54 protein-coding genes and 1 pseudogene (2 of these 55 only partly in view) are annotated in these 56851 nt (G+C 61.2%); 31 read left to right on the top strand and 24 right to left on the bottom strand.

The genetic code is table 11. From position 1 onward, the window contains the following. The 3 genes and pseudogenes from SG26_RS18770 to SG26_RS18760 form a co-directional block, all read right to left on the bottom strand. A protein-coding gene (locus SG26_RS18770; RefSeq protein WP_050038452.1) for an MFS transporter crosses the window boundary here: on the bottom strand, positions 1–446 show its beginning. The gene continues 793 nt to the left of window position 1, outside the view; only the first 446 of its 1239 coding nucleotides appear in the window; its start codon is at positions 444–446; its stop codon lies off the left edge, out of view. Positions 447–1076: 630 nt separating this feature from the next. After that, positions 1077–1316 (bottom strand): annotated as a pseudogene (locus SG26_RS20850) (aldehyde dehydrogenase family protein); the annotation flags it as partial. 136 nt (positions 1317–1452) lie between these two features. After that, the gene (locus tag SG26_RS18760) at positions 1453–2235 is read right to left on the bottom strand and encodes an IclR family transcriptional regulator (protein ID WP_014031198.1); all 783 of its coding nucleotides are present in this window, start codon (positions 2233–2235) and stop codon (positions 1453–1455) included. A gap of 529 nt (positions 2236–2764) precedes the next feature. Here SG26_RS18760 and SG26_RS18755 point away from each other — a divergent pair. The 12 genes from SG26_RS18755 to SG26_RS18700 all read left to right on the top strand — a co-directional run bounded on the left by SG26_RS18755 (position 2765) and on the right by SG26_RS18700 (position 15083). Next, on the top strand, positions 2765–3862 hold the full coding sequence (locus SG26_RS18755; RefSeq protein ID WP_044952877.1) for an ABC transporter ATP-binding protein: 1098 nt from the start codon (positions 2765–2767) through the stop codon (positions 3860–3862). 1 nt (position 3863) lies between these two features. Continuing rightward, a complete protein-coding gene (locus tag SG26_RS18750; protein ID WP_050038451.1) occupies positions 3864–4664 on the top strand; it encodes a creatininase family protein in 801 nt (266 codons plus the stop codon). Positions 4665–4719: 55 nt separating this feature from the next. Further along, positions 4720–6078: a sugar ABC transporter substrate-binding protein gene (locus tag SG26_RS18745; protein WP_050038450.1), complete on the top strand. Its 1359-nt coding sequence runs from the start codon at positions 4720–4722 to the stop codon at positions 6076–6078. A 9-nt stretch (positions 6079–6087) separates the two neighbouring features. Next, on the top strand, positions 6088–7026 hold the full coding sequence (locus tag SG26_RS18740) for a carbohydrate ABC transporter permease (RefSeq protein WP_050038449.1): 939 nt from the start codon (positions 6088–6090) through the stop codon (positions 7024–7026). Beyond that, a complete protein-coding gene (locus SG26_RS18735) occupies positions 7023–7868 on the top strand; it encodes a carbohydrate ABC transporter permease (RefSeq protein WP_008312256.1) in 846 nt (281 codons plus the stop codon). The genes SG26_RS18740 and SG26_RS18735 overlap by 4 nt, the downstream gene beginning before the upstream one ends. 40 nt (positions 7869–7908) lie before the next feature. Beyond that, the gene (locus tag SG26_RS18730) at positions 7909–9060 is read left to right on the top strand and encodes a hypothetical protein (protein WP_050038448.1); all 1152 of its coding nucleotides are present in this window, start codon (positions 7909–7911) and stop codon (positions 9058–9060) included. 44 nt (positions 9061–9104) lie between these two features. After that, positions 9105–10274: a mandelate racemase/muconate lactonizing enzyme family protein gene (locus SG26_RS18725; protein WP_050038447.1), complete on the top strand. Its 1170-nt coding sequence runs from the start codon at positions 9105–9107 to the stop codon at positions 10272–10274. 49 nt (positions 10275–10323) lie between these two features. Continuing rightward, positions 10324–11166 carry an SDR family NAD(P)-dependent oxidoreductase gene (locus tag SG26_RS18720; RefSeq protein WP_050038446.1) on the top strand — a complete coding sequence of 281 codons (843 nt, stop codon included), beginning with the start codon at positions 10324–10326 and terminating at the stop codon, positions 11164–11166. A 10-nt stretch (positions 11167–11176) separates the two neighbouring features. Next, the gene (locus SG26_RS18715; RefSeq protein ID WP_014031207.1) at positions 11177–11551 is read left to right on the top strand and encodes a Rid family detoxifying hydrolase; all 375 of its coding nucleotides are present in this window, start codon (positions 11177–11179) and stop codon (positions 11549–11551) included. Position 11552: 1 nt separating this feature from the next. Further along, positions 11553–12191, top strand: coding sequence for an HAD family phosphatase (locus SG26_RS18710; RefSeq protein WP_044952822.1), 639 nt, complete (start codon positions 11553–11555; stop codon positions 12189–12191). A 322-nt stretch (positions 12192–12513) separates the two neighbouring features. Then, a complete protein-coding gene (locus SG26_RS18705) occupies positions 12514–13446 on the top strand; it encodes a DMT family transporter (protein WP_014031209.1) in 933 nt (310 codons plus the stop codon). Positions 13447–13778: 332 nt separating this feature from the next. Then, the gene (locus SG26_RS18700) at positions 13779–15083 is read left to right on the top strand and encodes a dicarboxylate/amino acid:cation symporter (protein ID WP_014031210.1); all 1305 of its coding nucleotides are present in this window, start codon (positions 13779–13781) and stop codon (positions 15081–15083) included. Positions 15084–15285: 202 nt separating this feature from the next. On the opposite strand, the gene epsC is transcribed toward SG26_RS18700, so the two are convergent. After that, positions 15286–16149 (bottom strand): serine O-acetyltransferase EpsC, encoded by an 864-nt coding sequence (gene epsC, locus SG26_RS18695; protein WP_050038445.1) that lies wholly within the window; start codon positions 16147–16149, stop codon positions 15286–15288. Between the two features lie 151 nt (positions 16150–16300). Here epsC and SG26_RS18690 point away from each other — a divergent pair, with 151 nt between their 5' ends. Continuing rightward, positions 16301–16501 (top strand): hypothetical protein, encoded by a 201-nt coding sequence (locus SG26_RS18690; RefSeq protein ID WP_050006944.1) that lies wholly within the window; start codon positions 16301–16303, stop codon positions 16499–16501. Between the two features lie 42 nt (positions 16502–16543). On the opposite strand, the gene SG26_RS18685 is transcribed toward SG26_RS18690, so the two are convergent. Continuing rightward, positions 16544–17437 (bottom strand): bifunctional methylenetetrahydrofolate dehydrogenase/methenyltetrahydrofolate cyclohydrolase, encoded by an 894-nt coding sequence (locus SG26_RS18685; protein WP_050038444.1) that lies wholly within the window; start codon positions 17435–17437, stop codon positions 16544–16546. 317 nt (positions 17438–17754) lie between these two features. On the opposite strand from SG26_RS18685, the gene SG26_RS18680 reads away from it, so the two are divergent. Together SG26_RS18680 and SG26_RS18675 are read left to right on the top strand one after the other, a co-directional pair. Next, a complete protein-coding gene (locus SG26_RS18680; RefSeq protein ID WP_050038469.1) occupies positions 17755–19266 on the top strand; it encodes an anthranilate synthase component I family protein in 1512 nt (503 codons plus the stop codon). Then, positions 19263–19835: an aminodeoxychorismate/anthranilate synthase component II gene (locus tag SG26_RS18675; RefSeq protein ID WP_014031214.1), complete on the top strand. Its 573-nt coding sequence runs from the start codon at positions 19263–19265 to the stop codon at positions 19833–19835. The genes SG26_RS18680 and SG26_RS18675 overlap by 4 nt, the downstream gene beginning before the upstream one ends. An 18-nt stretch (positions 19836–19853) precedes the next feature. Here the strand turns inward: SG26_RS18675 and SG26_RS18670 are convergent, their stop codons facing one another. Then, positions 19854–21710 carry a BCCT family transporter gene (locus SG26_RS18670; protein ID WP_050038443.1) on the bottom strand — a complete coding sequence of 619 codons (1857 nt, stop codon included), beginning with the start codon at positions 21708–21710 and terminating at the stop codon, positions 19854–19856. 102 nt (positions 21711–21812) lie between these two features. Beyond that, positions 21813–23063, bottom strand: a complete 1251-nt coding sequence (locus SG26_RS18665; protein WP_050038442.1) for an NAD-binding protein — start codon at positions 23061–23063, stop codon at positions 21813–21815. 172 nt (positions 23064–23235) lie between these two features. On the opposite strand from SG26_RS18665, the gene SG26_RS18660 reads away from it, so the two are divergent. Beyond that, complete coding sequence (locus SG26_RS18660; RefSeq protein WP_004966000.1) at positions 23236–23646, top strand: EamA family transporter; 411 nt, start codon at positions 23236–23238, stop codon at positions 23644–23646. Positions 23647–23736: 90 nt separating this feature from the next. Beyond that, the gene (locus tag SG26_RS18655) at positions 23737–24117 is read left to right on the top strand and encodes a Rid family detoxifying hydrolase (RefSeq protein ID WP_007190568.1); all 381 of its coding nucleotides are present in this window, start codon (positions 23737–23739) and stop codon (positions 24115–24117) included. 21 nt (positions 24118–24138) lie between these two features. Here the strand turns inward: SG26_RS18655 and SG26_RS18650 are convergent, their stop codons facing one another. Then, complete coding sequence (locus SG26_RS18650) at positions 24139–24408, bottom strand: hypothetical protein (RefSeq protein ID WP_011222717.1); 270 nt, start codon at positions 24406–24408, stop codon at positions 24139–24141. 178 nt (positions 24409–24586) lie between these two features. On the opposite strand from SG26_RS18650, the gene SG26_RS18645 reads away from it, so the two are divergent. Together SG26_RS18645 and fdhF are read left to right on the top strand one after the other, a co-directional pair. Then, positions 24587–26110, top strand: coding sequence for an NADH-ubiquinone oxidoreductase-F iron-sulfur binding region domain-containing protein (locus SG26_RS18645; protein WP_050038441.1), 1524 nt, complete (start codon positions 24587–24589; stop codon positions 26108–26110). Continuing rightward, a complete protein-coding gene (gene fdhF, locus SG26_RS18640) occupies positions 26107–29418 on the top strand; it encodes a formate dehydrogenase subunit alpha (RefSeq protein WP_050038440.1) in 3312 nt (1103 codons plus the stop codon). Before SG26_RS18645 ends, fdhF begins: the two co-directional genes overlap by 4 nt. A 239-nt stretch (positions 29419–29657) precedes the next feature. Here fdhF and SG26_RS18635 read toward each other — a convergent pair whose 3' ends face one another. Together SG26_RS18635 and SG26_RS18630 are read right to left on the bottom strand one after the other, a co-directional pair. After that, positions 29658–30389: a creatininase family protein gene (locus tag SG26_RS18635; protein ID WP_050038439.1), complete on the bottom strand. Its 732-nt coding sequence runs from the start codon at positions 30387–30389 to the stop codon at positions 29658–29660. A gap of 204 nt (positions 30390–30593) precedes the next feature. Continuing rightward, complete coding sequence (locus tag SG26_RS18630; protein ID WP_050038438.1) at positions 30594–31445, bottom strand: type II CAAX prenyl endopeptidase Rce1 family protein; 852 nt, start codon at positions 31443–31445, stop codon at positions 30594–30596. Between the two features lie 561 nt (positions 31446–32006). Between SG26_RS18630 and SG26_RS18625 the strand changes: the two genes are divergently transcribed. Together SG26_RS18625 and SG26_RS18620 are read left to right on the top strand one after the other, a co-directional pair. Further along, positions 32007–33308, top strand: a complete 1302-nt coding sequence (locus SG26_RS18625; RefSeq protein WP_050038437.1) for a S8 family serine peptidase — start codon at positions 32007–32009, stop codon at positions 33306–33308. A 63-nt stretch (positions 33309–33371) separates the two neighbouring features. Next, on the top strand, positions 33372–33989 hold the full coding sequence (locus SG26_RS18620) for a helix-turn-helix domain-containing protein (protein ID WP_014031224.1): 618 nt from the start codon (positions 33372–33374) through the stop codon (positions 33987–33989). Positions 33990–34176: 187 nt separating this feature from the next. Here SG26_RS18620 and SG26_RS18615 read toward each other — a convergent pair whose 3' ends face one another. Further along, positions 34177–35532, bottom strand: coding sequence for a BGTF surface domain-containing protein (locus SG26_RS18615; protein ID WP_228841600.1), 1356 nt, complete (start codon positions 35530–35532; stop codon positions 34177–34179). Between the two features lie 348 nt (positions 35533–35880). Between SG26_RS18615 and SG26_RS18610 the strand changes: the two genes are divergently transcribed. Beyond that, a complete protein-coding gene (locus SG26_RS18610; RefSeq protein WP_050006946.1) occupies positions 35881–36159 on the top strand; it encodes a PRC-barrel domain-containing protein in 279 nt (92 codons plus the stop codon). 593 nt (positions 36160–36752) lie between these two features. Here the strand turns inward: SG26_RS18610 and SG26_RS18600 are convergent. Then, positions 36753–37247: a hypothetical protein gene (locus SG26_RS18600; protein ID WP_079980861.1), complete on the bottom strand. Its 495-nt coding sequence runs from the start codon at positions 37245–37247 to the stop codon at positions 36753–36755. A 128-nt stretch (positions 37248–37375) separates the two neighbouring features. Here SG26_RS18600 and SG26_RS18595 point away from each other — a divergent pair, with 128 nt between their 5' ends. The 4 genes from SG26_RS18595 (at position 37376) to SG26_RS20845 (ending at position 40426) form a co-directional block, all read left to right on the top strand. Further along, complete coding sequence (locus SG26_RS18595; RefSeq protein WP_014031227.1) at positions 37376–37843, top strand: metal-dependent transcriptional regulator; 468 nt, start codon at positions 37376–37378, stop codon at positions 37841–37843. Positions 37844–38106: 263 nt separating this feature from the next. Further along, the gene (locus tag SG26_RS18590) at positions 38107–39171 is read left to right on the top strand and encodes a DUF2249 domain-containing protein (protein WP_050038435.1); all 1065 of its coding nucleotides are present in this window, start codon (positions 38107–38109) and stop codon (positions 39169–39171) included. Between the two features lie 76 nt (positions 39172–39247). Continuing rightward, positions 39248–39958 carry an iron-sulfur cluster repair di-iron protein gene (gene ric, locus SG26_RS18585; RefSeq protein ID WP_014031229.1) on the top strand — a complete coding sequence of 237 codons (711 nt, stop codon included), beginning with the start codon at positions 39248–39250 and terminating at the stop codon, positions 39956–39958. 213 nt (positions 39959–40171) lie between these two features. After that, a complete protein-coding gene (locus SG26_RS20845) occupies positions 40172–40426 on the top strand; it encodes a hypothetical protein (protein WP_225306823.1) in 255 nt (84 codons plus the stop codon). Positions 40427–40499: 73 nt separating this feature from the next. On the opposite strand, the gene SG26_RS18580 is transcribed toward SG26_RS20845, so the two are convergent. After that, complete coding sequence (locus SG26_RS18580) at positions 40500–41090, bottom strand: TetR/AcrR family transcriptional regulator (RefSeq protein WP_008312200.1); 591 nt, start codon at positions 41088–41090, stop codon at positions 40500–40502. A 178-nt stretch (positions 41091–41268) separates the two neighbouring features. Between SG26_RS18580 and SG26_RS18575 the strand changes: the two genes are divergently transcribed. The 3 genes from SG26_RS18575 (at position 41269) to SG26_RS18565 (ending at position 44079) form a co-directional block, all read left to right on the top strand. Further along, positions 41269–41868: a TetR/AcrR family transcriptional regulator gene (locus SG26_RS18575; protein WP_014031231.1), complete on the top strand. Its 600-nt coding sequence runs from the start codon at positions 41269–41271 to the stop codon at positions 41866–41868. Then, positions 41868–43337 (top strand): MATE family efflux transporter, encoded by a 1470-nt coding sequence (locus SG26_RS18570; protein WP_014031232.1) that lies wholly within the window; start codon positions 41868–41870, stop codon positions 43335–43337. The genes SG26_RS18575 and SG26_RS18570 overlap by 1 nt, the downstream gene beginning before the upstream one ends. A gap of 73 nt (positions 43338–43410) precedes the next feature. Next, entirely contained in the window at positions 43411–44079 is a 669-nt protein-coding gene (locus tag SG26_RS18565) for a class I SAM-dependent methyltransferase (RefSeq protein ID WP_175055175.1), read from the top strand. Positions 44080–44090: 11 nt separating this feature from the next. On the opposite strand, the gene SG26_RS18560 is transcribed toward SG26_RS18565, so the two are convergent. From SG26_RS18560 to SG26_RS18540, 5 genes are all read right to left on the bottom strand, one after another. After that, positions 44091–44762 carry an AIM24 family protein gene (locus tag SG26_RS18560; RefSeq protein ID WP_050038434.1) on the bottom strand — a complete coding sequence of 224 codons (672 nt, stop codon included), beginning with the start codon at positions 44760–44762 and terminating at the stop codon, positions 44091–44093. A 140-nt stretch (positions 44763–44902) separates the two neighbouring features. Continuing rightward, entirely contained in the window at positions 44903–47416 is a 2514-nt protein-coding gene (ppk1, locus tag SG26_RS18555; RefSeq protein WP_050038433.1) for a polyphosphate kinase 1, read from the bottom strand. Positions 47417–47420: 4 nt separating this feature from the next. Further along, positions 47421–48131 carry a metallophosphoesterase family protein gene (locus SG26_RS18550; protein WP_050038432.1) on the bottom strand — a complete coding sequence of 237 codons (711 nt, stop codon included), beginning with the start codon at positions 48129–48131 and terminating at the stop codon, positions 47421–47423. Positions 48132–48799: 668 nt separating this feature from the next. Next, positions 48800–49045: a hypothetical protein gene (locus SG26_RS18545; protein ID WP_050038431.1), complete on the bottom strand. Its 246-nt coding sequence runs from the start codon at positions 49043–49045 to the stop codon at positions 48800–48802. A gap of 106 nt (positions 49046–49151) precedes the next feature. Beyond that, a complete protein-coding gene (locus tag SG26_RS18540) occupies positions 49152–49997 on the bottom strand; it encodes a DUF726 domain-containing protein (protein WP_014031239.1) in 846 nt (281 codons plus the stop codon). A gap of 134 nt (positions 49998–50131) precedes the next feature. Here SG26_RS18540 and SG26_RS18535 point away from each other — a divergent pair, with 134 nt between their 5' ends. Further along, positions 50132–50734, top strand: a complete 603-nt coding sequence (locus tag SG26_RS18535) for a bifunctional 2-polyprenyl-6-hydroxyphenol methylase/3-demethylubiquinol 3-O-methyltransferase UbiG (RefSeq protein ID WP_014031240.1) — start codon at positions 50132–50134, stop codon at positions 50732–50734. Positions 50735–50837: 103 nt separating this feature from the next. On the opposite strand, the gene SG26_RS18530 is transcribed toward SG26_RS18535, so the two are convergent. From SG26_RS18530 to SG26_RS18520, 3 genes are all read right to left on the bottom strand, one after another. Then, positions 50838–51239, bottom strand: coding sequence for a PIN domain-containing protein (locus SG26_RS18530; protein ID WP_008312181.1), 402 nt, complete (start codon positions 51237–51239; stop codon positions 50838–50840). Positions 51240–51242: 3 nt separating this feature from the next. Next, positions 51243–51509 carry a hypothetical protein gene (locus tag SG26_RS18525; RefSeq protein ID WP_014031241.1) on the bottom strand — a complete coding sequence of 89 codons (267 nt, stop codon included), beginning with the start codon at positions 51507–51509 and terminating at the stop codon, positions 51243–51245. A gap of 227 nt (positions 51510–51736) precedes the next feature. Then, positions 51737–53443 (bottom strand): cbb3-type cytochrome c oxidase subunit I, encoded by a 1707-nt coding sequence (locus tag SG26_RS18520; protein ID WP_174878676.1) that lies wholly within the window; start codon positions 53441–53443, stop codon positions 51737–51739. A 315-nt stretch (positions 53444–53758) separates the two neighbouring features. Between SG26_RS18520 and SG26_RS18515 the strand changes: the two genes are divergently transcribed. After that, positions 53759–54130, top strand: a complete 372-nt coding sequence (locus SG26_RS18515; protein WP_014031243.1) for a cupin domain-containing protein — start codon at positions 53759–53761, stop codon at positions 54128–54130. A gap of 117 nt (positions 54131–54247) precedes the next feature. On the opposite strand, the gene SG26_RS18510 is transcribed toward SG26_RS18515, so the two are convergent. The 3 genes from SG26_RS18510 to SG26_RS18500 form a co-directional block, all read right to left on the bottom strand. Further along, the gene (locus tag SG26_RS18510) at positions 54248–55171 is read right to left on the bottom strand and encodes an LLM class oxidoreductase (RefSeq protein ID WP_014031244.1); all 924 of its coding nucleotides are present in this window, start codon (positions 55169–55171) and stop codon (positions 54248–54250) included. A 49-nt stretch (positions 55172–55220) separates the two neighbouring features. Beyond that, positions 55221–55967 carry an NAD(P)-binding oxidoreductase gene (locus SG26_RS18505; protein ID WP_050038430.1) on the bottom strand — a complete coding sequence of 249 codons (747 nt, stop codon included), beginning with the start codon at positions 55965–55967 and terminating at the stop codon, positions 55221–55223. Positions 55968–56053: 86 nt separating this feature from the next. Continuing rightward, on the bottom strand, positions 56054–56851 hold the 3' portion of the coding sequence (locus SG26_RS18500; protein WP_050006949.1) for a DMT family transporter. 201 nt of this gene lie beyond the right edge of the window; 798 of the gene's 999 nt are visible here — the last part of the coding sequence; its start codon lies off the right edge, out of view; it ends in the stop codon at positions 56054–56056.

Raw genomic sequence — 56851 nt, 5'->3', positions numbered from 1 at the left:
CCGTCGACGGCCCGGCTCACCATGTCGATGCCGGCGTTCCAGACGATGACATACGCAGCTCCTCCCAGTGCACGCGACGCGAGGATTGATTGGTACTGGCCACGCCGACCGGCTAGCCAGCCCCACGTCCCGGCGATGACTAACGTGCCCACCGCAAGTGCCATCGCGGTCCTCGAATCGGTCCGGTCCAGCACAGCCCCGACAGGGAGACTGACGACGACAGCGGTGCCGAACATGACCCCGACCAGGAGGCCGGCGGCTGTCGGCCCGACCTGTAGTGACTCCTGAATGAGTGGTGTCACGCTTGCAGGGACGATCTCGTAGGCAGCCAGTCCCAACGAGATGAGGCTTGCACCCGCTACAAGCCACCACGTCGAGTCGGCTGTTTGAACAGGTGTCTCAGCAGCGGTGTCCGAAATATCGGAATCAGTAGCCTGTGGTGTCATTCTGGCGGGGATGAGCGTTCGGTCATCGTACTGTCGTAGTCGGCACCGGAGCTATAGTAGCCATTGAAAATCAATGCACACCTGATCGCACGGCGGCAGTGCGATCAGTGTGTACATCGTTTCAATTGTTACTATAGAAGTGAGAAGCTCAGTCAGTTCGAGTGGCGAGCGTCTGGCGAGCAGTTCCCGAACAACACCGAAAAAACTGCTTGGTGAGGTGCGGTGGCGACTGAGAGTCACTGTTTCCGAATGAGATAACAGAGCGTATTGAAACCATGGGGCCTGAAGCGGATGATACAACAGAGTGGTTGCCGAGTGCGGCGTAGCACGAGCGTGGAACCCGTGGCACGACACCCAAACAGAAGCAGGAAAGCAATCGGATATATAGACACTCACCCATAGTATAGGTACAAGCATAGAGGTATGGTCTGGTATTTCCCAATTTTCGTTCTATCTTTTCGGTTATACAAACTACCAGTCTGAACTCAGTATTCGTTCGGGGCATATTCAGAAGAACTGTGCTGGATATGTTTATACTCGCAAGAGGTGATACGTAATTCAGTATTTGTATTGAGCCTCCAGGATTGGCTATCAAATCAGAACAGTGTGTTTCATCGGGCAAGTCAAGGCGGGGTCACCAAGCGTGAACGATTCAGCCCGGGTCATCAGTCGGTCGACGAACTCGTCGTGGATGTCTTCGTGGACGATGGCCCGCGACAATGCGTCACAGGTCTCACCGGTGCTGTAGTAGACGCCTGCCGTGGCCGCGTCGACTGCCGTTTCCACGTCCGCATCGGGAAAGACAACGAGCGGCGACTTCCCGCCCAGTTCGAGAGTAACGGGAGCGATGCGGGCGGCAGTGGTCTGTATATGTAGTCGAACCAGTCCCAGTTACCGACCCAGCCCTGCCAGTCGCTCCGGCAGACTCCGCAGGAATTGACCTGAGCGACGACGCCATCCGGGTCCGGCTCCGGGCGGTCGACGTCTTTCAACGTCGGCCACCCGTCTATCCGTCTATAGTACTGTATTCGTAGTACTGACTTCGAACTTCGATTTCGTTTTTCGTATATCGAAGTATCTCTAACAGATTTGCCATATACCTAGAGGTGAATCTATCTCTGGGCCCAGTGATACCGAGGGAGACCATGACCTCCTGTTCGTCGTTGAATATCGGCACGGCGACACCGCGAACGCCCCTGAGATGCTCCTCGTCGTCTATCGCGTAGCCCTGGTCACGGACTCGCTTGAGGGCCGCTTCGAGATCGGACCGGGATGACAGCGTGTTATCAGTCCCTTTCGGAAGTCCATGGTCGGCAACGATTTCGTTTCGTTTTTCGACCGGAAGATGCGCCAGAATAACTTTGCCCAGCGATGTCCAGTGCATCTCGGTGTGATTCCCGATAGGGATTTCGTCGCCCGCAGCCTTTCCGCCTGAACTCCTGTAGAGGATGACCCGCTGGCCGTTCTCTTCGATGCCGGCACCAGCAATCTCACCGGTCTCTCTGCTGAGTTCCTCAACTTTATTGCGAAGCAGTCGACCGATGTCTAGTCTCTGCCGAACGCTGCCTCCCAGCTCCAGAAAGCGGAAAGACCGGCGATACTGCCCGGATTCCTTGACGACGTAGTCACGCTGGACGAGTGTGTTGAGGTGAATAAACACAGTGCTTGTGGGGATATCCAGATGAGACGCGAGATCGGAGAGACCGACCGGTTCACGTTTTTCGAGCGCGGCGAGAATATCCAGCGTTGTCTCAACCGCACTGATCGTTTTGTTGTTTTGCGAGGCCATGGATGCGCTTTTTTTTGCAGAGTGAAATAGATTCCGCCGAGAGCCAAAATGTTTCCAATCACGTTGGAAAGTGGTACTATCCACCGATGTTGTCTATTCTAACATGAGTACGGATGTTATTTTCCTCGGCCTTGTCACTCGCGAAGGGTGACAACATACCACACGAGCATGTGGGACGTAAGATCCAGTCCCTAATTCAGCAGTTACAGTTACTCTAACGTCGCTTTGTGACATTCGTCTGTTCCACACGAGCGCAACAAGTGGCTTTCAATCTGGTTGAAAGGAATTGGAACCGCTCTGAGATCCCATTTTCCGCGAAGTAGTAGTTCTCTGCTCCGTCTTCTGTATCACGGAATGAGGTCGTACGTACGGGTGTGACGTTTGGGCCTCGGTTCAGAACCGCCGGCTACGCAGTCATACCGGGCGTTGCTCCGCAAGGCGCTGCCGGTTTCGATGTGATCGGTCTGCCTGACTGTGCCGGTACTACCAACATTTATTAATGATGATTGCGATGCTTCTTCTACTCGGTATGAGCGAAGTTACACTATCAAATGTCAGCAAGGTATACGACGACAACGTCCTTGCAGTTGAGGACCTCTCTCTGGCCGTCGAGGATGGAGAGTTTGTCGTCGTTGTCGGACCATCCGGGTGTGGCAAGTCGACCACACTTCGGATGATCGCCGGCCTCGAAACAGTCACCGACGGTGAGATTGCTATCGGCGGGGACGTAGTCAACGACGTTCGTCCACAGGACCGGAACATTGCGATGGTGTTCCAGAGCTACGCGCTGTACCCACACATGACCGTGCGCGATAACATGTCCTTCGGGCTTCGGCTGTCAGGCGAGTACGATGATCAGATCGAGCAACGGGTAACCGAGGCCGCCGAGCTACTGGAGATTTCGGATCTCATGGACGACCTACCGAAGCAACTCTCGGGTGGCCAGCAACAGCGCGTCGCGCTTGGGCGGGCTATCGTCCGCGACCCAGAGGTGTTTCTGATGGACGAGCCGCTGTCGAATCTCGATGCGAAGCTTCGGACCCAGATGCGTACGGAGATCCAGCGGATTCAGGAAGAGCTTGACGTGACGACGATTTACGTCACGCACGATCAGACGGAAGCGATGACGATGGCGGACCGGATCGTGATTCTCAATCAGGGTGAGCTCCAACAGGTTGCGCCGCCGGAGCGCTGCTACGACGAGCCCAACAACAAATTTGTCGCGGGGTTCATCGGGTCACCATCGATGAACTTCTTCGAGGTGAGCGTGACAAATAGCGGTGGACGCACGGCGGTCCACTCAGCAGGTGTGGAGTTTACGCTCAACGTCGATATTCCGGATGGGGAGTACACGCTAGGCGTCCGTCCGGAGGATTTCGTCGCCGAGGACGCCGGGTCGTACATCGATACGGTCGTGGACGTCGTAGAACCCATGGGTTCGGACAATTTCCTCTATCTGGAGACAGCAGACGGGTCGAAAGAAGTCGTAGCCCGAGTCGATAGCGAGTACCGCCCGGAACGGGGCGACGAAATCGCGTTAGGATTTCATACGGAAGATATGCATCTGTTCGGTCCCGACGGCGAGCGAGTGGAACTGAACCAGCTACAGCGGACAGAATCAGCGTAACATGTTGTACGATACTATCGGTCGGAAAGAGAGCGAGTGGGCTGGAATGACGGCGAGTCAGATCCGAGGTGTCGGCGAACAGTCGGGCTCTGTTCTCGTTATTCCCGTCGGAAGCGTCGAACAGCACGGGAACCACCTCCCGGTCGTCACCGACACACTCCTGGTCGAGGCGATGGTCGACACTGCTGTCGAGCGTCTGGACGACGTGCCTGTCGTCGTGACGCCGCCGATATGGAGCGGGTTCTCGCCACACCATCTGTCGTTCGGTGGGACCCTGTCGCTCGAATTCGCACACTTACGAGCAACGCTTGAGGATATCGCACACGCTGGCATCCAGAACGGATTCGACGCGGTGCTGTTCGTCAATGGCCACGGCGGGAACAGTTCGCTCATCGACGCCGTCGTGAGTACAGTGGGCGTCGACACCGATGCGGAAGTACTCGGAACGACGTACTTCCACCTGGCGTCGGATCGAATCGAGGAACTCCGAACGACGGAGACGGGGGGGATGGCCCACGGCGGCGAGTTCGAGACGTCCCTCATGCTTGCGCTCCGACCGGACCTCGTGGGCGACCCGGAGGTCCGCGACGGGGAACCGATGGACGAACACTACAGATGGGGTGGACAGGACCTGCTCGACGGGGGCAACGTCGCCGTTTATCGTTCCTTCGACGAGTATTCCACGTCCGGTGCCATCGGAACGCCGAAGCAGGCGACTGCCGAGACAGGCGAACGAATCCGCTCGGTCATCGGCGACGAACTTGCGGCCCTCATGACCGCGATTCACGAGAGCAATTCCTGACCAATGAGCCACAGAACACAAAGAATTATGTACATGGAAGTAGGTGACATTAATGATGCAGCCCGATAACAACGACAGGTCTGTCGAGGACAGTATCGACCGCCGACAGCTTCTCCAAGCACTCGGCGCAGGCGGTGCCATCGCCATCGCCGGGTGTAGCGGCGACGGTGGGAGCGGTAGTGACGGTGGTGACGGCGACAGTGGGAGCGGCGGTGACGGGGGCGACGGCAGTACGCAGAGCGTGCAGTTCCTCACGATGGGCGTTGGAGACAACATCAAGCAGTTCTTCGAGGAGAACAACGCGGCCTTCGAGGACGAACACGACGTGGACGTGGAGTTTACAAGCGTCACGTGGGACAACGCGCGACAAACCGTGAACAACCGTGTCGACGGCGGCGAAGCGCCCGATGTCAGTCGGTGGCCGGCGCGCTGGATACCCCAGCTCGTGGGCAAGGACGCGCTCGAACCGCTCGACGACATGATGGACGGGGAGTTCGGTGAGCAGTTCTACGACGGCGTGGCCGAAGGAACGATGTACAACGGGTCCCACTACGGCGTGCCGTGGGCCGCCTCGAACAAGTGCCTCTACTACAACAAAGACGTCTTCGAGACGGCGGGGCTCGACCCCAAAGACCCGTCGCTCGATTCGTGGCAGGATATGCTGGATGCCGCTACGCAAATCCGCGACAGTGATGCGAGCGTGCCTGCACTGGGGCTTGCAGGGGCCGACGCAATCGAAACCGGGTCGCAGTACTACCACTACCACTGGTCACACGGCGCGGACCTCGTCGACGACGAAGGGATGCCAGTCGTAAACTCCAGTGGTGCTGTCGATGCCCTCTCGTTGTACACTGACCTCCACCTCGAACACAATGTCACACAGTCCTCGCCGCTCTCCTCGACTCGGCAGGACATCCGACAGCTATTCGAGAACGGTGACCTCGGGATGGTTATCGGGCACGTGTACACGGGTCTTAACATCACTTCCGCGAAGGAAAACGGTGATGTCGACTTCGACTACGGCATCGTTCAGGTACCGCGTGGCCCTGAAGGCCGGTACAGCCTGTTCACTATCGACACGCTCGCTATCTTGAGTCAGAGCGAACACAAGGACCTCGCCCGGGACCTGGTTCGGTTCTACTTCGACGAGGAGCGGCGGTTCCAGTACTCGAAGCAGAAAGGGTTCCTTCCTGTCGTCGAAGCCGTCGGTGAGCGCTCGTACTTCTCGGATTCAGACAACTGGGGACCGTTCGTCGAGGCGGGGCAATACGCTCGTGCCCGGCCAAAGCTCGGTAACTTCAGCGAGTTCAACGACCGGATGGTCCAGGCCATTCAGGAGGCACTGGCGGACCGGAAGTCACCGCAGAAAGCGCTCAACGATGCCCAGAGTGACCTCGAAGATGCTATGGAGTGACAGACAGGGATGAGTCTGGCAGAGGAATACACCGAGGCGTCCGACGACTCGCGTCTTGAACAAGGGTTGGCGTACGTCCAGCGCAACAGCCGGGCGTACCTTCTCATCGCCCCCGCGGCCGTGTTCCTGCTGGCCGTCGTCGGCTACCCTATCATCGAGACGTTTCGGCTGTCACTGTACCAGTCACCGGCCGACTCGAACATCGAGACGTTCGTCGGACTCCAGCACTACGTCGAGATATTCAACAGCGACATCTTCTACCGCCTGCTCTGGCAGACCGGTCGCTGGGTCGTCGTCGGTGTCCTGGGCAAGACACTGCTGGGACTGCTTATCGCCGTTCACCTCAAGGGTGATATTCGTGGTCGGAAGTTTTTCCGCACGGCGTTTCTCATTCCGTGGGGCATTCCCTACGCAATCTCCGCCGTGGTGTTCCGCTGGATAGAGCACCCGCAGTTCGGCTATCTTAACGCGATATTGCTGAAACTCGGCGTCATCGAGCAGGGTATTGGCATCCTCGGAAACCCGAGTCTGGCGTGGCTCGGCGTCGTCGTAGCCGATATCTGGATTGGGACACCGTTCATGGCGATTATCTTCCTCGCGGGCCTGCAGTCGATACCCCAGGAACTGTACGAGGCAGCCGCCATCGACGGTGCCGAGAAGTGGCATCAGTTCCGGTACATCACGCTCCCGCAACTGAAGAGCGTCGTCCTGATTGCCACGCTTCTGTCGACGATATGGACGTTCGTCAGTTTCGACGTCATCTGGACGATGACCGGTGGCGGGCCGATTAGCTCAACAGCAACGCTCGTTATCCACATCTATCAGGTGGGCCTCCAGAACGGGAACCTCGGACGCGGGGCCGCCTACAGCGTCATCGGGTTCCTGTTCCTGTTCGTCTTCGCTATCATCTACCTGCGCATCTACACGCGCGGAGGTGACGAGCTATGACGATGGCAGGCCACGACCGGAGCAATCTCCGCAAAGTCCGACTCTACGGCGTGCTAATCGGACTGCTCGGGCTCATGATGTTGCCGTTCTACGCGATGTTCTCGAGCACGCTCAAGCCGGAATCGGAGATTTTCGCTGCACCGGCAACGCTGGTTCCCAGCGACCCCAGCATACAGGCGTATCTGCAGGTCTGGACACAGACCGACGTGCTGCTCTGGGTCGGGAACAGCTTTATCATCTCGGTGGGGACGGTCGTGTTGACGCTTCTGTTGGCGATACCGGCCGCGTACTCGTGCGCCCGGAACGATTTCGTGGGGAAGCGAACCTTCCTTCTCTCTGTGCTGGTCGTGCAGATGTTCGCACCGGTCGTGTTAATCGTCGGTCTCTTCGACGTTATCACCCAGATGGGGCTGTTCAACACCTATCTGGCTGTAATCGTCCCGGCGGCGGCGTTCACGCTACCGTTCAACGTCTGGATGCTGTACGGGTATTTCAAGACGATACCCGTCGCGCTCGAAGAATCTGCGCGTATCGACGGCGCGAGTCAACTGCAAATCCTCACGAAAATCGTGCTCCCGCTCACGAAGCCAGCGCTGGTCGCCAGCGTCACCTACACCTTCCTCTATGCCTGGAACCGGCTGCTGTTCGTACTCACCTTCCTCACTGACAGTGCGAAGTACAACATCCCGCGCGGGGTCTTCTCCATGGTCGGGGCGCTGCAGACCGACTGGCGGATGATGCTCACTGTGTCTGTTATCGGCATTATCCCACTCTTGATTTTATTCGCCTTCCTGGAGGAGTATATCGTCGCAGGGATGACAGCTGGCGCGGTCAAGGAGTAGCTGCCTCTACTTTTATTATCGCCGCGATAGTTGGTCGCGTATGGAATTCGCGATGTGGGCGTACCCGTGGGACCTTCTGGACGAAGGGCCAGTGGAGGTGGAACGGCGACTGCGTGACATCGGCATCGACGAGCTGAACCTCGCGACGAACTATCACACTGTGCAGGCATTCACGCCGCACAGTCCGGAGCGACGGACGCTGTTTGCCCGCGCGAGTTCGTATTTCGAGCCCGGCCCGGAGTACGGGGACCTCGAACCGGTTCCGTACGAGGGAATGGACGGCGACTGGGTCGCAAACGCCGCCGCCGGTTTGTCTGACCTGACGCTCAATTCGTGGACAGTCGGCTGTCACAACTCTCGGCTCGGGATGGCCAATCCAGAGTACACGCTGGAATCTGCACACGGTGACGACCTGGTCTTCGGCCTGTGTCCCTCCCAGCCCGCGGTCCAGACGTATCTCTCGGCACTGGTTTCGGATTTGTCGTCCCGCGATGAGTTCGCTCGTATCGAACTGGAAACGTTCGATTACTTCTACGGGACGGGCTTTGGCTGGCACCACCAGAAGATTCACGCACGGTTGGGAGTCCTCGGAGAATTCTTGCTCGGGTTGTGTTTCTGTCCACACTGTCGCAAGAACGCAAAGGCCGCGGGTGTCGATGCTGAGCGGGTACGTTCGACTGTCGCCGATACGATAGACGATATCGTCGCCGGCGACGTGTCACACGAGCACCCACCGGAGGAGTGGCTCGCGGACCACAGCACCGTCGCCGCGTACGTCGATGTCCGCGAACGGACGCTGGCATCACTGTACGCCACGCTGGCTGACGCCGCTGGAACGACACCGCTTGGCTACTACGTCGGCGCACCGGAGCCCGGCCGCGAGTGGGTCGTCGGGGCCGACCTGCAGGCACTCTCGAACCACGTCGATTACTACTGCCTTCCGGCTTACGAGTCGACGAGCGAAGCGGTCATAGAGGCGTACAACGCCGTTGAGACAGTAATTGATGACGTGCCACTCCACGTCGGTCTCCTGCCGGGACATCCAGCCATCAACGACGAGGCGACCGTTGTCGATATCGTGCAGACCCTCAACGCGACAGGAGTGCCGCGGCTCTCGTTCTATAATTACGGACTGCTCCCGGAGCAGTCACTGGAGTGGGTCGGAACTGCCATCGATTCGGTGAACGGATAGGGGCAAGCGGTACTTTGATATCGGTTCCCGAACGACTGGGTTGCATGGAGATAACCGGCGTGTCAGCGGTCACTGTAGATGTACCGCTGGCCGACCTAGATGAACATCTCGGAATCGGGCCGTACGTGACAAATCACGGGAAGCTACACTCGATGGAACGCGTCCTCGTCCGTGTCGACACAGATGAGGGAATTAGCGGTTGGGGCGAGATGCGCGTCTTCCTGTCACCGGCGGCTACTGAATCCATTATCGAGGACGGCGTTGGCCCGATGATTGAGGGTCAGTCGCCGTTCGAAATCGAGCGACTCCGACGACAGGTGTTCGTCGAGTACACGAACGTCGATATGTTCTTTGCGGCTGTCGAGACAGCCTGCTGGGACATCGTCGGCAAAGCCCTCGACAGACCGGTGTACGAGCTGCTCGGCGGGTGGACCGCACCGACACAGGGCACTCAGCAACACCGGCAGAACGTCGATGGCAACAGTACTGCACCGACGGCTGTCCCCGTTGCGTTCTGCCTCGGCATCCTCTCGCCCGAAGAATCTCGCATCAAGGCCCGAGAAGCGCTCGAAGCTGGCTTCACTGTTCTCAAAACAAAAGCGGGTCGGGACTGGCGAGAAGACGTCGAGCGAATCAAAGCGATGCACGACGAGGTCGACGGGCAGCTTGAGTTCCGACTCGACCCAAATCAGGGCTGGACGCTCGACCAGGCAGTTCGGGTCGGCGCGATGCTCGAAGACGCTGGAATCTACCTGCAGTACATGGAGCAGCCGATTCGAGTCGACTCACACAGGTCGCTAGCTCGGCTTCGGCAACGACTCCAGCAGCCCATCGCGCCGAACGAGGATACGTACATCTCTCATAATCTGCAATCGCTGGTCGAAGCCGGCGCAATGGACGTCGGCGTTATCGATCTGACTCCTGCCGGCGGCATCAGTGGTATTCGACAGCAGGCCGCCATCCTCGAAGACGCCGGTGTTCCCTTTACGCACCACTGTGCGTTCGACCTGGGGATTCGGACTGCGGCTATCCTTCACGCGTTCACCGGTATCCCGGGCTTTTCGCTGCCCCCGGATTCGACGTACTACGGCTGGGAGGCAGACGTCATCGAGGCTCCGTTCGACGTCAGCGACGGCTGCCTCCCTGCCCCGGAGGGGCCCGGTCTGGGCATCAGTATCGACGTGGACGCCGTCGAGGAGTATCGAATCACATGAGCGGCGGAGAGCAACTTTCAAGAGGGCAGCTTACGTGGGTGTCGGTGTCATGGTAGAGCTATCATTAGCGGACCGGCCAGCCATAGTGACTGGCGCGTCGCGGGGTATCGGGCGCGAGATTGCGGCCCGATTCGCCGAAGCGGGTGGCGACGTCGTCGTTTGCTCGCGCACCTACGAGGACGTCGAAGCGGTTGCGACGGAGTTGACCGACACACACGATGGCCGCGTTGTTCCGGTCGAATGTGACGTCACAGACCGGGCGGCGGTACAGGACCTCGTCGACACGACCATCGAGGAGTTCGGGGACGTTCGGGTGCTCGTGAACAACGCTGGCGGCGCAGACGAGTCCGCCAATCTGTTGCACCGGTGTGACGAGGACACCTTCGAGTCGATGCTCGACCTGAACCTGAAAAGCCAGTTCCTCCTGAGCAAAGAGGTACTGCCAGCGATGGTCGCCGCTGGCGGTGGGTCGATAATCCATATGGGCTCAGTCAACGGCCTGTTCGGTATCGGGCTCTCCGGCTACTCCGAGGCGAAAAGTGGACTGCTGGCCCTCTCCCGGAACATTGCCGCCCACTACGGTCAGCACGGAATCCGCTCGAACGTTATTTCGGCGGCGACCATCGAAACAGCGAACAGGCGGGCAGAGATGGAAAACACGGAGGAACGGACCGGTGAGACGAGCGCACGGGAGCGCTGGCTCGACCAGTACCCACTCGGTCGGTTCGGCACACCGCGGGAAGTCGCAGATACGACCCTGTTCCTTGCCTCCGACCTGTCGAGTTTCGTTACCGGTGAGAATCTGGTGCTCGACGGCGGATTGACGACGAGCCTGCCGACATCGTTCATCAACGAAGTCTACGACGCAGACGACCAGCCGACAACCAATTGACTCACGACCCATGGAAGAACTAACAACTGACGACGCCCCCGATAGTATCGGCCCGTACTCGCAAGGAATCGCTAGCGGTGACCGCATTTACGTTTCCGGTCAGGGACCGGTCGACCCGGATACCGGCGAGGTAATCCAGGGCACGCCCGCCGAACAGACTCGGCGCACACTCCGGAACGTAGCTGCTGTTCTGGATGCCGGTGACGCTTCACTCGACGATGTGGTGAAAGCGACGGTTTTCGTGAAGGATATGCGGTACTACGACGAGGTGAACGAAGTGTACGGTGAGCTCATGTCACCCCCCTATCCCGCTCGCAGCGCTGTGGAGGTAGTTAAACTACCAGTGGACATCGACGTCGAGATAGAAGTTATCGCGGAACGGTAGTATGTCGCATCTAGTAGTGTTCGACCTCGATGGGACACTCACTCGACAGCGGGGTGGGTTCGAGCTGTTGCACACACTCTACGGAACGACACCCGCGGCCGATACACTGATGGAGCGGTTCGAGGCCGGTCAGATTACGTTCGCGGAGTGGTGTCGAGGCGCGGTCGACGTGTGGCGTGCGAACGATATCACCAGAGCAGATATCACCCGTGCGACCCGGGCCGTCAAGCCGAAAGCGGGTGCCGTCGACCTCCTCAACCACCTCCAGCATACGGATATCCGATTCGGCATTCTCAGCGCCGGCGTTGCAAACCTCGCGACGCAGTTCGAGCAGTACGAGCCAGCGTTCGTTCGCGGAAACTGGCTTCGGTTCGAAGATGGCCGGATTTCGGGTATCGATGTCGGTGTCGGGCCCGACCAGAAAGGAGAACTACTGAGAGAGATTCGAATCAAGCAGAACCCTTCGTCAATCACCTATATCGGCGATTCACACACTGATACGGAGGCGTTCGTCGAGGCAGATACCGCGGTGTTGTTCGACCCGGACGAACGCATTCCCGAGACAGCAATCGACGAAGCGGATACAATCGTAGAGAGTGCGGACATACGAGAGGTTCAAAACCTCATCCCGAGAATTTAGCCTCGTAATCTCCAAATGAGGGTGTATATTTCCAAGTGAGTATATTGTCCCAGTGTCTTTACAATATATGCTTTCAAAACCATCTTTTCCTCGTTCAGATAGTAGAGAGTATATCCAGACACCCGTCCTCAAAGAGACGTAGCGTTCGGTGTGAGAGTCGGCCCACTGTCGAAGTAACGTACTGACTCCGGCCGGTATTACCCAGCAGATCCGATGTAGCCGTCAGCTCTGCGTCAAGTGTTCGCTGGCGCAGTGGCAACATCTAGCAATTTGCAACGGGCTTCGACGGCCCTTTTACCGTCGGGAGGTGACCGACAACTGAATGAGTCGCTATCGAACGACCGGTTGCTTTCTCCTCCTGGCTGCAATCTGGGGTACTGCCTTCATGGCGACAGACGTCGGCCTCGCCGACCTGCCGCCGGTACCGTTCGCCGCCGCCCGCTTCGACATCGCCTCCGTCCTCCTGTTCGCCGCGTTAGCCGTTACAGGGTCGCTAGAACGACCGCAAACGCGCGATGACTACGTGTACGTCGTCGTCGGCGGTGCGCTTATGATCGGAGTCCACCACGTATTCTTGTTCACCGGGCAGCAGTACGTCACCGGGGCTGTCGCCGCCGTCCTGCTCGGTCTCGTCCCCGTCGTGACGCCCGCGCTGACGAAGCTCGCGTCCAGCGATGACACGTTCACCGCGAATACCGGTGTCGGCGTAGTACTCGGGTTCGTCGGCGTCATCGTCATCGCTGACCCCGACCCGGCGAATCTCCTCAGCAGCACTATCGGGATCGCGCTCGTGTTCGCGTCGGCGCTGGCGTTTGCTATCCCGGCCGTCGTCACGCACGATACCAGTCCGTCGATGTCGTTTCTGGCCACACAGGCGTGGTTGATGGCTATCGGGGCCGTTGTGCTCCATGTCACCGTGCTCGCGCTCCCCGGACAGTCGTTTGCAGACGCATCGTGGACGCTGTCCGCGTTTGCGGCGCTACTGTATTTGGCCGTCGTCGCCGGTATCGGCGGTTTCCTGCTGTACTTCCGGCTACTTGACCAGCTGGGTCCTATCGAGATGAGCTTCATCGAGTACGTGATTCCGCTGTTCGCCGCGCTCGCCGGCTGGCTCGTGCTTGACCAGCAGGTCACACTCGCGACCGTTGGTGGGTTCGCATGCATCCTCATGGGATTCATCGCAGCGAAGTGGGCGACGTTGCGAGCGGAACTGCGTCGGGTCGTCGAACCGAAAACCAGCCCCCCGGCGGACTGAATGGAGTCAGGGGTCGCAGGCCGTCACTGCTTGAACGGAGTCCGAAGACAGTCATTGAGTGGACCACCCTGATGGGTTCGAGAAAATAAACAGCGAAGCTGGAAACGGCAATAATGACCGTCAGGCAGGAGTGACAGCGGCCTCGGGTTTCTGAAAACAAGCGGACTACAGCCGCTATTTTGTTATCTTTTCAGTGGATCGGCGACAGGACTTGTTATGTACCGACAAATCCGTCTGCAAACGGGATCTTGTAAGCGAAGCCCGCATCATAGCCGCGTGCACATACTGGCGGGGCTGACGGGTTTTTATAAGACTACCCGTTGCTGTATACTATGCTACAACCCATTCACACGCTATGGAGCCGGTATCGATCTATCCCACTCATCTGGCGTATCTTCGTCGCCTTCATACTGGGTGCAGGTGCCGGTATCGCGTTCGGGGAGCAGATGGCCGTGGTCAGACCAGTGGGCGACCTCTTCCTTCGGCTGCTCAATATGCTGGTCATCCCGATCATCGTCTTCACACTGCTGACCGGGATTCGACAGCTCTCCCCCGCGAAGCTTGGGAGGATCGGCGGTGCGACAGTCGGGCTCTACGCCCTGACGACGACCCTCGCAGGCATCATTGGCCTTGCGGTTGCGAACGTGCTTCAGCCGGGCCGTGGCCTCGAATTCGGCGGCGGTGAAGCGCAATCGAAAGCACCGCCGTCGTTGCTGGATGTCGTTCTCGGAATCGTGCCGAACAATCCGGTCGCGGCGCTCGCGGAGGGGAATCTGCTGGCGACGGTTTTCTTCGTCATCGTATTCGGAATCGCGCTGACGTACGTCCGCTCCCAGCAAGACGCGCTCGCGGATAGCGTCGATTCGGTGTTCGAAGCGTTTGAGGTTGGTGCTGAAGCGATGTTTGTCATCGTTCGGGGAGTCCTCGAATTCGGTGTGCTCGGCGTGTTCGCGCTGATGGCGTCCGGAATCGGCACTGAAGGGATCGGCCTGTTCTCCTCACTGGGCGAACTCGTGTTGGCAGTCACTATCGCAATCGTCATTCACATCGGCTTCACCTATCTCGTTCTCTTGATGGGCGTGGTTGCCGACGTGTCGCCGATTGCGTTCCTCAGCGGGGCGAAAGACGCGATGGTGACCGCGTTCGCGACTCGGTCCTCGAGCGGAACGCTCCCTGTCACGATGCGCAATGCGGACGAAGACCTGCAGATCGCCGAGCGGGTGTATTCGTTCACCCTCCCAGTCGGTGCGACGGCGAACATGGACGGGGCCGCCATCCGGCAGGCAGTCACCGTGATGTTCGCCGCGAACGTCGTCGGACAGCCACTGGTGCTCACTGAACAGGTCTTCGTCTTGATAGTGGCCGTCCTCATCAGCATCGGAACCGCCGGCGTTCCGGGAGCGGGCATCGTCATGCTCACCGTGATTCTCACACAGGTCGGCCTCCCACTGGAGGTCGTCGGGTTCGTCGCTGGCGTCGACCCGATCCTCGGGCGGATTGCAACGATGAACAACGTCACCGGCGACCTCGCGGTTTCGACCGTCGTCGGGAAGTGGAACGACGGACTCGACCTAAATGAGGGCGTCTGGTCACGAAATCTGAGCGGCGTCGCCGAGTTCGTTCCCGGTGACGACTAGAGGACCACGGCGGTAGAGATTGAAACAGAAACTAATGCTGGTACAGTTGTTATCTTAACCTATAAGAGCCGAAATACTTCTCGCGGCTGAACTGACAACAGCAGTGTGAGCGATTTCCGGGCCGGTGACACCAGTCAGGCCCGTTTGTCCGACGAGTAGTGTAGTTTTGCGGTTTCAGAAACCGTGCGGTACCGTCGCAGTGTTATTTGGTTCGTTTCCGTTCCTGTGTCGGGTGGTCAGTGACGTACACTTTCGTCTCGTCCGGAACGTCGTCGGTGACCCAGGAGTTCGCCCCGATGCTGACGTGGTCGCCGACGGTGATAGCGCCCAGAACTTTCGTGCCCGCGCCGATGACGACGTGGTCGCCGATGTCGGGGTGTCGTTTGTACCCCTTTTTCAGTCTGTGTTCGTCGCTCTCGTCGGCCTCGAAGTGGAGCGCGCCGAGCGTTACGTCCTGATAGAGGCGTACCCACTCGCCGACGGTCGTGGTTTCACCGATGACGACACCGGTTCCATGGTCGATGAAGAAGTAGTCGCCGATTTCAGCGCCGGGGTGGATGTCGATACCGGTCTCAGTCTTGGCGTATTCGGTGAGTTCGCGAGCGTACTCGGATGCCCCGGCCTCGTAGAGTGTGTGTGCGACCCGCTGTACGAGTATCGCCATGAAGCCCGGATAGGACCGGATTATCTCCATGTACGTCTTCGCCGCCGGATCGCCTTTGAACGCGGCCTCGACGTCTTTTTTGAGTCGCGCGCGAACCGCTGGGAGCTGATCGATGACGGCGTCGACTGTCTCGGCGGGGTCAGATCCGGCGTACGGTCTGATACCGGCAAAGAAGAGGCCACCAAGGGTGTCGAGACGGTCCAGCACGGCGAGTTCGTCCCGGACCAGTTCAGCGGCGTTCCAGCAGGTCGGGAAGAACAGTCGCTTGAGGATGTCGACTTCCGGCCGTCGGTGTTCCCGCCGCGGAAACTCCATCTGTGTCTGTGTGGGAAACGGCTCTTCGTCGGCCTGGTATGCCTCGAACAGTTTCTCGTGTGTGTCGCCCGTGTAACAGTAGTCCATATCGGATGGTTGGGCTGAACCATCTTAGTTTTGAAACAATAGTTGTCTTTTCCGCTATATGTTGTGTTCTCGCTGACGCTGTAGAATTGAAAACGAGCAGCATCCCACACTGAGAGGTAGCTATTTGATACTGGCTTGTCATCGAGTCTGTATGAACGGCGAGTGCTACTTCTGTCACGGCATCGTCTCCCCACCGGAGGAGGGCCACATCTGGCTGCGTGAGCACGACAGCCACGAGGTGTATATGCACGAACAGTGTGCTAGCGGCCACAACGTCATCGAAGAGGGACAGAATCCGGCCGGTGAACTCCTGATTACGTGCCCGGAATGTGGCGAAGTCGAAACCGTGTAGCAATCCACGCAGGTAGCCCGGCGGACTGCCAGCGCGCCCATCCTACGGGAGTGAAATATCGACGCCGGACTGCAGGCTGGCGGCTTTCACGGTGTTGTACATCAGCATCGCGATGGTGAGCGGGCCGACGCCGCCCGGGACCGGCGTGATGGCGTCTGCCTTCGCTTTGGCGCTCTCGAAGTCCACGTCCCCGACGAGTTCGTACCCCTTCTCCGTGTCAGCATCAACCCGGTTGATGCCCACATCAATAACTGTCGTACCCGCCGAGAGCATCGATCCGTCTATCATTTCCGGAACCCCGGCGGCGGCGATCACGATGTCGGCGTTGCGAGTCTTTTCGGCCAGGTCGTCAGTTCGGGAGTGGCACACGGTCGTTGTCGCGTTTCCGCCCGGCCCGTACTGAATGAGCAGGTTCGCCATCGGCTTGCCGACGATGTCCGAGCGACCGACGACAACGGCGTCTTTCCCCTCCGTCTCCACACCAGTTTCGGCCAGTATCTTCTGTATTCCGTGGGGCGTACAGGGCTTGTATCGAGCATTGCCGGCGACGAGCCGGCCGACGTTTTCGGGATGGAACCCGTCGACGTCTTTCATTGGATCGATCCGCTCCAAGACGTCGCGCTTGGGAACGTGGTCGGGGACCGGCATCTGGACGAGGATGCCGTGGACGTCCGGGTCCGCGTTCAGTTCGTCGATGGCCGAAAACAGCGTCTCAGCCGGTTCGTCCGCGCTAATTTCGTAATGGAACCCCTCGATGCCGATCTCCTCACAGGCCTGTTGTTTCATCGAGACGTACGTTTCACTCGCGCCGTCGTCGCTCATCAACACCGTCGCCAGCCCTGGTGTGACACCCTCGCTGACGAGTGTGTCCGTGCACGCCGCGACGCCCGCTGTGATCTGGTCGCCGATTTCGTTGCCGTCGATTATTGTAGTCATTATTGCTGTGTTCGCTATCGGCCCGGGAGTCCCCGGTCAGGCGTCCGGAGTGGGAACCGCTGCTGGACGGTCGGCTGTCGGGGCTGGGCAAGCGTTCGATACTCGTCTCAACCCCCGCCGGAATAGTCGGCGATGGGGAATAATCCAGCCTTTGAAGTGACATCGGCTATTCGTCCAGCGTGCAACCACAAGCGGTCGACAATTCGACAGTATTTCCGGCAAAGGGACGAGGTACCGAAGGTTTTTGTCCTGACCCATGCTTGGTCTATACAACCATACCGGGAGGCATGAGCCTCTCGTCCGGGAGCAACTGCACTATGAGTGAGATTCGGTTCAGCACCGACAGAGAATCGTTCATCGAAACCGCGAGGACCGCAGCGGACGGCGCTCGCGTGCCGGTCGAAGCGCGCGTCACAGTCCCTGACCCGTTCGAGGCGTATCGCCGCGCCCGGGACGGGAACACAGACGGCTTCTACCTCGAGACGACCGGCGGGCAATCCGGCTGGGGGTACTTCGGCGTCGATCCGGTCGAGCAAATCGAAGTCTCTGCGAGCGCGACGCCCGCACAGGACGGCGGGAGTCCGAGTATCGAGACCATCGACGAGCTACTCGACCGCGAACACCTAGAGCGCGGCGACTGTACGGTTCCGTACCCGTGTGGCGCGTTCGGCTGGCTTTCCTACGACGTGGCACGGGAACTGGAAGATATCCCAGAGACTACCGTTTCGGACGGCCTCCCACGGCTTCAGTTTGGCGTGTTCGACTGCATCGCCGCGTGGGAGGAGCCACACGACGGCGACGTCGAGATACATGTAACGGCCTGTCCCACCGTCAACGGGTCGCCTGAATCGGCATTCGAGCGTGGCCGGACGATGGCCCGAGAGCTAGCACAGGACGCCATCCACGGCGAGAAACACGTCCAGTCCCAGCCAACCGCTGCGAGTCAGGCCACGTTCGAGAGCGAGTGCGGCGAAGCAGCGTTCGCCGACCGCGTCCGGCAAATAAAACAGTACGTCAGGGACGGCGACACGTTCCAGACAAACGTCTCACACCGGCTGACCGCCCCGGCGGCCGTCCACCCAGTCGACACCTTCGACGCCGTCCGCCGGGTGAACCCGGCCCCGTATTCGGCCCTGCTCGAGTTCCCCGGCGTCGACCTCGTCAGCGCCAGCCCGGAACTGTTGCTGGACGTCGATGGCGACCAGTTGCTCACGGAGCCGATTGCCGGGACGCGCCCGCGAGGCGCGACGCCGTCCGAAGACGAGGACCTTGAGGCAGACCTCTGTAGCGACGAGAAGGAGCGGGCTGAACACGCCATGCTGGTCGACCTCGAACGCAACGACCTCGGCAAGGTCAGCGAGTATGGGTCCGTCGACGTCGCCGAGTACCGCCGCGTCGACCGGTATTCCGAGGTGATGCACCTCGTTTCCCTCATCGAAGGGGAGTTGCGCGACGCAGTGAGCATCGCCGACGCGGTCGCAGCCGTGTTCCCCGGTGGGACCATCACCGGCGCGCCGAAGCCGCGGACGATGGAGATTATCGACGAGGTGGAGCGGACCCGACGGGGGCCCTACACCGGCAGTATCGGGATGTTCGGTTTCGACGACCGTGCGACGCTGAACATCACGATCAGGACGCTGGTTCACTACGACAGCGAGTACCGCCTCCGCGTCGGGAGCGGCATCGTACACGACTCCGTTCCAGAGGCGGAGTACAGGGAGACACTGGACAAGGCCCGGGCGCTCGTTACTGCCGTCGACGAGGCGCTCGGCGAACAGGGGTCGTTCGCCGTCGAATCCGAGACCGAACCGATGGAGGGGATGCGATGATACTCATTATCGACAACTACGATTCCTTCGCCTACAATCTGGTCCAGTACGTCGGCGAGTTCGACGATGTCACGGTCCGCCGGAACGACGCTATCGATGTTGAGGGCATCCACGAACTCGACCCGGACGGCATCGTCGTCTCGCCGGGGCCCGGGACGCCCGCAGAGGCCGGCGTGTCCATCGACGTGTTCGCCGAGACAGAGTACCCGGCGCTTGGCGTCTGTCTGGGCCACCAGGCGCTCTGTGCGGCCCACGGGACTCCTGTCGGCCACGCGCCGAGCGTGGTCCACGGGAAGCCCTCGGAAGTCCGCCACGATGGAACGAGGCTATACGACGGGATCAACGACCCGTTCGAGGTCGGGCGGTATCACTCGCTGGCCGTTGAGGCGGCAGCGCTCCCGGACGAGCTGGAGGAGACGGCCTACACCAACGACGAGCAGGGCGTCGTGATGGGCGTCCAGCACGCCGAGAAACCACACATCGGCGTCCAGTTCCATCCGGAGAGCATCCTCACTGACGCCGGGAAACAGATCGTCGAGAACTTCTGTACCGGAATCGCCGAGGCCTGAAACCGCAGCGCCCGCGGTTTATTTCTTTTCTGGTGGGTCCACATCGTGATGCGTCTGAATGTCCGGCAGTTTCCTGACCGCACGTCTGACGAGGGATGTGTGGTCCTGTTCGTCCCGATACCATGTCACGGTCAGCCCACCGACCGCCACGAGCGATATCACGGCGAACGGGCCGCCGGTCAGAACGGCCAGCGCCTGTAGCGTCTCAGCGCCCCCGAGAAGCAACACCGAGACGGCGACCGCACCCTGAAAAACGCCCCAGAAGACGATATGCGTCGCCGACGGTGCCATCCCCCGTCGCGTCGCCAGCACTGAAACGACGAGCGTCGAGGTGTCCGCCGATGTGGCCATGAACACGATGATGAGTGCGAGAAACAGGAACATCAGGAGCTGTCCAAGCGGCAACGACGCGAACAGCGGGAACCCGGCAATGGCTTCCGAACCACCGCGTTGTGCGATAGCGGCGAGGATATCGGCCCGACCCGTCTGCTGGATGAACAGCGACGTGCCACCGAGCAGCAGGAACCAGACCATCGTCGCTGTCGAGGTCGCGACGACGCTCGTGAACACGACGGTTCTGACCCGGCGACCGCGGGAGAGTGCGGCGATGAACAGCCCTGCGAAGGGTGCCCACGAAAACCACCACGACCAGTTCCAGACGGTCCACGCCGCGACCCACTGCCCGCCCGTGTGGAGACTCAACGGCACGAACGCCACCACGTAGGTCCCGAGTGCCTGCGTCCCGCGCTGGAGGATGAACGACCGCGGACCGACGGCAACGATGAGGAGCGCGAACAGTCCGAACAGGACGACGTTGAGACCGGCGATGCGACGGATGCCGCGGTGAATCCCGGTCGCGCTGGAGACCACGAATATCAGCGTCAATCCGCCGACGAACAGGACCGGTCCGACTTCACCGGCCGCCACGTCCCACTGGTAATTGATCCCGGCGAGGAACTGCTCGCTCACGAGTGCGACCGAGGTGGCGATGCCCCCGATAGTGGCAAAGACGGCCAGCGTATCGACCAGTGTGGCCCAGGCCGAATCGAGTGTATCGACACCGAGCAGCGGTGCCAGCACTGTCGAGACCCGGAGCGGAGCGCCCCGCGTGAACGCGAAGTACGCTATCGGGACGCCGATGACAGCGTAGGCGCTCCAGGCCGAGACGCCCCAGTGAAAGAGGGTGTACACAAGCGCGCCGTTGACGGCGCCCGGCGACCCGGCTGCTGCCCCGATGTACGGCGGTGGCTGGTCGTAGTGAAACAGGGCCTCAGTGGGGCCCCAGAACACCAGTCCGGCCGCGATGCCGGCGGTGAAAACGAGCGTAAAGTACGTCGGATACGTGTAGCTTGGCTCCGTGTCCGGACCGCCGAGTTTGATCTCACCCCAGGGCCCAAGCAACAGAAACAGACAGTAACAGACCGAGAGGAAGACCGCGGCGAGAAACAGCGGGCCGCCGCCGCGAAGGACTGTGGCAGCAGCGGCGTCGACGGCACCCGTCGTCCGTGCAGGGAATGCGATCTGGAGCCCGAAGAACGCGGCGAACACGAGCACCGGGAACGCGAGGATGGCTGGCTCGTGCTGTGTGAGGAACTCGCGGACGGCCCGCCTGATACTGGTCCGGCGGACACGGAGCAGGACATCGGCCGCGGCCGGCGCAGTGGCGTCTTCGGAGTAGGGAAGGAGCGCTATGTAACAGAGTCCCGAGCTGAAAAACACGAGCGCGATAGTCAGCCACGCCGGGCCGGTCACGGCTTCGCCGACGAGCGTCGGAAAGAAGAACCCCGCGAGCACGAGCGCCCCGGACGCGGCACACAGTGGCACGAGTAGCCGGCCGACAATCTCCGAAATGCCACTGGCGTCCGAGGTGGCCATACGTTGATATTCAGTATCGAATACATATATTACTATCCCAGAGCGCGCTTCAAACTGGAGTCAGGGCGTCTCGATCCTGTCGGTAGCAGGCTGCAAGACAGTTTACTCGGGGGCGTCGGCTTCGGGTCCGTCGCCGTCCGTCTCGATTCCGTCCAGCAGTGCTTCGCTCGACCCGCGGCCCAGCACCGACTGGCCCAGGAGCCGCCCGCCGATAGAGCGGGGATTGATAACTTCGTCCGCCCCGACAGCGCGGAACTTTTCGACGTGTTTCTCGGCGGTCGCCGCCGCGACTGTTCTGATGTCCGGATTGACGTTCTTCGTCGCGATGACCGCAAGCACGTCGCGGGCATCGTCGTTACTCCCCACCACAACACCGCTTGCGGTCCCGACGCGTGCGTCCCTGAGGACATCCTCATCGGTGGGATCACCGGTGAGCAGATTCACGCCCTCGCCCTGCAGCGACGCGACCGTCTCCTCATCGGGGGTAACAACCACAACCTCCGTCTCGTCGCCCAGTTCCTCAAGCAGCGATGCCGTAACGTCTCCGTACCCAAGAACCACGACGTGGTCCTCGAGGAGTGTGAGTTCTGATGCTGTCATGACTCCGAACGCTGTCGCCATTCTGGATTCGATAGCGGGGCCAATGAGCGCGCCTACGGCGACGGTGAACGCGCCGGTTCCGAACAGGATGATAGAGAGCGAGAACCACCGTGCTTCCGCTGTCACAGGTGTGATATCGCCGTAACCAACCGTCGCGATTGTGACGACGACGTAGTACACGGCGTCGCCCCAACTGTCGAGTTCGAGGAACTGGCCTCGCAGCCCGTAGGCACCCACGGTCCCGTAGAGAACGACGCCAAAAATCGCCGACAGCGATGCGATCTGAATCGGCGAGAGGTCAAGAGACTGGTCGAACCGGTGACGGTTGCGGACCAGCAGCGGGTACGTGACCAGCGTCAGCAACAACAACGGGATGTCAGTTGGCTGAAACGTGGTAAGCGGCAGTACTACCAGACCGAGAAGCACGACGGCCGCCACGCGCCACGCGAGTTGTTTGCGCCGCTGGAGCCCGACCGTCACGATGCCGAGGATGAACGCGAACAACACCCCACCGAACCTGACGAACGGTAGCGGAAGGTCGACGACGGCGGTCAGCGGGCCATTAAGTGCAAGCGATGCCTGACTCAGATTCGAAAGGCCGGTCACGAACGCCAGCAGCGCGACCGTCCCGGTCAGGACGACCGTCGGTTTTGCGCCGGATAGCTCGTCCCACTCGACGAACGGGACTCTGTCAGCCGGATAGAACACGTCCTCCAGCGTCCGGTCCGACGAGTCTTCTGGGACGTTAGTCATTAGCATACTTTTGTCGGAGTCAATATAAAAAACACGCGGCGAGCGGGCACCGAACTCAAGTCAGCGGGCCACATACGACCAAATCAATGCGTCGATTGCACGAGCATGGGTGTCGCCGTTCGCCAAGGACGCTTAGAGAGAGTTGGAGCCGACTCATCTGGAGAGCGGACAAATGAACGCTGCCGTCCTGTTCGGGCTCGGGACGATGATAGCCTGGGGGTTCTGGATAGCGTTTGGCAACGTCGCGTCAAGTACAATGGATCCGGAGACCGCGGCGTTCGTGTCGTACGCCGCTGCAACGGTCGTCACCGGGATATACGTCGTTGTCTCAGACGCATCGTTCGTCGTCACGAACCGGGGGATGATGTTTGCCGGCGCAGCGGGCGTCGCGGCGGCCGTCGGCGTGGTCTCGACGTTCGTCGGCGTGACTGTGGGGCCCACGTCGATCGTGTCCACCATCGGCGGGATGTACTTCATCACTGCCGCAGTCATCGGCGTTATCGCGTTCGGGGAGTCCATGACGTTGACGAAAGCCGCCGGCATCGGTCTGGCGCTGATAGCGATTGTCGTCATCAATCAGTGACTGGACACAACTGGTTGGCTTTCGAGAACGTTGTGTGAGTGTCCCCCGTCACAGCAGGGGTTTATGAGATGGGGGCAGGTACGGCCGGATATGAAGCGCGTAGTCAGTACCGACGAAGCACCGGCCGCGGTCGGCGCGTACAGTCAGGCAACGTCGAACGGCGACCTCCTCATCACCGCCGGACAGCTCCCGCTAACGACAGACGGCGAACTCCTCGACGACGAGCCAGTCGCCGACCAGACGCGGCAGTGTCTTCACAATGTCGCGGCGATTCTGGAGTCAGAAGACCTCTCGCTGGACGACGTACTCAAGACAACCGTCTATCTCGACGACATCGACGACTTCGACTCGTTCAACGAGGCCTACAGCGAGTTTTTCGAATCGGAGCCACCGGCGCGGAGCGCCGTCGGCGTTGGTGCGGTCCCGAAAGGTGCAGCGGTCGAAATCGAAGCTATCGCGACCACCGAGTAGCGAGCGCGGCCGTTCCGTATCTTATCGCAACTCCATCTGTTCTGCTCGCTCTGCGGCGAGCGTCGTCAGTTCGTCGACGCTACTGTCCGAGCGGTCCGCAAGGACGCGAAGCAACATTCCGAGCTGTATGGCCGCTGCCTCGCGGAGTTCGGCCGCCTCCTCGGTGTCGTTACCGAAATAGTACTCGTGGCGGCCGTCCTCGTGGATAATGCCGGTGTACACCGAGCGCAGGTCGGCCTCGGTTATCGCGGCTGACGCCTCCGTCTTGACTTCCTCGAACCGTGGGTTCATGATTTCGATTGGGGGTAACGTCCCGCTGCCTCATTGTTTCAGCGGAACGACTCGGCCAGCGCTGTCCCATTATTGTGTAAGCAAGTGATATGTTGTGTGGGTCGATGACGCCACTGCAACCAGTGGTCCCGGGACCGCTCGGCTGGGGTTTTTAATCGTTCAACACGAGGCACAGAGTATGACACGGGAAACCACGGCCCTCGCTCATTCGACCGCCGTCCGGGTGTCGACGGACGGCCGGTCACAGAACGGGGACCGGGTCCTCTCCGCGGCGCGGACGACGGCGGACTCGACACCGGTCGTCAGGACGGGACCGACGGGCATCACAGCAGCCACACCGCTAGTGATAGTCACGCGTAACGGACGGACGGCCTTCTACAGCGACCCGTCACCGGCGACCGTCCGTGACCTCATCGACGAACTGGAAGCGGGGACAGTACCGACAGCCGATGCGGACGCTGTCGTCGAGCACGACCCCGAAACGGCTTCGCTCCCCGCCCCGGAGCGTGGCCCGCTCTCAGTCGGCCGCCGCAACGTACTGGGCCCCTGTGGCTGGGTCGCCCCGCTTTCGCCGGCCGACTGGTCGTTCGTCTCGACCCAACGGACCGCCGACGTTGCAGCGGGAGCCGGGCTGCTGGGCCGCGGTCGCGGGGACGCCGCCGCTGACGAACCGGTCGCCGATACGTGGGAAACAGCCAGCGAAACCGACGGTGACCCAGTGGTCGTCTGTAACGCCAACGACGCCAGCGACCTCCCGACGGGCGACGACACGCTCCTGTCCGGCGCACCGATGGCAGTCCTCGACGGGATTGCGGCGGTCGCCGAGTACGTGGACGCTGGTGACGCTGTCGTCTATGTAAACGAGTCGCAGACGGACGTGCAAGCAGACCTCCGCGAGGCAATCGACGCAGCCGCCGACACCCTCCCTGTCGTTCCACAGTTGGTAGCCGGCCCGGACGAATTCCGCGCCGGCGAGCCCACGGCGGCGCTCGAAGCACTGGAAGGGGCCGACCGCATCGAACCGCGGCTCCAGCCGCCATCACCGGCCAAACGAGGCCTGTACGGCCGCCCAACAGTCGTCCACACGCCGCGGACGTTTGCGCAAGTCCAGCAGGCCGTCGCCGAGCCCGGTAGCGTCGACGCTGACGCGGCGGACCCCGGGACGCGAATCGTAGCGGTCGCCGGCGACGTTGCGGACTCGGCGACAGTCGAACTCAGGTCGAGCGCAAGCCTCGCAGCGGTTCGCGAGGCGGTCGAGATGGACGGGTCGTTCAAAATGGCCTGTGTTGGCGGCGTCCTCGGCGGTGTCACGCGCAGTCTTGATATGGCACCGACCGCACAGTCGCTCCGGGCTGCCGGGCTCGGAACCAATGGCGTCGTCGAACTGTTCGACACCGGTCGATGTACCGTTGAAACGGTTGGGAAGCGGGCGCGGTTCGCATCGATGGAGAACAGCGGCCGGTGTGTGCCCGGCCGTGAGGGAACGAAGCAGCTCGCTGAACTGCTGCGCGACATATACGACGGCTCGTTCGAGAACGACAAGATACGTGAACTCGGTCGCGTGATGCGTCAGTCGAGTAACTGCCAGACCGGCGCGCACGCGCCGCGGCCAGTGACCACAGCTATCGACGAGTTCGAACCCGAGTTCCGCGCTCACACCGACGGCCACTGTCCCAGCGGCACCTGTACGGAGAAGCTATGAGCACAGACAAATCGATTCCACGAGTTCCCGACCTGCACGACCCACAGCCTGAGACGCCAGTCACTCACGAGTTCGAGACCGGCACCGCCAACGACCCCGACGTGGGAACCGACACAGACGACCCGACGACGCTTACCGTCGACGGCGAGCCAGTGACCGTCGCCCCGAGTTCGACTATCATCGACGCGCTACAGGACCTCGACGACGATATCGTCAGCGTCGACCCCGGCGCGGAGGGCGTCGAAGACGACGCCGACGTGCCAGCGCTGTGTTACTACGACCGCGATGGGGACTGCAGCGACGAGATCGGCCCGCGCAGCGAGTGTCGCACCTGCATGGTCGAGACCGACGAACACGGCCTCGTCCCGTCGTGTTCGTTCCCCGCCGAGGACGGCCTCACCGTCTCGACAGACACCCCTGACGCCGAGGAGGCCCGTAGCGTCAATCTCGACCTCGTGCTGTCGAACCACAACCTCCGGTGTACCACCTGCAACGGCAACGGCCGCTGTGAACTGCAGGACGCCGCCATCAGCGAGAGCGTCGATCACCCCCGCTACGGCGTCTTCGACGAGCGCGACCAGTACGAACCCATCGACGACACCTCCTCGTTCATCCAGATCGACCGTAACAAGTGCATCCTCTGTAACCGCTGTGTCGACGCCTGCAACGACGTGCAGGTCGAAGGCGTCCTCCGTATCGAGGGCCACGGCGAGGACACCCGTATCGGCTTCCAGTCCGACGCCGAAACCATGCACGACTCGGAGTGTGTCTCATGTGGCCACTGCGCCACCGTCTGTCCCACCGGCTCGCTGACCGAGAAGGGTATCGACGGCGCGGCGACGCTCCCGCTGCCGGGCTTCACGCAACGGAACTCCATCGGGACAGTCATCGAACACGAGGACGTCGAGACCATCGACGACACCACCGCCCCGAACCGCGGGTTCGAGCCCGGCGACCCGAGAGCGGCGCCGGGGAAGAAAGGCCTCGCAAAGTTCGCCTCAGCGGCCAAACGGCGGGCCGGTGACATCGCCAAGGACTACGGGAAGAAGGCGTTCCTCGCCGGCGAACACACCGCCGAGAGCATCGCGGCGAACACGATGCCCGAGGGCCGACTGTTCGACATCGCCAGCGCGGTCAGCGACTACCGCCTCTCGAAAATCGACAAACAGGAGACGACCTGCGGGTTCTGCGCCGTCGGCTGCCGGTTCGAGATGTGGGGTAAGGACGGCGACTCACTCGGCGTCGTCCCGGTAGATGACCCTGACAACGCGCCCGCGAACAACTTTTCGACTTGCGTAAAAGGGAAGTTCGGCCACGAGTTCGCCAACAGCAAACAGCGGGTCACCGAGCCGCTGCTCCGCAACGACGACGGCGAACTCGAGCCGGCCACCTGGGAGGAGGCGCTCGATTACGTGGCCGAGCGCTTCACCGAGATTCAGGACCAGCACGGCATCGACTCGCTGGGCTGTCTGGCCTCCTCGAAGGGCAGCAACGAGGAGGCGTATCTCGTCCAGAAGTTCGCCCGGCAAGTGCTTGGCACGAAGAACATCGACAACTGCGCCCGGCTGTGTCACTCCTCGACAGTCGCCGCGCTCCAGCAGACGCTCGGCTACGGCGCGATGACCAACCGCATCAACGAGGACATCGGCGAGGCCGACGCCTACCTCATCAGCGGCTCCAACACCACGGAATCCCATCCGGTGCTCGCCACGCGAATCAAGCAGAACGTCCGCGACGGGGCCGACCTCGTCGTGTTCGACCCGCGGAAAATCGGCATCGCAGAACACGCCGACCAGTACACCCGGACGAACCCCGGCTACGACGTGGCCTGGCTCAACGGCCTGATTCGGTACATCGTTGAGAACGACCTCCACGACGAGAACTTCATCGAACGCAACACGAGGAACTTCGAGGAAGTCGAGGAGAAAGTCCAGGCCTTTACCCCCGAAAAAGTCGAGCAACTGGCCGGTGTGCCGCCGGAAGAACTCGCCTCGGCGGCCGAGACGCTCGCCGAGGCCGACAGCGTCGTGTTCGGCTGGGCGATGGGGATGACCCAGCAGAGCCACGGCACGGAGAACCTCATCGCGATGGCCGACCTCGCGCTCGTGCTGGGGCAGGTCGGCAAGCCGGGCGCCGGCCTCTCGCCGTTCCGCGGCCAGAACAACGTCCAGGGCGGGGGCGGCGACATGGGCACGCTTCCGGGGAGTCTCCCGGGCTATCAGAACCCGGCCGACGACGAGGTCGGCGAGAAGTTCGCCGACGCCTGGGGCGAGCGACCGCCCGAGGAACCCGGACTCAAAGTGCCGGAGATGCTCGCCGAGGCCCACGCGGGGAACCTCCGCGGGATGTACGTCGTCGGTGAGAACCCGGCGCTCTCAGAACCCGACATCCAGCACGCCGCCGAGGCCCTGGAAGACCTAGAGTTCCTCGTCGTGCAAGACATCTTCATGACCGAAACGGCAGACTACGCCGACGTGGTGCTGCCGGCGGCCACCTCGCCGGAGAAACACGGTACGTTCACCAACACGGAGCGACGCATCCAGCGGGTTCGGCCCACGTCTGAGCCGCCGGGCAAGGCCCGCCAGGACTGGGAAATAACGCAAGCGCTGGCCCGTCGGCTGGGCTACGACTGGGACTACGACCACCCGCGGGAGGTCATGGACGAGATCAACTCGCTCGCACCCATCTACGGCGGCGTGACGTACGACCGCCTCGAATCCGGCGGGGAACACGGCCTGCAGTGGCCCTGCTGGGACGAGGACCACGAAGGGACGCCGTACCTCTACGACTACGAGGAAGGCAACTTCAATTTCGAGGACGGCAAAGCCCGCTTCGTCCCCGCCGACGGCGGGCACCCCGGCGAGATTCCGGACGAGGAATACCCGCTGACGCTCACGTCCGGACGCGTACTGTATCACTGGCACACGGGCCAGATTACCCGCCGTGTCGAGGGGTTGATGAGCCACGTCGGCGAGAGCTTCGTCGAGGTCCATCCCGAGACGGCCGAGAAGCTCGGTATCGCCGACGGCGAGTACGTCCGCGTGGAGTCTCGACGGGGCGACATCGTCGTCAAGACGCAGGTCACTGACCGCGTCGGTCCGGGGACGCTGTTCATCCCGATGCACTTCGCCGCCGGCGCGGTCAACAAACTCACCGGCGAGACGTTCGACCCGACTGCCGGTATCCCCGAGTACAAGATATCCAGCGTCCGCGTGGAAGTGCTGGGCCCGGAGACGGACGAGACAGTCCTTCGAACGCCAGACGCCGGTGGGAAACAGATTCGGAAACGAGGCGCTGGCGACGACTGAATCAGCACAGTTAGCCTCAGATAGTACGTAGAATCAGTATTTCTCCCGCAACAAGATTGATTATGCCCCAAATATACAAATATATTTAGTGCGTTTGTACCATATATTGTTACTTTGTCCACTTATCTGTCCATATTAACGCCATAATAGACGGTTTTGCCGAGATATAGATGTAAATCACGTCGCAAATCGTCAGATGATGGTTTTTCGAGATGGGGCATCTGCTTTCGACTCAGCCCTCACTCACGCGGCCCAGCCGGTCGTTCAGCAACTTCACCGAGGAGGCCGACGAGAGACTCGGCGGCCAGTTCTAGCAACGCTTCCCCGCGTTCGGCGCTCCCTTCGCGTGGGTCGCCGACGACTCCGTTCTCGGTAAATTCGTCTGTATCGAACGCGAGATTGACGCCGCTTTGCCACTCCCCCCAGCCGTCGCTGCCGCCGTCTGCGGCCTCGTCCAGTCGGTCCTCGTGGACGGTCTCTGGATTCGTGTGCTGGAGGAGCGAGGTTTCCAGCGGCCCACCGTGGCCCATATCGGTGCTGTGGTCGCCGACCGCGTTGAACCATGTGAACGGGACGGCGAAGGCCTCGTCGTGGCGGGTTATCTTGCCGGACACTTCCCGCAACGCGTCGATGTTGCCGCCGTGGCCGTTGACCAGCACCACATGGTCCCAGCCGTGGCTCGCGAGGCTCCGGACGATGTCCCGGACGTACGACCGAAACGTCGACTCGGAGGTCCACAGCGTGCCGGTGAACGCCCGATGCTCCTCGGCGACGCCGACAGGGACTGCCGGAGCGACAACGACGGGGTCGTCGTACCGCTCGGCACCGCGTTCGGCGACCGCCTCGGCGTCGAGCGTGTCCGTCCCGAGCGGCGCGTGTGGCCCGTGTTGCTCCGTGCTCCCGACGGGAAGCAGCGCCAGGCTCGTCTCGACAGCCGCCATGTCAGTCCAGGTTTCCGTCTGTAGATCCATGGTCACGTCTCTGTACGAAGCGGAAATAAAGCCCAGTCTCTCTCCGCCTGTTACGGTTGGTGGCCATCTACACAAAGTGGAACACGTACGACCCGGACCACACCTCAACTGCGGAGCGACTGCTCATACTGCCGGCTGTAACTATTTCAAGAGATTCGCCACCCCGAGGTGGCGAGATTCTTCACAGACGTACAGCCGGCAGTATCAGTCCCCGGTCGAGGCAGGGTTGTTCCGCCGTGACCAGATCAGCGGTGTCCTGGCAGGTTCTACCACCCGAAAAGTGAGGGAGACAAGCGAGACGATGGCGGCATACTCGATCACACTCGCTACCAGATGTAGCTCGGTCGGGATGTGCACCGATACGACAACCGGCGGCTGATTCATCGATGCATGGAACAGGGCGACGAGCCAGAGGTTGCCCGTCAGTGCGTATACGCTCCCGTAAGCGAGTCCCATGAGCGTCAGTCCGAGGAGTCTGGCTGCCAGCATGGAACCGACGCCGTGCCCCGATGCGAGAAACCACCGCGGGAGATGAAACAGGGCAAATAGGACTGCGACGAGGCCGATACCAGCCAGCACCGCACGCCGAGTCGTCCCGCCGGCCAGCCTCGTGAATTTCTCCTGCAGGTACGTGCGAAAGAGGAGTTCTTCCGGGATCGCAGTGAACAGAAGCGAACTGAAAAGCGCCGCGAGATACAGCAGCGGGTGGGCAGCGGTTCTCGACAGCGAGGCGTCGAACCCGGAGATCCCACCCACCGCGAGGGCGACCGCAACAAGGTTGTACAGTCCCCAGAACGCGATGACCACCCCGATCACGGGTATCAGTGTGCGAACAGGCGGGAGCAGAGAGCGCGGTGAGACGGTCTCAATTCTGAGCGCACCAACGGTGAGTGCGACGAGGAAGACACCCCAGAGCATTCCCAAGACGGGCGGCGGCGATGCGCCGGGGGAGATGATCACCAGTCCGGAGAGGACGACAATTACCAGGAGGTACGCTACAACGGGAACCAACGGCCCGCTGCTGAATCTCGGCAGGCCAATATCAGGGCACAACATCCAGTCGGAATCCGATGGCCGACCCAAAATTATCTTCCATCTCGCAGTCCGGTGCAAATCCGTCGACGACGAGTACCAAGGTGTGTGAATCGGCCACAACCCACAGCTCTCGACGTTTAAAACCAGTTTTTAGTCTCTGGTAGCTTTAGTATGCTCCCGACCGACGGGGCAAACGCCGGCGACCGCCTGAGACGGTTCCCGGCTGCCAGCGCCCTCCCCGTATGCCGCCGGTTTCCACGAATCGGAATCCATCCCAGTCCGGGTGTCCACACGGCAACGGGCACACCCCGCCCTCCCCGTTGTCGACTGCTCAATTAACAGTGCGTTGGTACTACAGTTGAGACCCACACCACAGACCGAAAGTAACCATGAAACGACGTGTATGCCGGTTATACTGTTGCTATGTGAATGTACGTGCGTCGGTTTTCACAGGCGACGTGTTCTGCGATATGTATCACCGAGTAGCCGGACATCTCGGTACGGCACTCGATTCCCGGGCAGTGCTCGCTGAGAGACTGGCTCCCCACATACCGACGGGCGTATCGCGGCAGGTGGTCAGCAGTGCGTGATCGGACTGTGCTGCTACTGGCCGTCGTCGCAATCGTATCACTCACTGGTAGCATCGCAATGCTCGCAGTGACAGGGCCAACAGACTCCCGCCCGGACAGGGCCGATGCCGCATCAGTATCGGTGTCGGACGGAGCAGCCGGCCGGTTCGCACGTCTCCACATGGCCGGGGTCACAGGTTCGAACGTCTCGGTCGGCATCGTCGATCCGACCGGATTCGATACGGAGTCAGAAACGATTGCCGGACAGGTCACCGAAACACGGAGCTTCGGCGGTGGGTCCGTAGACGACACACGGGAGGCACACGGAACCGCGACGGCCGCCGTCGTGTCGCGGACCGCACCGGACGCCGACCTCTATCTCGCCCGGGTCGATAGCGTCGACAGTTACCGACAGGCAGTCAACTGGCTCGTTCAAGCGGATGTCGACGTGATTGTCGCGCCCGTTTCGTTCTACGGGCAGCCAGGCGATGGAACCGGACCGGTCGCCCGGAGTGCGACGCGAGCGACGGAGAGTGGGTCAGTGTTCATCGCCCCAGCCGGTAATCTCGCGCAATCCCACTGGTCGGGGCAGTACACGTCCGAGGACGTAAAGAATCGGACGGTCACGTTTACCAACGGGAGTCGGGAGAATTACGTTCGAGGCGGGACCGAAATCACGGTCTGGCTCTCGTGGGACCGGGGCCACGCAGACGAGGAGTACACAGTCGAACTGTACCGGACGAACGGAACCGACTCCCGTCTCGTCGCCCGCTCACAGCCCTACCGCGGTGACGATGTACCAAACGAGCGTATCGTTGCCGACGTCAGACCTGGCGACTACTATCTCGTCGTTCGAGGGCCAGCATCGCCGACTGGCGCGCGGCTCCGGCTCGTGTCACCGACGCACGACCTCCAGCACACGACGACTCGGAACAGCATTGTGGCTCCGGGCACGGCCCGGAAAGCCATCACTGTCGGGGCGTACAACAGCCGTATCGACCAGCTCGAACCGTTCAGTTCACGAGGCCCGACAGTCGATAACCGGGTCGGCGTCGACGTCGTGGCCCCGGATAGACAGTTCGCCGCCGCAGCACCTGACGGCTTCGTCGGCTCTTCGGCCGCAGTCCCCTACGTCGGTGGCACCGCAGCCTTGCTGCTGGATGCAAACGAGTCGCTGTCCCCCCGCGAAACCGAACACCTGCTGGAACGGACCACGAGAGACGTGGGACGACCGGGACTCGACAACGGAACCGGCCACGGGGCGGTCGAGCCAGTCCGCGCGGTCCGGGCTGCACAGAATCGTACTGATGGTTAAAACTCGTTTTAACCCAGCCACAGACCTTTGAAGAGTGCCGTATCATATATCCGACAGTGACCCATGTCGAGCCCTATCGAAACGTTACAGGAGCGGACCGGGACAGCAGACGAATCACCGCGGGTACTCGGTGTTGCGGAGAACGAAACCGACGACGTTCTCGACGCGCTCGCATCGGACACCAGCCGGTCGCTGTTCCGCACGCTGTACGACGAGCCTGGAACGCCGTCCGAGATAGCGGACCGGTGTGACACGTCGGTCCAGAACGTCCACTACCACGTCTCGAATCTCGAAGACGCAGAGCTCATCGAACCGGTTGAGACGGTCTACTCCTCGAAGGGTAACGAGATGACCGTGTACGGTCCCGCAAGCGATCCGATTGTGCTCGTCGGCGACCGCGACCTGGAGCCGCGTCTCCAGCAGTCGATGGCTGATGTCGTCACTGGGCTGGGACTCATCGGCTTCGCGAGCCTCTTCGTCCAATGGGGCGCGGAGAAACTGGCGACCGCGACCGCAGGCGACGGGGTTTTGGCTCCGGCGAGTCCGAACGCAGGGCCGGTCAGTGGGACGAACGCTGTCGCTAGATTCGTTTTCGAGGTCATCGAACCGGGCCTGCTGTTTTTCTGCCTCTGTCTCACGGTGCTCGGTATAGCCGCCCTACTGGTTGACGGGCAAGCCTGAGCGAGTTCCGCCGCCGAGCCGATACTTCCGCTGCGGCGATCTACGGGCAGGAAAGCATCGCTCACTGATCTAGCCCCAACGATGACGGTATAGTTTGGTCAATAGGGACGATCACCCTGATAGAAAAGCCAACTCGCTGTGCCCCGATGCTGCTTCGAAAAGCGGCCTGCGGACGTCAGGCGAAGCGTCAGTTCATAAGAGACCGCAGGCAGATCCCCACACCAGCGATGGCGAGGATGCCACCGACGGCGAGAGCGCCGGTACCGATTCCGAAATCACCGTCCTGTGACTGCCCTGGGGCCGGCGTTTCGCCGGTAACTGAATCGACGCCGTCGGAGGACGCATCCGCAGACGAGTTGGTGCCATCAGTGATCAGTAGCGTGCCGACCGCATCGGGTTCGTCGGCCGCCTCTGTCCCGCGAAACAGCGACAATTCATAGCTCGCCGCGGCGAGTTGCGAATCGAGGGCGACCTCCGAACCGGACTCGACTGCGACGGCGTCGGCGTCCGCCGCGGTTTCGAGGGTGGGTTCGTCGTGGCCGGCCGCCGTGGTGTCGAACAGGAGGACGACACGATCATCGCCGTTCCCGTCGCGGACGGTCGAATTGATCTCGTAGTTGGTGGCCGGGCTCCCGATAGAGACAGTGGCCGCATCAGCGGTTGCGAGGACGATTGGAATCCGGCCAGTGTCGCCCTGTTGAGCCCGGGTCACCGACTCCTCGAAGCCGAATTCGGCAGTCTCCTCGACCTCGAACTCCTCGTTTGCCGTCTCGTTTGCTTCGATAACGAGCGTCCCGACAGTCGGCGAATCGTCGGTCGTGCCGTCGAACACGCGGTAGGTGTACGCGGCGGGGGCAAGCGTCGACGGGAGTTCCGGCTCTGTCGCAGTCACGGTGAGCGAGTCGCCGTCGTCCGCGACACTGAGGGTCTCCGCGTCGGTGCCGGCAGCCGCGGTGTCGAAGAGGACCAGCACCTCACCGTCCTCGTCGTCGTCGCTGACAGTCGCGTTGATCTGATAATTGACTGCCTCGCTGCCGACGGAGAGCGTTTTGTTCCCGCCATCAGTCATCGAGACCGGAATTTCAGCGGTTTCTCCCTGAGAGACCGTGACGACGTTTTCGTCCTCGTCAGTCTCTGTCGGAGTCTGGATATCCGGTACTGGGTCAGTACAGTTGCTGTCGCACTCAGCGACGGTTCCAGTACGTTCAAACAGCGTGTCACCGTCGACATGAGCGGATAGTTCGTAGGACGTGTTCGCCGGCACCGCGGACATGTCGAACTGGGCGACGAACGTCCCATTGGGCTGCACGCTGACCTGTCTTTGCTGAAGGAATGGGTTCGACGCATCAGCTGACTGGATTCTGACCGTCATCTCCGTCCCGGATTCCAGCGTGGTCTCCCCGGTGATCACCTGCTGTTCGTCTGAGTGCAGTGGAAAACTGTCCTCTGAGACCGTGGCCTGCTGCTCCGCAGCGGCCAGCCCCGGAGCCGTCGCCGTTGCGGCGATAAGCACCGCGGCCAGCGCCACCGACCGAACCCTCACAGAACCACCTCCCGCAGAGCGGGCAACTGTGCGTATATTTGCGGGCGATACTGCAGACAGTACTGGACTGCAGATGGAGGGCAATTCACTGGCATACGATTAGCAGTTACGGTGGGACTGAAAAACCGTCTGCGATAGCTTAAAACCACGTTGAACTCGGCAGTACTAATCAGCTTGGAGGGCCGGCGAGGGCGCTCTGCTGCAAACGGTCATCTCTGTTATGCCGTTTCGGCGTCGGCGATGTTCATGCCATCAACATATTCAGTCGTTTTGCAATAAGAGACGACAGGGCGTGGGAAGTTGGGGGAGATCAGTATTTTTATGGTAATTTCGGGATGAGTGACTAGTATGCGAACGGTCCTCGCAAACCAGCTCTCCAACGTCCGGGTCGTGAGTACCGATGGCCGCGAAGTCGGCACACTGCAAAACATTACGCTCGATACAGCTACGGGAGAACTTCAGACAATTGTCATCAACAGCGAAGTGCAGGAGATATTCGGCGTTGAGCGGGATTCCGACGGCGACATTCGATTGCCGGCGTCCCTCATCGAATCGAAGCGGGATCACCTGACCATTCAGCCGCCGACAGAACAAAGTGTCGGCGGCGGCGATACTGTGGACTCGTAGGCGACCCGTCGGCTGTTCAAACGGGCCGAAACGAATGCGGTTGGTAGTTGAGTGTATCCGATTGTCGCTGGCTGATGGGGACGAGCGGCGACGGTTACAAGGTGCATTTTGCGAGTTTAGAACGCCCGTTCTGTAGTTCAAAAGCGTGCTTCCGTCGGCGTCAGTCGACAATACGAGGGCTCCGCCCCAGTCGGCGGGACCCGAATCACCATCAAGAGGGTATCCCCGACCAGCCACAGCTATAGTAGCCGTTGGAAATCGTTTCAATTGTTACTATAATTCGGTAGCGGTCTGTCAATGCAGACACGAACAGGTTCGGACAAATGCTCTTTTTTACAAATAGCTGAAAGGGTCTATGGAAGTACTATCGCCTACACAGAACTATCCCGGCGTTGTCCTCGGTGTCCTCTGTGCTGGTGTCGGAGCCGTGTTGCAGGGCGTCGAAAGTAGCGTTCTATGGGGTCTTATCGGGTACTTTGTGGGCAAATCGATACAGAGTACGCTGTGGACGATTACCGGCGAACGGACCTCGTGACCCGAAGACAGTCGGCGCGAGATGCCGACTCGGCCGTGGTGGCGGTCCGTAAAGCCGACTACCCGTTTCGCTTGAAGCTGGCGGCAACCATTGCGGTCAAGACGGCGAGGACGAGCAGTTTGACAGCGACAAGGTGCCCAATCGGTGAAGCGAGCAGCGCTAGAGCGGACAACCCGATGAGGCCGGCAGTCTGGTAGACGCCGGTCACGAATACGACCGAGATAACGACGGGGAGGTGGCGGCGGAACGCGTGTGCCTGTGGTTTCAGCGCCTCACCGGCGTCGGGTCGGGACCGTACTGTCGGCAAGACGACGAAGTTGTGCCACATCGCGCCGCCGAACCACAGCGAGAACGCGCCGACGTGAGCGAGCCGGACCCCCCAGTCCACGAGTGTCGTCCCCGTTTCCACCCAAGCGAATCCAGTAAGCGAAACGAGGCTGGCGAGGAGCAGCGTGGACCGAACCGACACCGCCCGGCGAGTCGGCGAGCCGTCAGCAATACGTCTGATACCGAGCAACGAGATCGCCCCGTTTTCACCTTCTCCCGTACCCATGAGCAACCCAGTTTTAGGCACACCTAATCAAAACCCTGGGGCCGGAGATGTTCGGTCGATTTCGTACCCGAGACAGAGCGAAGGGGTTCGGGACTACACTTTCCGCAATAGCTGAGAGACCAAGAGATATGTCCTCAGAATCGCAAACAGGGTCCGCTTCGTCGCTCACGCCGTCGGTTTCCGATATCGAGCGGAGCGCAGGCCGATATCTCTTCGCCGTCTCTGTCCTCTCGGAATCTCCCACAGAGCGGGTTTCGACCGGGGAACTGCAGGAGTTCTTGAACGTGACCCCGGCCAGCGTCACGGAGATGGTGTCGAAACTCGACGAGCGGGGACTGGTGGACTACGAAAAATATCAGGGAGTGACGCTCACGGATCGCGGGGACGCTCTCGTGACGGAGGTTGGGTGGCGTTTCTGCGTCGTTTCCACCTTCTTCGAATCGGTGTTAGATACGACCCTCGACGAACAGACGGCGTTCGATATCGGCTTCCTCCTCCCGAAAAACGGTGTGTTTCGTCTCCGAAGTCATGTGGGTGGAGCCTGTCTGGGCCACTGTCCAGAGGCAGGCGGCGACGGCGAGCAGTGCGTTCCATAGACGGGGAGTGGTGTCAGCACCCGCTATCGAATCCCTCGCCGATTCGGAACCGCCCGTTCCACGTCGTCAAACAAGTCAGCGGAAGACCGTGACGGCGAACGTATTAGCGAGCGGATCCGCGGCCCGTTCTCAGTCTCGAAATGGGTACGACAGTGACGGGATACCCTGACTGGGCACCGTGCAATCGGTGGAGCGATCGGGATGCTGCCGAACCCCTTCGGGACAGGTGACATCAGTCCACTTGTGTACCATCCAGTATAGAGATGCCAAGAGAGATTCAGTTGCGAGACCAGTCGGAAAGACAACGCCGTGAACAGCTCTTCGACGTACTGTCGGGAGCCGAGATCGGTGATACCATCGAAGTCGTGGCCGACAGGGATATCGACCCCCAGCTGGTGCGCTACCAGCTGGAACAAGGCCGGTCGCTGGAGTGGGAATACGCACATCCCGACGCAGAGCCGCGAGAGCTGCAGGTGACCGTCGGCGAACCGCTCGGGGACGAGTCGCACCCCACAATCGACGTCCGTGACCTGAAGCCACAACGACGACACGAGGCGCTTCTGGATATCTTCGACGGTCTGGCGGCGGGTGACGGGTTCGTCCTCGTCAACGACCACGACCCCAAGCCGCTGTATCACGAGCTCAAATCGATGCATGGGGAGGTAATCGAGTGGGACTACGCGAGTCAGGGCGGCGGTGAATGGCGGGTCGAGATCGTCAAGACCAGCGATTCCGAGACCACCGGTGAAGACATCGTTACGCGGTACGACGTCCGCGAAATCCCCAAACAGGAGCGGCATCCGACGATCCATCACCGATACGGAATGATACCCGAGGGCGGGACGATGGAACTCATCGCCCCACACGAGCCGCGGCCCCTGCAACGGGAGTTCAGACAGCGGTACGGCGACGCGTTCGCCTGGGAGGTCGTCGAATCTGAGCCCGGCCGCTGCCGCGTCCAGATCACGAAAACTGAGAGTACAGGGGAGTCCGGTGAATCGGATACCGCTGCAGATGACGTGTCGGAAGCCCCATCTGACGACGAGTCAGTCGAGATTACCGACGAACTCGATGTCAGAGATCTCCCGCCGGCACAGCGACACGAGCAGATCTTCGAGGCGTACGCCGAACTGGACACCGGGAGCGGATTCGTGCTGGTGAACGACCACGACCCCAAGCCGCTGTACCACCAGTTCGAGGCCGAGGCGGGCCCGGAGTTCCGCTGGACCTACCGCCAGCAGGACCCCGGTGAGTTCAGAGTCCTGATCGGAAAGGCCGAGACGACCGTCGACGAGTCAGCCGACGAAGAGACGGAGGTCCCGTTCTGACCATGGACTACGGACCCAAACGCCGAGAACAGGGGAACAGAGCGCTCCCTACAACGAACGCAAGTAACAGCTACCAATGACTGAACCAATCGATCCGGACCGACCGCTCGGCGCACTCGTCAGAGAGAACCCGGCGTTCGCTCGCGTCTTCGAAGCAGTCGGGCTCGATTTCTGCTGTGGCGGTGACCAGATGCTCCGGACAGCCTGTACCGAAGCGGACCTCGATCTCGATGCCGTCCGGGAGCAACTGGACGAGGCGCGTCGAAAAAGGGAGGAGCGCGGGGACGAATGGGAATCGATGACTGCCCTCATCGAACACGTCGTCGACAGCCACCATCAGTACCTCCGCGAGGAGCTGCCAGCCCTGGAACAACTCGCTGAGAAAGTTCGGAGCGTCCACGCGGAAGAGCATCCAGAGCTGGCGGACATCGAGCGGGAAGTCCTCGAACTGGCCGAGGAGATGCGTCAGCACACGACAGAGGAGGAACAGGACGTGTTCCCCGTCATCGAGAAGCTCGACAGCGGAGACGAACTCACAGGCAAGGAAAGAGCGCGTCTGGACGAGGCGCTCGCGGACCTCGAATCGGACCACGAAGCGACGGCCGAGCACCTCGAACGGATCGCAGAGCTGAGCGACGGGTACGCGGTTCCGGACGACGCCTGTCCGAGCTATCAGAGCCTGCTCGAACGACTCGAAACACTGGAACAGGACACACATATGCACGTCCACAAGGAGAACAACGTCCTGTTCCCGCAGGTCGAATCACGGCTTGCGGGCCAAGTCTGACGGTCAAAAGGCCGATTGGCAGCCTTTAGAGTCCTGCTCATCTCCACCCAGGATTTGTCAACTAATCATTCCGAGGTGTCGAACACGTTCGTACAAAGCATTTTCGTGTACCTGGTCGCAGTCGGGCCTGAATGTGTTTAGGTAAGCCTAAAAATGGAGGACAGACACAGCCCAGAACCCGCCCTCAGCCGTCACAGAGGAGGTGCAGTGTTCGTGATACGTGACCATATTCGGCATCTCCGTCACGTCATCGACGAACAGTCGCTGTCCATACGAGGCGTGATAACACTCGGAGCGTTGCTCTCGCTCCCGATATTCGGAACTGGTGTCCGCACCCTGGGCAGTTCCCTCGGCCTCGGTCGACTCGTCGTTCCGTTGCTAGTCCTCGCGCATGTGCCGGCCGTTATCGCGCTAATCGCCCTCTGGTCGATAGGCTGTGACGTCTGTGGAACCGAGGCTTCAAGGTAACGATAGCCGGTGTCGTCAGGACTCTGTGATGCAGACACACGGCGGCTGAGCGGTGGCGGTACAAGGTGGCTGGTTACCGTAACATCGCGTCGGCGTACTCACTTGCCGTCTGTCGGGCTGTTTCGAGTTCCTCGGTGTCATCCAGCATCACGGCGCGGGTCCGGGCACCGTCGATGATCGTCAGCAGCGAACGGGTAACGTGATCCGCGTCAACGTCGCTGAACACACCCTCGTCGATCCCGTGATTGATGACCGCCTTGAGCATGTACCGAATGTACTCGTCGTTCTGTCGGAACCGGTCGCTGAACGCCTCCTTGTACGGTGCTTGACTCCGCATCTCTAACAGGGCGACCGAGAGATCGGGGTTTTCCTGGGGTTTGACGAGCAGTTCATCGAGCAAGATTTCCAGTCTGGCTTCGGGGTCCGTCGTTTCGACGTCGTGAATCGAATCGACGAACCGCTCCAGCAGATAATCGAGAAAGGCCGCAAGAAGGTCGTCTTTCGTGTCGTAGTAGTAATGCACTGCAGCCGTCGATTTGCCGTACTCATCCGCGATCCGTTTTATGGTGAGATCGGCGTACCCGTGCTCGCGCAGCGCCCGGTAAGTCGCCTGCATTATCTCCTCGGTCTGGTCCGAGAAGGTGCGGTCCGATGGTCCAGCCATTGAGTAACGGTTTCACCCACGGTTGGATAACCGTTGTGACCCACGTGACATTGAGTGCATAAATTATTAGTTAGTAAGTCATTATCCGCCAGAATAGACGTAATAATTGTCGGTGGATCACTTTGTGGACTTCAAAGCGTTTTTGACTAACTAGTTAGTAAGTTCCGTCACAGCCGCCATGGATGACGATACAGCTACCGAAATTCTCGACGCGACGTACCGCGCCCTCTGCCAGCACGGGTACGCCGCGCTCACGGTCAAAGACATCGCTGCCGAGGCAGACCGGAGCAAAGCGTCTATTCACTACTACTACGACAGCAAAGAGAACCTCTTTACCGAGTTTCTGGACTTCTTGTACGAACGATACACTGCAAAAATAACGGGCGTCGACGGGAGTACACCGCGGGAAGAACTCGATTCGCTGTTGGACACCGTTCTCACTGATGGGCGACAGACGCCCGGTCAGGAGTTCAGAACGGCGATACTCGAAATAAAGGCACAGGCCCCGTACAACGACGCCTTCCGGACACAACTGGCCAGGTTCGATGCCGTGCTCTTCGACCGGCTGCGGGAAATCATCGCGGCCGGCGTCGAAACCGGGGAGTTCGATAGCAGGGTCGAGCCGGCCGTCGCAGCGGAGTTTCTCGTGACGGCGATTACAGGTGCCCATACCCGACACGTCGCCACAGACCGTTCGATAGACAGATTCAAAGAGACGATTACGCGATACGCTGAGACCCATCTCCTGACGGACACGCCAGCGGAGGCGACCCGCTGATGGGGATTCGAAGTCGCGTTAGTGCGCTGTTCAAGGGGCCCGAGGAGTTCGACCTCACGTCGGGTGGCATCGGGAAGCCGCTGTTTTTCCTCTCGATGCCGATCGTCATCACGAATCTCTTCCAGACCGCGTACAACCTCGCGGACACGTTCTGGCTCGGCCAGTACAGCACGGACGCGCTGGCTGCAATCAGCTTCGCGTTCCCGATGGTGTTCCTCCTCATCTCGCTCGGGATGGGGATATCCGTCGCCGGCAGCGTCCTCGTCGCGCAGTTTACCGGCGCGGGCGAGGAGCGCGACGCCGAGTACGCCGCCTCACAGACGGTCACGTTCGCCGTCATCGTCTCGTTCGTTCTCGGCATCGCGGGCTATCTCGGCGTCGATACGTTTCTGAGCCTGATGGGCGCGTCCGAAGACGTCCTCCCCATGGCGACTAGTTACATGGAGGTCATCTCACTCGGCCTGCTGTTCATGTTCGGCTTCTTCGTCTTCGTCGCGCTCATGCGGGGCTACGGCGACACGATAACGCCGATGCTCGTCATGTTCGGCTCAGTTGTGCTCAACATCATCATCGACCCGTTCCTGATCTTCGGCTGGACGGTCGTCGAGAACGCGCCGCTCGTGGGAACTGTCTCGTTCCCCGAACTCGGCATCGAAGGGGCCGCCATCGCAACCGTCTTTTCCCGGGCGCTGGCGCTGGTCGTCGGGCTGGCAATTATGTTCCGAGGGAACCGCGGCGTCCAGATTCACCTCCGCGATATGGCACCGGACCTCTCGTATCTCCGCCGTCTCGTTCGCATTGGCCTACCCGCCTCCGTCGAGGGGACGGGGCGTGCGCTGTCGATGAACCTGCTGTTGGTCATCGTCGCGATGTTCCCGGACACGGTCGTCGCCGCCTACGGCATCGGAACGCGCGTGTTCTCGGTCGTCTTCCTGCCGGCTATCGCGGTCGCTCGCGGTGTCGAGACGATGACCGGCCAGAACATGGGGGCCGACAAACCGGACCGGGCAGCGAAAGCGGCCGGCCTCGCGGCGACGGTGCTTTTCGGCGTGCTCACCCTTGCTGGGGTCCTCGTCTGGTTCACCGCCGCACCGATAGCCGACCTGTTCACGACGGACCCCGAAGTCGTCGAAATCACGACGCAGTTCCTCCGTTACGTTGCGTTGTCCTTCGGCTTCATCGGTATCATGCGGGCCTACACCGGGAGCTTCCGCGGTGCCGGGAAGACGCTCACCGCCGCGGCCATCTCCGTGCTGATGCTCGGAATCATCCGCTTCCCGATTGCGTGGTTCGCCGCTGTGCCGCTCGGCGAGACCGGCATCTGGCTGTCGTTCGCCGTCTCGAACGTCGCAGGGGCGCTCATCGCCTACGGCTGGTATCGACGCGGGACGTGGCGAGACAGCAACCTCACCGAAGCCAAGGTCGATATCGACGAAGCGGGCGTCGAGATGTCGGCTGACGGAGACTGACAGCAGGGTGCGAGCACGTGTGACACCCTTCGAGTGAACCAATGCTTTCAGGGGAGCCGCCGTTACTGCTGCTATGCCCGCAGAACCGAACGCCAGTCAGGAGCCCGCGTCGCCGCTGTTTGCAGCTATCTACGATCCGGCTACGGCACTCGTTGAGCGGACGCTCTTACGGCCACATCGTGAGTACCTGGTGGCGAATCTGGATGGCACAGTGCTGGACCTCGGCGCTGGAACCGGCGCGATGTTTCCGTATTTCAACAGCGTTGCGAACGCGTCGACGGAGGTTCACGCTATCGAGCCAGACCCGCATATGCGGCGTCAGGCAGAGGAGAAGGCAAACGCGCAGGCCACGCCGATTCATATCGAGTCGGCACCGGCGGAAGCTCTCCCGTACGACGAGGACACGTTCGACGTCGTCATCGCCTCCATGGTTTTCTGTACGATTCCAGAGGTCGAGTCCGCGATAAGTGAAATCGTCCGCGTACTCAAACCCGGCGGCGAACTGCGTTTCTTCGAGCACGTCATCGACGACGGGTGGCGCGCCCGGGTACAGTCAGCCCTCGCACCGCTCTGGAGGCGTCTCGCCGGCGGTTGCCACCTCACCCGACAGACGGGGACGCAGCTCGTCGCTGAACAGTCGTTCGACGTCGTCGAAATCGAGCGACTCAATCTGGGCATAACGCCAATCCGGCCGTTCGTTCGGGGACGGCTCCGCAAGCGCTCGGTGTCTTCGACGCGGTAACTCGGCGGCGATTAGCTCTGACTCTGCGTGACAGACTCCTCCTCGTTTGGCTGGATGACGACAAAGCCGTCGTCACCGGTAAACTCCATCTGTATCGATTCCCCGGAGGTCTGGCCGATTTCAAACGTCTTGTTCATCTCGATAGACGGCGAGAGGTTCGAACTCCACGCGACGGTCGCATCCGGGTCGGTGAAGACCGGCGGCGTCATCACCAGCGGGTCGCCGTGCGTTGTCAGCGCGACTTCACCGGGACCGGTGAGAAAGACGTTCGTCAGGCCACCGGCGGCCATGCCGGAGAGGCTGCCGACGGTGTTGATTTCGTAGTCGACAGTTGACTCGAACGCGAGCACGTCAGTGCCGTTGACCGATATCGATTCTCCGTCATCGAGGGCCAGCACCTGTACCTTCTTGCCGTTCTCGGCCACGTAGAGGTGGCCGCTCCCTTCGGCCTCCATGACTGGCGTCCCTTCGCCGCTCACGGCCTCCTTGACGAAGCCCGTGATACCGCCTTCCGCCGAGGATTTGCCAGTGAACGTGACCTCGCCGGTGTACGCGACCATCGACCCGGCTTTGACCATCACAGTCCCATCGAGTGGGATGTCAAGTAGCCTGTTGTTCTCTTTCTGGAACCCATCGCCACCGTCTGCGGGGGCGTTGGAGCGGACGAATTCCTGTAAGTCCATAGTTACATCGGGACACTCGATAGGCCATGCTCATAGGCCTCGTGAAGGATTAAAACGCATTTTGTGTGAAGCGGTCCCATATTGATGGGCAACGCAGTTACTGAGCCGAAAAGAAACTGAGGAATAGTATAGCCGAATAGCTATTCCGTATCGCTATACAGTCGTTCGAGGAGATCAGTGACGCCAGCTTTGGTTTTGAGGTAGCGCCGCTCTCCATCGGGTGTTCGAACAGCGTAGTTGTACACGACGCTGTCCGGGACGTACCACCGGTCGCTGTATGTGGCCAGAACTTCGTCAGGGTTTCCACCGTCCGTGACTTCAAAAGGTTCGTCAGTTGTATCGGCATCAGAAGCCGTACACTCACCCTCGGATTCAGTCAGTGGTTTCGACTCGGCACCTGTCTCAGTTGGCTGTTCAGTGCCATCACCTGTGATACAGAGGTCACCGGCTATCGGATAGTCACCGGGAATACCTGTAATGAGGTTCTCAGAGCGACCGGCTTTTAGCGCTTCTCGCATCAGGATGTCCTGTGCGCTGATCACGCGCTCGCCGTCGTCCGGATACCGCTGGTGGTACTCGCCGTCGCTGTCCATCTCCCAGAGCTTGCGGTTGTCCGAGAGGAGGAGGTCGAGGGTGAAACGGAGTTGGCGCTGGATTTTGGGGCTTGTCACGGGTGTGACTGCTTCGACCCGGTAATCGAGGTTGCGGGTCATCCAGTCAGCGCTACCGATGTAGTACTCGGGGTCGCCCCAGTCGTCTTCAGTAGCGGGGTCGCCCCGTGCGCCGTTCTCGAAGTAGAAGATACGGGAATGCTCTAGAAAGCGGCCGACGAGCGAGTACACCGAGATGTTTTCGCTGATGCCTTCCAGTCCGGGTCGGAGGCGGCAGATATCGCGGACGATGAGGTCGATGTCGACGCCTGCCATCGATGCGCGGTACAGTTCGGCGACGATACCGGGGTCTTCGAGTCCGTTGATTTTTGCGACAATACGGGCAGGCCGACCGGCCTGTGCGTGCTGTGCTTCCCGACGGATGCACCGGGTGAACTCCTTGCGCATGGTCACCGGTGCGATGAGGAGTTCGCGGAACTCCTCGTCCAGCGACGGCCCGGTGAAGAAATTGAACACCTTGGTCAGGTCGCGGCCGATGTCACGGTCGGCGGTCAACAGTCCGAGGTCGACGTATCCCTTCGCCGTCTCGGAGTGATAGTTCCCCGTGCCGATGTGGGAGTACAGTTCGACGCCGTCGTCTTCCTCCCGAACGACTAGCGCCGTCTTCGTATGGGTCTTCAACCCCACCGTTCCGTAGGCGACGTGGATACCGTTTTCCTCCAGTTTGCGAACCCATTCGAGGTTGTTCTGCTCGTCGAAGCGGGCCTTCAGTTCGACCATCACCGCCACCTGTTTCCCGTTTTCAGCGGCCGTTATCAGCGACTGGATGATCTGTGAGTCGCTTGCGGTCCGGTAGATAGCTGCTTTCACCGCCAGAACGTCCGGGTCTTCGGCTGCTGCTGAGAGAAACCGCTGGACGGTGTCCGTGAAGTCGTGGTACGGGTGATGCAGCAAGATGTCTCCGTCCTGAATGCGCCGGAAGACACTCGGGTCCGTCGTATCCGGCCTCCCGAACGACTGCTGTCGGTGACCGTTGAGACGGGGGTGTGGCTGTGGCGTCCACTCATCCAGCGAGAGGTCCGGTCGGTCAAGGTCGGTCAACTCCGCGAAATCCCGGTAATCCAGCGGACCCGGGAGGTCGTATATCTCGCGCTCGTCGAGACCGAGCTGTGTCGCGAGCGTCGAGCGAATACGGGAGTCGGCGTCGGGGGAGAGTTCCATTCTGACGACCGACGCGAATCGCCGCTGTTCGAGGACGTCTTCGACCATGTCAATGAGGTCCTCGGCAATCTCCTGATTACGTCGGACCTCCGCGTTGCGGGTCAGTCGGAACAGGGCCGTGTCGACGATTTCGACGTTCGGCAGCAGCAGATCGAGGTTCGCACGGATGACCTCCTCAAGCAGTACGTATCGAGTATCGTCCCCGAGTTGGACCAACCGCGGCCTGTTCGGCGGAATCTTGATTCGGGTGAACGTCGGGTCCTCGGCGTTCGGATGCCGGGTGAGAACAGCGAGCGAGAGCGACCGATTAGAAATAAACGGGAACGGATGTGCCGGGTCGAACGAAAGCGGTGTCAGGGTCGGCAACACAGACTCCTCAAAGTAGGTTCGCAGTTCAGACTGTTCCGCGGCAGCAGCGTCGTCGTAGTCGAGAATCTCGATACCTTCCGCAGCAAGCGCGGGACGAATCGCGTCGCGGTAACAGCGGGCCTGCGTCGCTAGCATCGGCCGCAGGGTCTCGTGGACCGCCGCCAACTGCTCCTCGGGCGTTCGACCGTCTGGGGCCGTCTCGGTCACGTCGGCTTCTATCTGCTGTTTGAGGCCGCCGATGCGTTTCATCGTGAACTCGTCGAGATTGCGAGTGACGATAGCGAGGAACCGGACCCGTTCCAACAGCGGATTCCGTTCGTCCAGCGCCTCGTGGAGCACGCGCCGCTGGAACGCGAGCGCACTCAATTCACGGTTGAGATACAGCGACGAGTCGGTCAGGTCGACATCCGCTGGCTCGTACGCGGGGATGGCGGGTTCTGAATCGTGGTCCATCGGGTTACGTTGATGTCGGCGGGGCACGCTCCGGGTCGACGATGCTATCGGACGACCGGGCTTCGTGGGTCGTCTCCGGGTCCACCGTGACGAACTCCTGCGTCGAGCACTGGTACGCCGTCAACTGCCCGCCGTAGACGCACCCGGTGTCTAGACCAACCGCAGTAGGTGTCTCGAATGGCTCGGAAAGCACCGTGTGACCGAAGAAGATGCGAGGGTCAGCACGGCGTGTTTCGAACCAGTACGGGCGGTCGTAGCTTCCGTCCGAAACAAGTGAGCGCATGTTCAGCAGTTCAGTCAGTTCGTGCTCCGCGATTGACTTGCGGTGGTCGACGCCACCGTGGACGACCAGCGAATCGTCCCACGAGATTGCCACCGGGAGCGACGCCATCCACGAGAGGTCGTCGTCGGTCAACGACGGAATCGATTTGCGGCCGTCGATGAGTTTCTGCTCGTTGTTGCCACGGACGGTGAGGAAGTTCGGCGTATGCCGGACCATGTCGACGACACCAGCGCTGTCCGGACCTTTTCGGACGAGGTCACCAACGAAGACCACGAGTTCGTCCGGGGTGGGGTCTAACCGGTTCAGGAGGCGTTCGAGGGTCGGACGACACCCGTGGACGTCGCCGACAACGTAGATTTCCTCCCATCTGTGACCGCGGATTCGCTGGTGTGGTGCGCCGAGGTCCGGATGAAACGTCGGTGGTGAAGCCATCTATGTAAGGTCGTTTGTGAAACATCGGTGAATCTGGTATAGGTGCTTTATATGAGTTCTATATAGCTGTATGAGAGCGAATATATGCTCGCCGCCTGCTGTCGAACCAACCGGCGGTGACTGGTTGCTTCTCAGTTACAACAGGGCGGAAGTGACATTCTGATTTTTCAGTCCTCCGGCTGAATCACGGGTATGCCGACAAGCGATTACACTCCCGCCGACACGTTGCGCCCTGCAACGCCGGCGGGCTATCAGTCACCCCAGCCGTTTCGATACCCGCCGCTCGTGATACTCGGTCTCGTGAGTGTGCTGGTACCGGTCGCTGCGGTGGTGTTCGGCGGCATACTCTGGTACGCCCAGGGAACCGCGCTCGACGCCGTTTTTTTCGGTCGACGAAACCGCCACAGGCATCACGTTCACGCTCGCGTCTGGACTGGTCAGCGGGAGCGGCCGGCGACCTTTACTCAGTTGCAACGCTACTCAGAACGCCCGCGGGGTCACTCACGTATGACAGCGATATCCGCCATTCGTATATTTTCTGTCCTGAAGCGTAACCACGGTTTATCTGGACCAGCAACACTGTGACAGCGCACTCAAGCGCTCGTCATTGATGGACACTTCCCCCGAAACGCCAGTCCAACAGGCTCAGCGAGTTCGAGGATTGTGAGTCACCCCTCGACAGCATCTCTGGTGTGTTCGGCGTCCAGCCCGAACAGCAATCCGGCGAGAAACAGCAGTTCGTTGCCGTGATAGTACTGTTCCATTACAAAAGTGATGAGGCCGATATCCGGAGTGGTCGCGCCCAACAGCACTAAGACGAGCGCGAGAGCAGCAGCGAGTCCAGCGACCCATCGGATGACGATACCGGAGAGCAGTCCCACCACAAAGACGACAACAGCAGTGAAGAGGCTCATGTCTCGCTCCAGCGTGTAACAGCCGTTGGTCTGACAGTGGCTTCCATAGGATGAACAACACTTCCGCCATATTTAGTTCTACTAGCAGCAGGAAAATAGAGCTACGTCACTCGATCCCGGCAACGACACGCGGCAGACACCCCTCGCCCGGTTCGAAGTACGAGTAGTGGTCGGCAACGAGGTCAGTGACGTTCACCTCCTGGTAGCCGTCGGGAAGCGGCCCCGCGTCACGAGTGCCAGCGTGGCCTACGGCGTGGGTCCGATCCGATGCCCGGTACACCCACGAAAGGACCTTATCGTTGTGGCTGTAGAAGTTCGACACCGGTGCGTCAACGGCCGCTATGGCGTCGCCGTATCGGCCACCCTGCACCACGCTATCGTAGGGGATGGCACCACCGAGCAGTGACACCGAGGCAAGCGCGTCTGTCGCCCCTCGCTCGGCAAGCACCCGGAGGGTCTCACCGGTCACACGCCCACCAAGTGAGTGCGCGAGCAAATGGACCGGCCGGCCGTCGGTTTCGGCCCACTCGACCAGCCACTGAGCGAGGTGGGTACTGTTCGCCTCGGCGTTGTCCTTCGCCTGCTCCCACTCGACATCGGAATCCCAACTGTACGCGATAACCGGTGTGGGCCGTGTTCCGTCGAGTGCTACCTGCGCCGTATAGGCATTGTCGCGCGCCCTCTCGGCGTCGGTACTGAATCCGTGGACGAACAGGAACACCTCCGACGCGTCGTCGAACGACCACATGCCACCAGTCTCGAAGGCTGGCCCCTCCGCCGCGTCGAGGAGCCCGCGCGTAGTGACGACCGGCTGTGAGTCCGGCGCAGTGTACCCGCCCGAGTCGCCTTGTAGCGACCAGTACACGTAGGCACCGCCGCCCCCGAGCAGACCGAGTCCGCTTCCGAGAGCGATGAGCAGCCGCCGTCTGGTCACACCCGTTTGACTGTCCATGGCTAGTAGCTTGTGGATAGGTCACAGGTGTACCGATAAGTCAGTTGAGATTGTCGCGTCCGGAAACGGGAAGCAACGCAAGAGCTGTGTCACAGCCCGCAGGCTTCATGTTTCGGCGGGCGGTTGACGGAGCCATGACGACCTGGGACGAGCGATACCGAGCGGGCACGTACCCACAGCGCCCGGACCCACATCCGGTGTTAGAACGATACCTGCCGACCTTTCCACCGGGTCGGGCGCTTGACGTCGCAACCGGGACCGGACGGAACGCGCTCCCGGTCGCAGCGGCCGGGTACCGCGTCGATGCGGTCGACCAATCGCGAGCGGGGCTGCACATTGCCCGCGAGAACGCACGCGAAGTGGGCGTCGAAGACGATATCGAGTGGATACAGGCGGACCTCGACTCGTTCGGATACCCGGCGTCGACGTACGACGTCATTACGGTTAGCTTCTATCGCCCCGTCGACCGCCTCCCCGACATCATCGAGGCGCTGGCCGACGGCGGCTGTCTGTTCATCCAGCACCACCTCCGGACGACCGACGACGTGGACGGCGGCCCCTCCGGGGAGCGGTACCGGTTCGCCTCGAACGAACTGCTCAGGGCCGGACTCGGCCTGACGGTGTTGCACTACGACGAGCGCACTGCAACGAGGGACGGGACGACCGCAGCCACCGCCCAACTGGTCGCCAGGAAGTCACAGGGCGGTCGGCAGTCGTATCCGGACATCTCGGAGTAGGGTAGCAGACGGAGACAGGGTGTCAGACAACTCGTCACAGGCTATTGATTTCAGGCAGTGTAGACTGAACAAGCTGCACAGTCGGTCTGCGTATCTACCATCTTCACTCAGAGGGCGCAGGTTCCAACGATGTGCGGTCGAGGCCGACAGTGTCGTAGTCCTGCTCGGTCGAAAGGACTCGCTCTTCGCCGGTTGTGACGAGTCCAGCGTGGAGTGCATCGAATGGGGTGAGATCGTACTCGTCGAGGAACGCTGCGGCGGCTAGAACCGCGTCCTCGTGCTCTTCCGGCACGATTGGAACCAGTTCGAGCAGGTTGGTAATTGCCCGCGGCGCATCGATCTCGTACTCGGCCGCCTCACGGTCGTAGAACAGCACCAGAACCTCGGCGTACGCGAGTATCGAGGTATGTATGTCATCGTGCTCTTCGAGGGCGCGGACTGCGGCGTCCTGAAGCCAGTCGTCGTCCTTCAACAGTGCGGTGAGAAAGTCAGTTTCAACGTACACGACTTACGCCTCGCCATCCTGTGTCCGATCTTTCGCTTCCTCTTGAACCTCTCGTGATATCGCCTTCCGCGATTCAGTTTTCAGCTTGTCGGCCTCTGTCTCTGCAAAAGCATCGCCAACGGCCGCTCGGAGGCCCTCTAGCGGGTCCTCGTCAACTGGGAAGAGTGCGACGTGGCTCGGGAGTTCAACGATACGATACTGGTCACCGAACCGGTCGCGGACATCCTTCGGGAGGTAGATCCGTCCTCGTTCGTCTGTCGTCTTCGACATGACGTATTCAGCCTTAGTGTGGGAAAGAATAAAAATATTCCCGTAAATATAGTAGATTTCCCGCCCATATTGAGTCGTCCAGTCCGACCAATTTTCAAGCTCATTTACTGCTTGAGTTGTATTGACCGTCTCAAAGTGGGTGTGATAACGGTTCTATACTACTCTAGAGGTGACCGTAGAACAACCAAGAAGGGTACCGCGAACGGGAAACCAGAAGAACTCGGAGATCAATCCCCGGTCGGTTCTTCGCCGCCGTCGGCCAGCGCCGGGAGCCGCTCACGCTCGAACCACGCGAACTCCCGCGGGAACTGGTCCGTCGCCGCCAGGTCCCAGGGGTCGCCGTCCGTGACCAGTGGGCCCTCCAGCCACGAGGTTACGAGGTTCCAGACGAAGATGAGCTGGCCGATGACCAGCAGGACGACACCCAGCGTCGCCAGCTGGTGCAGGAGCGTAAACAGGTCCACCGGGCCAGCGGTCAGAGCGTACGTGGCGTACCGGCGGGGCATTCCGGCGTAGCCGAGCAGGACCATCGGGAAGAAGGTGACGTTGGTCCCGACAAGCGTCAGCCAGAAGTGCCACTTCGCCAGCGAGCGCTGGTACCACCGACCTGTGTAGAGCGGGAACCAGTAGTAAATGCCCGCAAAAACAGCGAAGGCGATGCCGCCCATGATGACGTAGTGGAAGTGCGCGACGACGTGGTAGGTGTCGTGGAGAATGAGGTCGACGGGGATGGCGGCCTCGAACACGCCGGTGACGCCGCCGATGATGAAGTTCCCGACGAACCCGACACAGAAAAGGAACGGCGCGGTCGTCCGCAACGCGCCGTTCCACATGGTCGCCATCCAGTTGAAGGTCTTCACCGCGCTCGGGATGGCGATGGCGATAGAGACCGCCATGAACGAGGCCCGTAGTCGAGGGTCCATACCCGTCGCGAACATGTGATGCGCCCAGACGCCAAAGGAGAGAACTCCGAGCGCCAGCGTCGAGTAGACGACGAACTTGAATCCGAACAGCTTCCGGCCACAGAACTTCGGCAGGATGTAGCTCACGAGTCCCATCGGCGGCAGGACGAGGATGTACACCTCGGGGTGGCCGAAGAACCAGAACAGGTGCTGCCACAGCAGCGGGCCGCCGCCGTCGAGCGTGAAGAACGTCGTCCCGAGATTGCGGTCAAGCAGGAGCATGACAAGCGCACTGCCCAGCAAGGGGAAGGCAAACAAGATCTGTGCGGACTGCACCAGGACAGTCCAGGAGAAGATATCGAGGGTGGCCCATGTCACGTCCTCGCTCCGCTCGGTGAAGATAGTCGCGATGAAGTTGATCGCCCCCATCGTCGCCGCGACGCCCGAGAGGTGGAGGCCGAGCAGCATCAGGTCCACGCCGGGGTTCTGCTGTTCGATCGACAGCGGCGTGTACATCGTCCAGGCGGTCTGTGCCGGTTCGATGTTTTCGAGGAACGGCCCGCCGAGGACGCCACCCCAGATGAGCAGCGCCGCCGGCGGCAACAACCAGAACGCGATGGCGTTGATTCGCGGAAACGCCATGTCGTCGGCCCCGATGAGCAGCGGGATCAGGTAGTTCGAGAACGCCGCCAGCATTGGCGTCCCAAACAGGAACAACATCGTGATGCCGTGGGTCGTCAGGAGGCCGTTGTAGGCACTGGCGCTGAGGAAGTCCTCAGCGGGGTACATCAGTTCGAACCGCATCAGAACGACGGCGATACCGCCCCACGCGAACGCGACGACGGCGAACACGCCGTAGAGAATCCCGATATCCTTGTGGTCGACCGTCGTCAGCCACCGGAGAATCCCGCTCGGCTTCTCCGCGTGGGTGCGTTCGTGCGCCCCGTGGCCGCCACCGATCGCAATCGTATACGACCGCCAGTCTTCGATCCGTGCGAGTATCCCAGCGATACCGACGAGCAGTATCGCCATCAGTACTGTCGTCGCCAATGCGCCTACAGACACCATTTGGAGGGTCTTTATACGGACTGCCCGTGGTTCTTATCGGGAAGATGTTCGGAGACAGTTTATATGCATCCAGAGTACGAAGCGGCGCGTCTACAGACGAAGCGGTTCGGGACCGAGGTTTTCCGTCGTGCGGTCGGAACTCCTCGCGATGCACCCACAGCACCGAAACCGACAGCGAGCGAGTGTGCGCACTGGCCGACGTTCGAGCCAGTCCGCATCGACCAGCCGCGACTTCGGCCCTGTAGTTCTTCGAGACCGCAGTGACGAGGAGGACGCGCGATGACAGCGACCGATTTCGACGCCGTCCGGGAATACGACGACGACCAGTTCTCGGCTGTCGAAGTGTTCCGCAGCGACCGGATGAAAGTCGTCTGTGGCTACTTCGAACCCGGCCAGTTTATTCCGGTGCACGCGCCCGCGAGCGACGTCGCGATACACGTCCAGTCCGGGAGCGGTATCGTCCGTGATGGAGACACGGAGCGGGCGGTCGAGCCGGGCGACGTAGTTGTCGTCGAGGCCGACACCGACCGCGGTGTCAAAGCGGACGAGGATGGTCGGCTGGAGGCGTTACTGGTGACGGCACCGCCGCCGACCGACGCCGAACACGAACCGGTCCGGAAAGGGCTCAAGCAGAACGAGTTCGATCCGTAAGCCCAGCTCAGAGGGCTGTTGCTGGGAAGTCCAAACCGGAATACGGCAGGCAGTCGATTGGATCGACGGAAGCGTCATCCGCCGCGAGTTTCGCAGGAACGGTATCGACAGCTGGAGTCACAGTTCGTCGATGATTTCGCTTGCGAAGGTCGTCATCGCCGCCTCTGGCTCCGCCGCTCGAAGCCCGACGATAACGTGGTCGAGGCCGTGCTCTTCGAGCCGTCGGAAGTACTCTCTGAACCACTCGACGCCGGCACGATAGCCCAGGTGGAGCGGTTCGGGCTCCGCCGTCGGATCAGCAGCGAACTCGACCTGAACGGCAATCGTGAACGGCTTCTCTGACGCGTGGCTCCGCCATGTGTCGAGATACGACTCCAGGGTCGACTCGGGAAGGTGGTAAAATATCCAGCCGTCGCCGTTCTCGGCGATCCACTCCGTGGACTGTCTGGCGTTGCCGGTCGGGAAGAGCGGGAGCGTGTCCGTTGTCGGTTTCGGGAGGACATCGAGTTCTCCGTCGAGGTAGCCCCAGGAGCCATCGAGCGTCGGGTATTCCTCGCGCCAGAGCACGCGAAGCGCCTCGACGCTTTCGCGGACGAGTTGGCCCCGGTTCTCGGGGTCGACGCCGAACGCCGGATACTCCGGGTCGCGGTCGCCCGAGGCGACGCCCAGCACGAGACGGCCGTCGGAAAGCCGGTCGACGGTCGCAGCCGATTTCGCCATGTGGAGGGGATGGCGCAGCGGGAGAACGATACTCGCGGTGCCAAGCGCCACCGACTCGGTGTGGGCGGCGACGTGGGACAGCAGGGACCACGGGTCGAAGGCCCCGCCGGCGTCCCCGAAACGCGGCCAGTACGTCGGCACGTCTCGCGCCCAGAGCGCGTCGAAGCCGACTGTTTCGGCGTGGCTTGCGAGCCGGAGTTCCGCGTCGATATCCGGCGTCGACTCCGTTTCGCCCGTGAGCGGGAACCCGAGGCCGAACGAGAGGCCGTCCCCCCCGAACAGCCGCCGATAGCCAGCGTTCGCGTGGTCCACGTCAGTCATCAGCCGCCTTTCACGCTGGAGGCGTATTTGCACACGGGTGGATTGCCCACTACGGGTCGTCGTCCGGCGTATCAACTGCCACGGTCTCCGACGCCCCACTCCGGGGGAGTTGCCACTCGACATCTAGCGCACGGTCCGGGAACGACGGCTTGGCAACGACTTCCAGCGTCCGGTCTTCGGCTGCCGGTGTGACGGGCGATGCGATCATCAGTCGGGCCACGTCAGCCCGCGAAACGCTGCCCCAGAGCTTCGCTCCGGGCTCGGCGACGGAGACGGTGTCAGTTCGCGGCCCGTTCGTGAGCACGCCCGGGCGGAGGATCGTGTGTCGGACCGGGGCGTCGCGAATCGCGGCCTCGGCCTCCGCTTTCGCACGTTGTATCGGCTGGATGACGACGTCGAAGGCCGTCGCGAGCGGACTGGCCGGCTCGTCACCCACGCCGATAGCGGATTCCATGACGAACGCCTCGACGCCAGCGTCGACGGCCGTATCAAGGAGATTGATGGTTCCCGCACCGTCGACGTACTCGTCCCGGGACCAGACGTCCGTGATGTTCGAGCCGACGGCGCTCAGGACGACATCAACGTCCGACAGCGCCTCGGCCAACGCAGTCGGGTTCAGCAAGTCGTCGACGACGACCTCGTCAGCGCCGGCCGCCTGCAGGTCGTCTGTTTTCGACGGTGTGCTGGTCAGTGCTCGGACCGTCGGCACGCGCGAACTGAGCAGTCGGAGCGTCGCGTGCCCGGTCCCGCCGCTGGCTCCGGCGACAAACACCGTCTCCACGTCAGAAGGGTCCATATCGTGGCTTGGGGCTGCCGGTACATGATTGGCTGGGCCTGTTTCGTCAAATCCAGATCGTGATCGCTCTACTGCAACCGCAGACGTCAGTCGTCACACGGCGGTGTCTGCTGGGACGAGGATGTCTCCTCGAAGCGGTGATAGAGCCGGCGCAGTTCCATGCGGATGGTCACACGCTCGATGAGAGCGAAGCCCGCAACGACGACCAGGAAGCCGACGAACGTCCACAGTGACACCGACGAGCCCAGCAGTACCCAGCCCATGAGCGCGGCGAAAATCGGCACGACGTACGCGACCAGATTCGCACGGACCGGGCCGATACGCTTGATGAGGCCGAAGTAGATGGCGTACGCGACTGCCGTCGAGGGGATGCCCACGGCCACGATGCTCGCAATCGTTTCGGGGCCGATGCCGATGACGGCCGTAGGTGGCTCCCCGGCCAGCAGGCTCGCGATGTGGAGCAACACCGCGCCGACAGCCATCGCCCACGCAGTCAGCGGTGTACTGTCCATCTGGGGGCCGACACGCTGGAGGAACACGCTACCGAGTGCAACGGCCGCTGCCGCGCCGAGGACCAGAAGTTGCCCGATGGCGCTCGCATCGGTGAACGTCGACGGCGACGGCTGCACGATGAGGATAACGCCGCTCAGCGCGATACCGATACCGAGCGCACCGAGCCACGATAGTCGGTCACCCAGCAGCCACCAGGCGAACACGGGGGCGAGTATCGGGTTCAGGCCGTACATCACGGACGCCGCTGCGGGCGTGGTCGCGCCCTGACCGAGGAACAACAGCCCGTTGTTGAGTGCGATCAGGAACAGCGCCGCCATCCCGATTCCAACGAAGTCCGCGCGCGTCCGTGGCAGCCACGTCGACCGGGGCCG

The sequence above is a fragment of the Haloarcula sp. CBA1115 genome, from assembly GCF_000827835.1.
In the GTDB taxonomy this organism is placed as follows: Archaea; Halobacteriota; Halobacteria; order Halobacteriales; family Haloarculaceae; genus Haloarcula; species Haloarcula hispanica.
The sequence above is the reverse complement of the archived record's forward strand: the minus strand, read 5'-3'. Positions and strand labels throughout refer to the sequence as shown.

Bases quoted from the DNA above. Each gene is read 5' to 3' on its own strand.
- SG26_RS18540 (WP_014031239.1), bottom strand. From the start codon at position 49,997: ATGGACAGTCAAACGGGTGTGACCAGACGGCGGCTGCTCATCGCTCTC.
- SG26_RS18660 (WP_004966000.1), top strand. From the start codon at position 23,236: ATGAACGCTGCCGTCCTGTTCGGGCTCGGGACGATGATAGCCTGGGGG.
- SG26_RS18665 (WP_050038442.1), bottom strand. From the start codon at position 23,063: ATGACTAACGTCCCAGAAGACTCGTCGGACCGGACGCTGGAGGACGTG.
- SG26_RS18680 (WP_050038469.1), top strand. From the start codon at position 17,755: ATGAGTGAGATTCGGTTCAGCACCGACAGAGAATCGTTCATCGAAACC.
- SG26_RS18675 (WP_014031214.1), top strand. From the start codon at position 19,263: ATGATACTCATTATCGACAACTACGATTCCTTCGCCTACAATCTGGTC.
- SG26_RS18590 (WP_050038435.1), top strand. From the start codon at position 38,107: ATGCCAAGAGAGATTCAGTTGCGAGACCAGTCGGAAAGACAACGCCGT.
- SG26_RS18520 (WP_174878676.1), bottom strand. From the start codon at position 53,443: ATGGCGATACTGCTCGTCGGTATCGCTGGGATACTCGCACGGATCGAA.
- SG26_RS18610 (WP_050006946.1), top strand. From the start codon at position 35,881: ATGCGAACGGTCCTCGCAAACCAGCTCTCCAACGTCCGGGTCGTGAGT.
- SG26_RS18715 (WP_014031207.1), top strand. From the start codon at position 11,177: ATGGAAGAACTAACAACTGACGACGCCCCCGATAGTATCGGCCCGTAC.
- SG26_RS18690 (WP_050006944.1), top strand. From the start codon at position 16,301: ATGAACGGCGAGTGCTACTTCTGTCACGGCATCGTCTCCCCACCGGAG.
- SG26_RS18740 (WP_050038449.1), top strand. From the start codon at position 6,088: ATGAGTCTGGCAGAGGAATACACCGAGGCGTCCGACGACTCGCGTCTT.
- SG26_RS18735 (WP_008312256.1), top strand. From the start codon at position 7,023: ATGACGATGGCAGGCCACGACCGGAGCAATCTCCGCAAAGTCCGACTC.
- SG26_RS18635 (WP_050038439.1), bottom strand. From the start codon at position 30,389: ATGGATCTACAGACGGAAACCTGGACTGACATGGCGGCTGTCGAGACG.
- SG26_RS18565 (WP_175055175.1), top strand. From the start codon at position 43,411: ATGCCCGCAGAACCGAACGCCAGTCAGGAGCCCGCGTCGCCGCTGTTT.
- SG26_RS18535 (WP_014031240.1), top strand. From the start codon at position 50,132: ATGACGACCTGGGACGAGCGATACCGAGCGGGCACGTACCCACAGCGC.
- SG26_RS18600 (WP_079980861.1), bottom strand. From the start codon at position 37,247: ATGGGTACGGGAGAAGGTGAAAACGGGGCGATCTCGTTGCTCGGTATC.
- SG26_RS18630 (WP_050038438.1), bottom strand. From the start codon at position 31,445: ATGTTGTGCCCTGATATTGGCCTGCCGAGATTCAGCAGCGGGCCGTTG.
- SG26_RS18510 (WP_014031244.1), bottom strand. From the start codon at position 55,171: ATGACTGACGTGGACCACGCGAACGCTGGCTATCGGCGGCTGTTCGGG.
- SG26_RS18755 (WP_044952877.1), top strand. From the start codon at position 2,765: ATGAGCGAAGTTACACTATCAAATGTCAGCAAGGTATACGACGACAAC.
- epsC (WP_050038445.1), bottom strand. From the start codon at position 16,149: ATGGACTACTGTTACACGGGCGACACACACGAGAAACTGTTCGAGGCA.
- ppk1 (WP_050038433.1), bottom strand. From the start codon at position 47,416: ATGGACCACGATTCAGAACCCGCCATCCCCGCGTACGAGCCAGCGGAT.
- SG26_RS18710 (WP_044952822.1), top strand. From the start codon at position 11,553: ATGTCGCATCTAGTAGTGTTCGACCTCGATGGGACACTCACTCGACAG.
- SG26_RS18595 (WP_014031227.1), top strand. From the start codon at position 37,376: ATGTCCTCAGAATCGCAAACAGGGTCCGCTTCGTCGCTCACGCCGTCG.
- SG26_RS18750 (WP_050038451.1), top strand. From the start codon at position 3,864: ATGTTGTACGATACTATCGGTCGGAAAGAGAGCGAGTGGGCTGGAATG.
- SG26_RS18570 (WP_014031232.1), top strand. From the start codon at position 41,868: ATGGGGATTCGAAGTCGCGTTAGTGCGCTGTTCAAGGGGCCCGAGGAG.
- SG26_RS18655 (WP_007190568.1), top strand. From the start codon at position 23,737: ATGAAGCGCGTAGTCAGTACCGACGAAGCACCGGCCGCGGTCGGCGCG.
- SG26_RS18725 (WP_050038447.1), top strand. From the start codon at position 9,105: ATGGAGATAACCGGCGTGTCAGCGGTCACTGTAGATGTACCGCTGGCC.
- fdhF (WP_050038440.1), top strand. From the start codon at position 26,107: ATGAGCACAGACAAATCGATTCCACGAGTTCCCGACCTGCACGACCCA.
- SG26_RS18670 (WP_050038443.1), bottom strand. From the start codon at position 21,710: ATGGCCACCTCGGACGCCAGTGGCATTTCGGAGATTGTCGGCCGGCTA.
- SG26_RS18760 (WP_014031198.1), bottom strand. From the start codon at position 2,235: ATGGCCTCGCAAAACAACAAAACGATCAGTGCGGTTGAGACAACGCTG.
- SG26_RS18745 (WP_050038450.1), top strand. From the start codon at position 4,720: ATGCAGCCCGATAACAACGACAGGTCTGTCGAGGACAGTATCGACCGC.
- SG26_RS18525 (WP_014031241.1), bottom strand. From the start codon at position 51,509: ATGTCGAAGACGACAGACGAACGAGGACGGATCTACCTCCCGAAGGAT.
- SG26_RS18705 (WP_014031209.1), top strand. From the start codon at position 12,514: ATGAGTCGCTATCGAACGACCGGTTGCTTTCTCCTCCTGGCTGCAATC.
- SG26_RS18505 (WP_050038430.1), bottom strand. From the start codon at position 55,967: ATGGACCCTTCTGACGTGGAGACGGTGTTTGTCGCCGGAGCCAGCGGC.
- SG26_RS18645 (WP_050038441.1), top strand. From the start codon at position 24,587: ATGACACGGGAAACCACGGCCCTCGCTCATTCGACCGCCGTCCGGGTG.
- SG26_RS18720 (WP_050038446.1), top strand. From the start codon at position 10,324: ATGGTAGAGCTATCATTAGCGGACCGGCCAGCCATAGTGACTGGCGCG.
- SG26_RS18545 (WP_050038431.1), bottom strand. From the start codon at position 49,045: ATGAGCCTCTTCACTGCTGTTGTCGTCTTTGTGGTGGGACTGCTCTCC.
- SG26_RS18560 (WP_050038434.1), bottom strand. From the start codon at position 44,762: ATGGACTTACAGGAATTCGTCCGCTCCAACGCCCCCGCAGACGGTGGC.
- SG26_RS18580 (WP_008312200.1), bottom strand. From the start codon at position 41,090: ATGGCTGGACCATCGGACCGCACCTTCTCGGACCAGACCGAGGAGATA.
- SG26_RS18515 (WP_014031243.1), top strand. From the start codon at position 53,759: ATGACAGCGACCGATTTCGACGCCGTCCGGGAATACGACGACGACCAG.
- SG26_RS18650 (WP_011222717.1), bottom strand. From the start codon at position 24,408: ATGAACCCACGGTTCGAGGAAGTCAAGACGGAGGCGTCAGCCGCGATA.
- SG26_RS18700 (WP_014031210.1), top strand. From the start codon at position 13,779: ATGCTACAACCCATTCACACGCTATGGAGCCGGTATCGATCTATCCCA.
- SG26_RS18575 (WP_014031231.1), top strand. From the start codon at position 41,269: ATGGATGACGATACAGCTACCGAAATTCTCGACGCGACGTACCGCGCC.
- ric (WP_014031229.1), top strand. From the start codon at position 39,248: ATGACTGAACCAATCGATCCGGACCGACCGCTCGGCGCACTCGTCAGA.
- SG26_RS18550 (WP_050038432.1), bottom strand. From the start codon at position 48,131: ATGGCTTCACCACCGACGTTTCATCCGGACCTCGGCGCACCACACCAG.
- SG26_RS18730 (WP_050038448.1), top strand. From the start codon at position 7,909: ATGGAATTCGCGATGTGGGCGTACCCGTGGGACCTTCTGGACGAAGGG.
- SG26_RS18620 (WP_014031224.1), top strand. From the start codon at position 33,372: ATGTCGAGCCCTATCGAAACGTTACAGGAGCGGACCGGGACAGCAGAC.
- SG26_RS18685 (WP_050038444.1), bottom strand. From the start codon at position 17,437: ATGACTACAATAATCGACGGCAACGAAATCGGCGACCAGATCACAGCG.